Source organism: Shewanella sp. S23-S33 (assembly GCF_043359565.1).
Lineage (GTDB): Bacteria > Pseudomonadota > Gammaproteobacteria > Enterobacterales > Shewanellaceae > Shewanella > Shewanella oncorhynchi.
In genome coordinates this window covers 1-57,671 of the sequence record NZ_JBHFFD010000048.1, presented here as the reverse complement: position 1 = coordinate 57,671, position 57,671 = coordinate 1, and the positions used below count along the sequence as shown (strand labels likewise).

The 57,671-nt window shown below is 46.8% G+C and carries 47 protein-coding genes and 1 riboswitch; of the genes, 29 read left to right on the top strand and 18 right to left on the bottom strand.

Annotated elements, in window-relative coordinates; all coding sequences use genetic code 11:
- Positions 1-56 precede the first annotated feature (56 nt).
- On the bottom strand, positions 57-620 hold the full coding sequence (locus ACHA99_RS12595) for a chorismate lyase (RefSeq protein ID WP_131525672.1): 564 nt from the start codon (positions 618-620) through the stop codon (positions 57-59).
- Positions 621-790: 170 nt separating this feature from the next.
- Between ACHA99_RS12595 and ACHA99_RS12590 the strand changes: the two genes are divergently transcribed.
- On the top strand, positions 791-1,228 hold the full coding sequence (locus ACHA99_RS12590; RefSeq protein WP_393943080.1) for a flagellar basal body-associated protein FliL: 438 nt from the start codon (positions 791-793) through the stop codon (positions 1,226-1,228).
- Positions 1,229-1,286: 58 nt separating this feature from the next.
- Positions 1,287-2,387: a 23S rRNA (adenine(1618)-N(6))-methyltransferase RlmF gene (gene rlmF, locus ACHA99_RS12585; protein ID WP_263175881.1), complete on the top strand. Its 1,101-nt coding sequence runs from the start codon at positions 1,287-1,289 to the stop codon at positions 2,385-2,387.
- Positions 2,388-2,474: 87 nt separating this feature from the next.
- On the opposite strand, the gene ACHA99_RS12580 is transcribed toward rlmF, so the two are convergent.
- From ACHA99_RS12580 to glp, 4 genes are all read right to left on the bottom strand, one after another.
- Positions 2,475-2,720, bottom strand: a complete 246-nt coding sequence (locus tag ACHA99_RS12580) for a DUF333 domain-containing protein (RefSeq protein ID WP_263175880.1) — start codon at positions 2,718-2,720, stop codon at positions 2,475-2,477.
- 17 nt (positions 2,721-2,737) lie between these two features.
- Entirely contained in the window at positions 2,738-3,400 is a 663-nt protein-coding gene (locus tag ACHA99_RS12575) for a Bax inhibitor-1 family protein (protein WP_168826929.1), read from the bottom strand.
- Positions 3,401-3,528: 128 nt separating this feature from the next.
- Positions 3,529-4,299 carry a molybdopterin-synthase adenylyltransferase MoeB gene (moeB, locus tag ACHA99_RS12570; RefSeq protein ID WP_393943077.1) on the bottom strand — a complete coding sequence of 257 codons (771 nt, stop codon included), beginning with the start codon at positions 4,297-4,299 and terminating at the stop codon, positions 3,529-3,531.
- Positions 4,300-4,309: 10 nt separating this feature from the next.
- Complete coding sequence (gene glp / locus ACHA99_RS12565; RefSeq protein ID WP_393943075.1) at positions 4,310-5,563, bottom strand: gephyrin-like molybdotransferase Glp; 1,254 nt, start codon at positions 5,561-5,563, stop codon at positions 4,310-4,312.
- 349 nt (positions 5,564-5,912) lie between these two features.
- On the opposite strand from glp, the gene ftnA reads away from it, so the two are divergent.
- Positions 5,913-6,449, top strand: coding sequence for a non-heme ferritin (gene ftnA, locus ACHA99_RS12560; RefSeq protein ID WP_113941270.1), 537 nt, complete (start codon positions 5,913-5,915; stop codon positions 6,447-6,449).
- 72 nt (positions 6,450-6,521) lie between these two features.
- On the opposite strand, the gene ACHA99_RS12555 is transcribed toward ftnA, so the two are convergent.
- Entirely contained in the window at positions 6,522-9,746 is a 3,225-nt protein-coding gene (locus tag ACHA99_RS12555) for an EAL domain-containing protein (protein WP_393943072.1), read from the bottom strand.
- A gap of 433 nt (positions 9,747-10,179) precedes the next feature.
- Positions 10,180-10,833 (bottom strand): 3,4-dihydroxy-2-butanone-4-phosphate synthase, encoded by a 654-nt coding sequence (gene ribB / locus ACHA99_RS12550; RefSeq protein ID WP_219251725.1) that lies wholly within the window; start codon positions 10,831-10,833, stop codon positions 10,180-10,182.
- A gap of 188 nt (positions 10,834-11,021) precedes the next feature.
- Positions 11,022-11,253: riboswitch (FMN riboswitch) on the bottom strand.
- A gap of 180 nt (positions 11,254-11,433) precedes the next feature.
- On the opposite strand from ribB, the gene ACHA99_RS12545 reads away from it, so the two are divergent.
- From ACHA99_RS12545 to ACHA99_RS12535, 3 genes are all read left to right on the top strand, one after another.
- Positions 11,434-13,569, top strand: a complete 2,136-nt coding sequence (locus tag ACHA99_RS12545) for a S9 family peptidase (RefSeq protein WP_393943070.1) — start codon at positions 11,434-11,436, stop codon at positions 13,567-13,569.
- Positions 13,570-13,580: 11 nt separating this feature from the next.
- Positions 13,581-14,027 carry a GIY-YIG nuclease family protein gene (locus ACHA99_RS12540; protein ID WP_393943068.1) on the top strand — a complete coding sequence of 149 codons (447 nt, stop codon included), beginning with the start codon at positions 13,581-13,583 and terminating at the stop codon, positions 14,025-14,027.
- A 440-nt stretch (positions 14,028-14,467) separates the two neighbouring features.
- Positions 14,468-15,022, top strand: coding sequence for a transglycosylase domain-containing protein (locus tag ACHA99_RS12535; protein ID WP_105250980.1), 555 nt, complete (start codon positions 14,468-14,470; stop codon positions 15,020-15,022).
- A 643-nt stretch (positions 15,023-15,665) separates the two neighbouring features.
- Here the strand turns inward: ACHA99_RS12535 and ACHA99_RS12530 are convergent.
- The 3 genes from ACHA99_RS12530 to ACHA99_RS12520 all read right to left on the bottom strand — a co-directional run bounded on the left by ACHA99_RS12530 (position 15,666) and on the right by ACHA99_RS12520 (position 18,045).
- The gene (locus ACHA99_RS12530; RefSeq protein ID WP_393943066.1) at positions 15,666-16,358 is read right to left on the bottom strand and encodes a hypothetical protein; all 693 of its coding nucleotides are present in this window, start codon (positions 16,356-16,358) and stop codon (positions 15,666-15,668) included.
- A 121-nt stretch (positions 16,359-16,479) separates the two neighbouring features.
- Complete coding sequence (locus ACHA99_RS12525) at positions 16,480-16,950, bottom strand: hypothetical protein (protein ID WP_393943064.1); 471 nt, start codon at positions 16,948-16,950, stop codon at positions 16,480-16,482.
- 309 nt (positions 16,951-17,259) lie between these two features.
- Positions 17,260-18,045 carry a hypothetical protein gene (locus ACHA99_RS12520; RefSeq protein WP_393943062.1) on the bottom strand — a complete coding sequence of 262 codons (786 nt, stop codon included), beginning with the start codon at positions 18,043-18,045 and terminating at the stop codon, positions 17,260-17,262.
- Between the two features lie 270 nt (positions 18,046-18,315).
- On the opposite strand from ACHA99_RS12520, the gene ACHA99_RS12515 reads away from it, so the two are divergent.
- On the top strand, positions 18,316-19,083 hold the full coding sequence (locus tag ACHA99_RS12515; RefSeq protein ID WP_263147099.1) for a bifunctional 2-polyprenyl-6-hydroxyphenol methylase/3-demethylubiquinol 3-O-methyltransferase UbiG: 768 nt from the start codon (positions 18,316-18,318) through the stop codon (positions 19,081-19,083).
- Positions 19,084-19,108: 25 nt separating this feature from the next.
- Here ACHA99_RS12515 and ACHA99_RS12510 read toward each other — a convergent pair whose 3' ends face one another.
- The 3 genes from ACHA99_RS12510 to ACHA99_RS12500 all read right to left on the bottom strand — a co-directional run bounded on the left by ACHA99_RS12510 (position 19,109) and on the right by ACHA99_RS12500 (position 23,940).
- Positions 19,109-21,145, bottom strand: coding sequence for a M14 family metallopeptidase (locus ACHA99_RS12510; RefSeq protein WP_393943059.1), 2,037 nt, complete (start codon positions 21,143-21,145; stop codon positions 19,109-19,111).
- A gap of 133 nt (positions 21,146-21,278) precedes the next feature.
- A complete protein-coding gene (locus tag ACHA99_RS12505; RefSeq protein WP_131525700.1) occupies positions 21,279-22,415 on the bottom strand; it encodes an FUSC family protein in 1,137 nt (378 codons plus the stop codon).
- A gap of 274 nt (positions 22,416-22,689) precedes the next feature.
- Positions 22,690-23,940: a dicarboxylate/amino acid:cation symporter gene (locus ACHA99_RS12500; RefSeq protein ID WP_393943057.1), complete on the bottom strand. Its 1,251-nt coding sequence runs from the start codon at positions 23,938-23,940 to the stop codon at positions 22,690-22,692.
- Positions 23,941-24,439: 499 nt separating this feature from the next.
- On the opposite strand from ACHA99_RS12500, the gene ACHA99_RS12495 reads away from it, so the two are divergent.
- Positions 24,440-24,796 (top strand): hypothetical protein, encoded by a 357-nt coding sequence (locus ACHA99_RS12495; protein ID WP_393943055.1) that lies wholly within the window; start codon positions 24,440-24,442, stop codon positions 24,794-24,796.
- Positions 24,797-24,991: 195 nt separating this feature from the next.
- Here ACHA99_RS12495 and ACHA99_RS12490 read toward each other — a convergent pair whose 3' ends face one another.
- The 4 genes from ACHA99_RS12490 to hslR form a co-directional block, all read right to left on the bottom strand.
- Positions 24,992-26,551, bottom strand: a complete 1,560-nt coding sequence (locus ACHA99_RS12490; protein ID WP_393943053.1) for an AbgT family transporter — start codon at positions 26,549-26,551, stop codon at positions 24,992-24,994.
- A 256-nt stretch (positions 26,552-26,807) separates the two neighbouring features.
- Entirely contained in the window at positions 26,808-28,349 is a 1,542-nt protein-coding gene (locus ACHA99_RS12485; protein ID WP_173497001.1) for a phosphoenolpyruvate carboxykinase, read from the bottom strand.
- A 198-nt stretch (positions 28,350-28,547) separates the two neighbouring features.
- The gene (gene hslO / locus ACHA99_RS12480) at positions 28,548-29,408 is read right to left on the bottom strand and encodes an Hsp33 family molecular chaperone HslO (protein WP_168826959.1); all 861 of its coding nucleotides are present in this window, start codon (positions 29,406-29,408) and stop codon (positions 28,548-28,550) included.
- A 14-nt stretch (positions 29,409-29,422) separates the two neighbouring features.
- A complete protein-coding gene (gene hslR, locus ACHA99_RS12475; protein WP_011848177.1) occupies positions 29,423-29,821 on the bottom strand; it encodes a ribosome-associated heat shock protein Hsp15 in 399 nt (132 codons plus the stop codon).
- A gap of 253 nt (positions 29,822-30,074) precedes the next feature.
- On the opposite strand from hslR, the gene gspC reads away from it, so the two are divergent.
- From gspC to ACHA99_RS12415, 12 genes are all read left to right on the top strand, one after another.
- Entirely contained in the window at positions 30,075-31,004 is a 930-nt protein-coding gene (gene gspC, locus ACHA99_RS12470) for a type II secretion system protein GspC (protein ID WP_131525237.1), read from the top strand.
- Positions 31,005-31,028: 24 nt separating this feature from the next.
- On the top strand, positions 31,029-33,152 hold the full coding sequence (gene gspD, locus ACHA99_RS12465; RefSeq protein WP_393943050.1) for a type II secretion system secretin GspD: 2,124 nt from the start codon (positions 31,029-31,031) through the stop codon (positions 33,150-33,152).
- Positions 33,145-34,710 (top strand): type II secretion system ATPase GspE, encoded by a 1,566-nt coding sequence (gspE, locus tag ACHA99_RS12460; protein WP_105250994.1) that lies wholly within the window; start codon positions 33,145-33,147, stop codon positions 34,708-34,710. Before gspD ends, gspE begins: the two co-directional genes overlap by 8 nt.
- 3 nt (positions 34,711-34,713) lie before the next feature.
- Positions 34,714-35,937 (top strand): type II secretion system inner membrane protein GspF, encoded by a 1,224-nt coding sequence (gene gspF / locus ACHA99_RS12455; protein WP_105250995.1) that lies wholly within the window; start codon positions 34,714-34,716, stop codon positions 35,935-35,937.
- Between the two features lie 63 nt (positions 35,938-36,000).
- Positions 36,001-36,435: a type II secretion system major pseudopilin GspG gene (gspG, locus tag ACHA99_RS12450; RefSeq protein ID WP_105250996.1), complete on the top strand. Its 435-nt coding sequence runs from the start codon at positions 36,001-36,003 to the stop codon at positions 36,433-36,435.
- Between the two features lies 1 nt (position 36,436).
- A complete protein-coding gene (gene gspH / locus ACHA99_RS12445) occupies positions 36,437-37,012 on the top strand; it encodes a type II secretion system minor pseudopilin GspH (RefSeq protein WP_263185064.1) in 576 nt (191 codons plus the stop codon).
- On the top strand, positions 36,999-37,367 hold the full coding sequence (gspI, locus tag ACHA99_RS12440; RefSeq protein WP_393943047.1) for a type II secretion system minor pseudopilin GspI: 369 nt from the start codon (positions 36,999-37,001) through the stop codon (positions 37,365-37,367). Before gspH ends, gspI begins: the two co-directional genes overlap by 14 nt.
- A complete protein-coding gene (gene gspJ, locus ACHA99_RS12435) occupies positions 37,348-38,130 on the top strand; it encodes a type II secretion system minor pseudopilin GspJ (RefSeq protein WP_105250999.1) in 783 nt (260 codons plus the stop codon). Before gspI ends, gspJ begins: the two co-directional genes overlap by 20 nt.
- The gene (gene gspK / locus ACHA99_RS12430; protein WP_393943045.1) at positions 38,127-39,125 is read left to right on the top strand and encodes a type II secretion system minor pseudopilin GspK; all 999 of its coding nucleotides are present in this window, start codon (positions 38,127-38,129) and stop codon (positions 39,123-39,125) included. Before gspJ ends, gspK begins: the two co-directional genes overlap by 4 nt.
- Before the next feature lie 275 nt (positions 39,126-39,400).
- The gene (gene gspL / locus ACHA99_RS12425; protein ID WP_168826965.1) at positions 39,401-40,588 is read left to right on the top strand and encodes a type II secretion system protein GspL; all 1,188 of its coding nucleotides are present in this window, start codon (positions 39,401-39,403) and stop codon (positions 40,586-40,588) included.
- 1 nt (position 40,589) lies between these two features.
- A complete protein-coding gene (locus ACHA99_RS12420; RefSeq protein WP_105251002.1) occupies positions 40,590-41,066 on the top strand; it encodes a type II secretion system protein M in 477 nt (158 codons plus the stop codon).
- Positions 41,067-41,080: 14 nt separating this feature from the next.
- Positions 41,081-41,842, top strand: a complete 762-nt coding sequence (locus ACHA99_RS12415) for a type II secretion system protein N (RefSeq protein WP_173497004.1) — start codon at positions 41,081-41,083, stop codon at positions 41,840-41,842.
- Between the two features lie 143 nt (positions 41,843-41,985).
- Here ACHA99_RS12415 and yrfG read toward each other — a convergent pair whose 3' ends face one another.
- On the bottom strand, positions 41,986-42,648 hold the full coding sequence (gene yrfG, locus ACHA99_RS12410; protein ID WP_393943042.1) for a GMP/IMP nucleotidase: 663 nt from the start codon (positions 42,646-42,648) through the stop codon (positions 41,986-41,988).
- 160 nt (positions 42,649-42,808) lie between these two features.
- Between yrfG and ACHA99_RS12405 the strand changes: the two genes are divergently transcribed.
- From ACHA99_RS12405 to ACHA99_RS12365, 9 genes are all read left to right on the top strand, one after another.
- Positions 42,809-43,396: an aspartyl/asparaginyl beta-hydroxylase domain-containing protein gene (locus tag ACHA99_RS12405; RefSeq protein ID WP_393943040.1), complete on the top strand. Its 588-nt coding sequence runs from the start codon at positions 42,809-42,811 to the stop codon at positions 43,394-43,396.
- Complete coding sequence (locus ACHA99_RS12400) at positions 43,374-45,419, top strand: phytanoyl-CoA dioxygenase family protein (protein WP_393943038.1); 2,046 nt, start codon at positions 43,374-43,376, stop codon at positions 45,417-45,419. Before ACHA99_RS12405 ends, ACHA99_RS12400 begins: the two co-directional genes overlap by 23 nt.
- A complete protein-coding gene (locus ACHA99_RS12395) occupies positions 45,419-46,558 on the top strand; it encodes a sulfotransferase family protein (protein WP_393943036.1) in 1,140 nt (379 codons plus the stop codon). The genes ACHA99_RS12400 and ACHA99_RS12395 overlap by 1 nt, the downstream gene beginning before the upstream one ends.
- Before the next feature lie 277 nt (positions 46,559-46,835).
- Positions 46,836-47,327 (top strand): GNAT family N-acetyltransferase, encoded by a 492-nt coding sequence (locus ACHA99_RS12390; protein WP_173497009.1) that lies wholly within the window; start codon positions 46,836-46,838, stop codon positions 47,325-47,327.
- 75 nt (positions 47,328-47,402) lie between these two features.
- Positions 47,403-47,924, top strand: coding sequence for a phage tail protein (locus ACHA99_RS12385; protein ID WP_393943033.1), 522 nt, complete (start codon positions 47,403-47,405; stop codon positions 47,922-47,924).
- 12 nt (positions 47,925-47,936) lie between these two features.
- Positions 47,937-48,467, top strand: a complete 531-nt coding sequence (locus ACHA99_RS12380; protein ID WP_393943031.1) for a phage tail protein — start codon at positions 47,937-47,939, stop codon at positions 48,465-48,467.
- A gap of 11 nt (positions 48,468-48,478) precedes the next feature.
- Positions 48,479-49,015, top strand: coding sequence for a phage tail protein (locus tag ACHA99_RS12375; protein WP_113941567.1), 537 nt, complete (start codon positions 48,479-48,481; stop codon positions 49,013-49,015).
- 69 nt (positions 49,016-49,084) lie between these two features.
- Positions 49,085-49,945 (top strand): sulfotransferase family protein, encoded by an 861-nt coding sequence (locus ACHA99_RS12370; protein WP_393943029.1) that lies wholly within the window; start codon positions 49,085-49,087, stop codon positions 49,943-49,945.
- Positions 49,942-57,671: DUF4347 domain-containing protein (locus ACHA99_RS12365; RefSeq protein WP_393943027.1), on the top strand; the 7,730-nt coding region annotated here is incomplete at its 3' end. The genes ACHA99_RS12370 and ACHA99_RS12365, both read left to right, overlap by 4 nt.

Sequence of the window (57,671 nt, the reverse complement as noted above, 5' to 3'; positions counted from 1 at the left end):
ATTTTTTATCTGTCTTGAGGCTAAATTCTGACTAAGCTTTGGATGAAGTCTAAAGTTTACAACTGACGGATAGCTTGCTCGGCCGCTGGCAGAAAGATTTCGCTGACGATCATTTCATGCTCACCGTGATGGAAATAGCGGCGGCGTCCCCAGAGTGCATGTTCGACACTTTGATCTAAACTTTCAGCTAAGTGGGCAAGGCGACTACAGGTTTCGAAACTGGCAACTTCGATTCTACCGGGGATGAAGTTATCTTGGCTAAACAGTAATTCACCTAAGGGGCGAGTACCCAAACTAAGGAAATCCATTTTGCGCTCGGCCATTAATTTTTCAGGGATCAAGGTTCTGGCAAATACCCAAGGTATCGAGTCGAGGCAAAGCAAGACTTCACGGATCCATACAGCACCTTGCTGGGGATATTCGCCCTCTAAGGGAGCATGCAGTCCTTCGCCTAGTATCTTTACTTCAAATTGAGCACAGCAAGTTTTGAGTTTTTGCGTTAGGCTGCCAGTGGCAAGTAACCATTCTTTCAAGGGCGATTTGGGGAGTTTGTCGGCTAGATCGGCTGAAAACCACTGAATAGATTCACCATAGGGAAAGCTTAAGCTAGTCACATTCATTAAATACTCGTTACAATATAAACAAACGTCGGCAGTCTAGCATGTCGCGACGCGAGCATATATACCCAAGCTACTTCCAGATACGGATACTGCATCTTCAGGTTGTTTGGCTATATAGATTGGGAAGTTTCTTCCATTACCATTATTGTTTTAGGGAGCCGTAAGTCGCTATGAAAAAATTACTCTCAGTCTGTCTTATCCTGTTTACAAGTGTTTTCAGTGTTTTCAGTGTTTATGCGGCCGATGAAAAAGAAGCTGCACCTGCAGCAGCAACCCCACCTACGGGTGAGTATGCCTACTATGGTTTCGAACCCGAAATTGTCACTAACTACATTTCTAATCGCAAGAAATTGGGTTTTGTGAAGATTAGCGTTGAGTTAATGGTAAAGAGTCCAGATGATCTAGTGACAATTGAGCTCCATAATCCATTATTACGAGCCGCAATTGTTGAAGTGTTAGGCAATCAATCGGAAGAGAAGATTAAGTCACTCACGGGTCGTGAAGAGATTCGTCGTGAGTGCTTTGAAATGGTTAACAATTTGATCACCAAAGAAGCTGGTAAACCCTTGATCGTAAACTTATTGTTTACCTCTTATCTGTACGATTAATTTACTGCCTCACTCTATGGGCTGACTTAGGTCGGCCCACTGCGTTACAAGAGCTATTATGTCAAAACCTGCCGTGAAACCCGTCCAATTAGTGACTGCGAAACGCCTAACGAGTACAGCCAGCATTGGTCATGCAAAAACTAAAGCACCAAAGCAGGCTAGAACTGAGGTGAAAGGCAAAGTGAAGTCGGTCAAAAACAGGCCCAGTGCTGAGATTAAAAAAGCTTTGCATCCTCGAAATGTACACTTGAACGGCTATGATTTTCCGGCGCTGATGAGTTCATTCCCTAAGCTAAAAGCCTTTGTTCGACCCACGCCTTATGGGGCTTTATCGGTCGATTTTGCCGATCCGTTAGCAGTTAAAATCCTTAATGCGGCGCTACTGAAACACCATTATGGGATTGAATCTTGGAATATTCCTGATGGAGCGTTATGTCCTCCTATTCCCGGTCGAGTCGATTATTTGCATTATTTAGCAGACCTTCTAGCCGAAGGCGATGATGTATTTGCCTTGGATAAGGCTAGGATATTAGATATCGGTACTGGCGCGAACGGTATTTATCCCATATTGGGTTGCCAAGTATACGGTTGGCAATTTGTCGCCTCGGATATTAATGCCGGTTCACTCAGTAATGTGCAGAGTATTATTGAGCAAAACCCAGTGCTGCAAGGGCAGATAAGTTTACGATTCCAGCCAAATGATAAGGCGGTCTTCAAGGGAATCATTCAAGCCGGAGAACGTTTTGCGTTAACCCTGTGCAATCCGCCATTTCATGCCTCTATGGCTGAGGCGAGCGAAGGTACAAAGCGTAAGGTGAATAATCTGCAGCTCAATCGAGGTGGCTTGGTCAAGTCTTCCCCTAAGCTGAATTTCGGCGGTCAAGCGGCTGAACTTTGGTGCCAAGGTGGTGAACGACAGTTTTTAGCGACTATGATCCGTGAGAGCCAAATGTTTGCAGATCAATGCTTATGGTTTACCAGTCTAGTGTCGAAGAAGGAAAACCTGAAACCTTGTTATCAAGCCTTAGCGCAGTTGAAAGTCGATACTGTGAAAACGATTGAGATGCAGCAGGGTAATAAAATTACGCGGGTTTTAGCGTGGAGCTTCCAGTCAGCAGCTAAGCGCAAAATCTGGCGCGGTGAACACTTAGCCCGTTAAGGCTTTTTGGGTATGACCCAATTAAGTACTATTAACAAAACAGGCGCTAATGGCGCCTGTTTTTATTAAAGGTAAAAATAGCCACTGTTACTGCGGCTTTTCTTCCTTATGATCGCGACGGAATAACGCCCACTCTTCAATGGCTTCACCGCTGGGTAAGGTGCAGATCCCATGTTCACCTTCGGCTGTTTTCTCAATTGTTAATTTGCCACCAATGGAGACACAATACTCAGAGGCGGGATTGGCTATTTTTGCTTGTTCAGTATCACTGCATCCGACTAATACCACACTCGCCAGAAGTGGAGCAGTAACAAGTAGGAATTTGATTTTCATAGACACTCCTTGGTGAGTTATTTTCGCCCTAAAATCCGCAGGATCCGTAGGAACAAGTTGATGATATCCATATACAAAGCGGCGGCGCTATCGATGGCATTATCTATGGTTTTAGGAATTTGATTCGCCCGTCCCCAGTCATAACCAATATAACCGCAGAAAATCAGCACGACTATCCAATCTAAAATGCCGTGGTGAGTATTAAAGATAAACACTTCAATCAGTTCGACGACGATAACGAGCAATAAAGCAATCGTGAGTGCACCGGAAATTTTTTGGAAAAAGGCGGGGAAGAGTGTGCCTAAACACATCATAGCTATGGTCACTAGCCCTGTGATACGAATGGCCTCAGTCACCAATTCGGGATCGTATTGACTGACCACCATATTGATTATTAAGCCGAAGGGCACGACCACAAAGTTGTAGCCAATAAAACTGACAACGGGATTAGTCGATTTTTGGAATAGATAAATCCCAAAGAAACAGGAGGCGAAATAGCCGATAAAGAAAATCCAAGGATTAACACTGGCAATAGCCTCTGGGTCGATATTGGTGACCATCCAATAGTTAACTGCAAAACCCCAAATCAGCGTGAGGCCGATAACGAGGTTGTAAATACCTGCGCCAACTATGGGGTCGTCTGTGGTCATGCGGTCAAATACACTGTTTTCCGAATCCATATGTTTTCCTTGTGATTTCCTTATTTTAACGGGCCATTAAGCGTCATCAGTGTTGAGCTATATGACGGCAAATTAAGCGGTGGCAATTAAGCTAGTGTAAATAAAGCTGTTTTTCAAGCGAGAACAACCTAAGCCTCTTCAGTGCCACAAACACTGCAGTGGGCTTGTTTCGGTAACTTCATCTCGCGAAACTCCATCGTCATCGCATCTATCATCAAAATGCGTCCTGCTAAGGTTTTACCCATGCCAGTAATCACTTTGATGGCTTCAACCGCCTGCAAACAACCTATCATGCCGACGACAGGGGCTAGGATACCCGATTCAACGCAGCTCAGTTGTTGCTCGCCAAATAGGGCGCTAAAGCAATGATAACAAGGCGTTTCGCTGTGATAATCGAACACAGTGACCATGCCTTCCATCCGAATTGCCGCGGCAGATACTAAGGGCACTTTATGCTTAAAACAGCTGAGATTAAGTTGCTCGCGCACACTGACATTATCGGTGCAGTCGAGCACTAGATTGTGATCGGCGACAAGGGCGTCAATCTCATGATCATCTAATACAGCATTGATAATATTGATCTTAATAAAGGGATTGAGCTGGCTGAGGCTCTGTTTAGCCGATTCGACTTTAGGCTGGCCGACATTGGCATCTTGATGCAGCACTTGGCGCTGCAAGTTGGATAATTCAACTGTATCAAAATCGACCAGTGTCAGTTCACCAATACCCGCAACCGTGAGGTACTGGCTGGCGGCACAGCCCAAACCGCCAGCGCCTATCATGAGCACTTTGGCTTGTTTTAAGCGTTCTTGACCGTCGATATCCATAGCCTTGATGGATATTTGGCGGCTGTATCTTAAGAGTTCGCTGTCGCTGAGAATATCTTTTGGCACATTCATTGGGATTTTCCTAGCAAAGCACGCTGTTAAATGGCTCGACAGTCACTTGGGTGCCAGCGGGAGTATCACCTTGGAATTGCTCCAATAAAACGAAACAGTTTGCTAAGCTCATCGAAGTCAACATGCCAGAACCTTGGCTACCAGTAATGGCAACTTCAAGTTTACCTTGTGCATTACGGCTTAAAACGCCCCGTTGATATTCGACGCGGCCCGGTTGTTTACGTACAGGCGTGGTGAGCGTAGCGTCTAACATCAAAGGTGCAACTGGGGTTAAGCCCTGCATCTTGTTCAGTATTGGCCAAACGAGTTTGTAAAACGTCACCATAGAAGACACGGGATTCCCCGGTAAACCACAGAATATCGCTTTGCCGATACGGCCCATGGCGAAGGGCTTACCTGGTTTGATAGCGAGTTTCCAGAAGGTAATTTTGCCTTCCTCATCAAGAATTTGTTTAGTGAAATCCGCTTCACCGACCGACACGCCACCCGAGGTTAATACCATGTCGGCTTGGTTGGCCGCATGGCGAAATGCCTGACGTATGGCTTCAGGATCATCGGCTATTACGCCTAAATCGAGCCATTCCACATTAGCGCGGCTGAGTAAGCCTTGGATCGAGTAACGGTTTGAATCGTAAATTTGTCCTAGGGCTAATTCGCTGCCAACGGGACGCAGTTCATCGCCAGTGGAGAAAAAGGCCACTTTAAGCTGACGATAAACTCGCACTTGGCTAACGCCAATCGTGGCCAACACCCCGAGTTCGGCGGCACCAATTTGAATGCCAGCACTGAGCACTTTAGTGCCTTGGGTGAGTTCTTCACCGCGGCAACGCACATTGGCGCCTTGCGCCCTAGGGTGGCGGATATGAATAATCTCACCTTCAACCTCGGCTTCTTCCTGCATTTGCACTGTGTCATAACCTGTAGGCACAGGCGCGCCCGTCATGATCCGCACGCAGGTATTAGGTTTGGCTTCACCTTTAAAACCATGGCCAGCGAAGGAACTGCCAATAAGGCGCAATGCGGTCTGATTGGTTTGCGTATTTAAGTCGACAAAACGGAAGGCGTAGCCGTCCATAGAGGAGTTGTTAAAGGGCGGCAGGTCGATGCAGGAAGCTAAATCTTCTGCTAGGACGCGGCCAAGGGCATGGGGAAGCAATACGACTTCGGTGTCTGACACTGGGCTAACTTGCTCGAGCAAAAGGGGAATAGCTTGATCTGGATGCATTAAGCTAGGTTGCGAACAAGGATCGGCTGTTACGGACATTAGGGTCTGCCTTATATGCAATGGGTCGTAATGACGCTGAATGAATTTCCACCTGATTATGACTGGCTATTATGCCACGGTGATCTGGGATGGCTATGATTTGCATGTGAGTTTCTGTGATAGGCCAGTCAGTTTTTTCTGCCACTTTGGGCGATAACCTCGCTAGACGTCACACAATTTACTGCGCTAATTCGAGGGTTGAACGCGAGTCGATGAACAAATGAAAATCATTTTTATCAATGAATCATTAACTTAGCAAGAAATCCAAAGGTAAATTTTGTTGCTTTTGTCGACCCCCTTGATGACAATGTCCCCCATGATTCAGTTCGAATGCAAAAGAGGATTTACTATGCTGTCTGCAACTATGATCGAAAAGTTGAATGAACAAATTAATATGGAGTTCTTCTCCTCAAATTTATACCTGCAAATGAGTGCGTGGTGTGAAGATCAGGGATTTGAAGGCGCAGCTAAGTTTATGCGTGAGCACGCGGATGAAGAAATGGGCCATATGCGCCGTCTGTTCACGTATGTGAGTGAAACCGGTGGCTTACCTTTGTTAGGTGCGATTGCGGCGCCGCAGTCACAGTTTGATTCTTTACTGACATTGTTTGAATTAACCTATGAGCATGAGCAACTGATTACCCGTCAGATCAATGCCTTGGCCCATGCCGCATTTTCGAATCAAGATTACTCAACCTTTAACTTCTTACAATGGTATGTCGCTGAGCAGCACGAAGAAGAAAAGCTGTTTAAGTCGATTGTCGATAAGATACGTTTAGTGGGCGAAGATGGTAAGGCTCTGTTCTTTATAGATAAAGATTTAGCTAAGCTAGCCTCTAAGGGTGGCGAAAGCATAATGAACGGTCAAGGCCAACCACAGGCTTAAACCCGTTTTATTTGCCACAAAAAAGCAGCCTAGGCTGCTTTTTTGCTCTTTATCGTTTTATTTTTTATAAGCTTAGATATTCACGCATTTATCTTGATAGCCATCATTCAACAGTGCTGTGTGCTTGATGCGTAGCAAGGGAGTGATCTCGTTAAAGGGGAGCGGTTTGGAGATCAAATACCCTTGAGCGAAGTGACAACCTAAATCTCGTAGGAAGTGCCACTGTGCTTCGGTTTCTATGCCTTCAGCAACTAACTCCATTTCTAGGCTTTGCCCCATCATGACAATCGCTTTGACTAAGTTGGCGTTCGAGTTATTTTCGAGGGCATTTTCCACAAAGCTGCGGTCGATTTTAATCACTGAAATCGGGAATTTTTTCAGATAACTCAGGGAAGAATAACCCGTACCAAAGTCATCGATATAGATTTGCGAGCCTAAATGACGAATAGACTCGAGCGTGCTCAAGCAATGGCTGGCATCGCCCATCAGCATGCTTTCAGTGATCTCAATATGCACATTTCGTGGGTTGACGTGGTGGCGGTTGAAGCACTCCTGCAACACTTGGTCGAACCCCATGCCGCGTGTATTGATACATTGGCGGCTGGAAACATTAATCGCGACATTGATATTTAAGCCACTTTTCTGCCATTGCCTCAGATCATGCATGGCTTGGTTGAGCACCCATTCGCCCATAGGCTCTATCAGCCCGGTTTCTTCGGCTAATGGGATAAATTGATCCGGCGGGATCAACCCAAGCTCGGGATCTTGCCAGCGGATAAGGGCTTCGACGCTGCAGACACTTCCGGTTTGCATATCCACGATAGGTTGATAATGCAGGGCAAATTCATTTTGTGCCACGGCACGGCGTAGACGTTGTTCTAACTCCATCCGGGCGAACATGGCTTGATTCATACCCGCGGTGAAGTATTTAAAATTGTTCCGTCCCGCATCTTTGGCTTGATACATGGCGGTTTCGGTATTGCGGGTGAGTGAGCCGGTATCTAACCCATCTTCGGGATAGACGCCAATACCAAAGCTGGCCGAAATCTGGATCTCGCGGTCATTTAAGTTAAATGGCATACCTAAGGTTTCAATGATTCGGGTTGCCATGTGTTCGATGGCGAGTTCGTTAGTCAGTCGTGGCAAGATAAGCACAAACTCGTCGCCACCGATACGTGCGATAAAATCGGTTTTCCCCGCAATGCCTTCTAAGCGCTTTGCGACATCTTTAAGTAATAAGTCGCCAGTGGCATGGCCTTGTACATCATTGATATATTTGAATTGATCCAAATCAATCAGCAAGATAGCCAGCTTGCGAGAGTCATGCTGCGCCACATGGATTTCGTGCTGCAGTCGTTCATTGAACAGCTTACGATTAGGCAGCCCAGTTAATCCATCGAAGTTGGCCTGATACCAAAGATCCTGCTCATATTGCTTACGCTTACTGATATCCATAAATAAACCAATATGTTGGATTATTTTACCTTGTTCATTTCGCACCACAGTAATCGCTAGATACTCGGGATACACTTGGCCATCTTTGCGTTTATTCCAAACTTCACCCTCCCATTTCCCTTCTTTTTGTAGTGACTCCCACATGGCGGTATAAAAGTGTTTAGGATGACGGCTAGAGCTGAGTAGGGAGGGACTGCGGCCTTTTACTTCTTCCAATGAATAGCCCGTAATGTGGCAAAACGCGGGGTTGACCAGTTCAATATGGTTGTCGGCATCTGTCACCACTATGCCTTCGGCAGAATAGTCAAACACAGCTGCGGCACGGCTTAGGGCATGGTTCGCTTTTTGCCGTTCGCTAATCATACGGTTCATGGCACGGGCCATGCGGGCGAGTTCATCTGTGCCTGAGACTTGGATATTAATATTGAGCTGTGGATCTGCTGCCATTTGCTGCATGTCATTGGCAATCTTAGTGATCTTATCCATAAAATTGCGGATGATCTTTTGTCCAAGCCAAAGTGTGATGGTCGCGGTGAACAAAGCCGAGAACAAGTATAAGCCGAGTAAGATTAAGGTGTGGTTTTGTTGATATTCGCTCTGCTGCGCCATGTTCTTGGTGATATTTTGCGCCAGCAAATGTAGTTGATTGATACGCTGAGTGGTGAGATCCCACCACTCCTGGCTATCAATTGGATGTGGCGGCATTAATAGTTGGCTCATCGCTTGGCTTAATTTGTCCTCGCTGGCAGGGACTTGCGCGATGGCTTTGATCTCCGTCATCGGCAAACCTTGCTGCTGCAGTTGCTGCAATTTGACCATGCTGAATTGGTATTGATTTATGCTGTCTTCAATGGTTTTCAGCGCCGCCTTAAATTCGGGTAGAGAACGAGTCTCGTGACTGAGTTCATCCAAATTAAGCTGAATCGTCGCAAGTGCTGCATTAAATTTTTGCAGTGAAATCTCACCGCCCTTAAGCAAATAGTCCTGAAAACTGCCCATTAAGCCACCGTAACCTAAGTAGGCATTAATATTTTGTGCCAGAGCGCTAATGCGAGTTTGTTGTTCAATTTGCTTGCTGATTTGCAGAATGCGTTGATTTTCTGGCGAATCTTGTAGGTTTTGCAGTAAGGACCTTCTATCGGAAATTGATGCATTACTCGCGTGCATCACGGCTCGCTCATATTCATACATGAAGGAGATTATGGTGCGGTAATCATTAATATTGAGTGACTTGCTGAGCAGTAATTGATTGATGGCACTTCGTTCTTTTACGGCCAACTCCTGCACCATAAGTAGGTTCAATAGATCGGTATAGGCACGGGACTGACTGATTTCGTTGGTTTGTAACTGTAATAACTGAATGAGCTGCAAAAGCTGAGTGTGGAATTGATTATAGAGTTCCGTAAACTGACTCAGTGTTTCGTCTGTGTGGTTTTGGTGAACGTTAGCGAGTTTGTTGCCTGTGAGTTTGAGCGCATCCAACAATGCGTTCATTTTGTTTGCTTCAATACTTTTAGGGTCGAGCGCCTCCATAAGATGCTCTAAAGGCTCACTGTTTAGTAATGCATCGAGTGCTTTTGATCTAGTCGCTTGTTGCTGTAATAGCACTTCATCGGTTGGTCGCTGATTTGTACTTAGACCATATTCGTTTTGCAACTGATAGAGTAGCTCAGTGATTTGTACCGTCGTTTGTACCGCAAGATGGTTGTGCTTGGCCGAGTGTGATTCCTTTATCAAGTCATGCATGCGCGTCAGAATGAAAAAGCTCATCATTAATAATGGGACTAACGAAAACAGAATGAGCTTTTGCTTCAAACTGAGATGGTGTAGCGCTGACGGCATTAAAGATCACTCCACTCGTTCGCCTAGGCAGAAAAAGAAAATTCAACGTAATAACGTTGAATCCGAGTTACAAATAGGACTAGGCACAGGGTGAGGATATTTAACATAGGCGGCCAGCCACCGCGACCTTTAGTTTATGGATATCTAATCTAGGTCACGAAATTAAGCAAATTGTTATATATCATGCTAAGAGACTATTTTTATTAACCTATTTTGCACCTATCAAACAAGCATTTGCCTTGTCTGTGATGTGAAGCAGTATTTCATCATTCGAAAGAATGACTTGTTTAACTTTACCTTTTATCGTTTTTTAGTGCATTAGGTGGAACGCGATTGTTAACGGTAAATCTACTTAAATAAAAAGGACGTTTGCCGCAGCGAAACGTCCTTCTATTTAAATCAATGCCCTAGATTCAGGCGATTGGCGCGTTATCTAGCCGACATTGGCCAGCAATGATTTGCGATAAACGACAATATCTTCAATCGTTAACACGGGTATATTGTGCTGAGTTCCGAAGGCAATAATTTCGGGCAAACGCGCCATAGTGCCATCGGTGTTAGTGACTTCACACAATACGCCAGCGGCTTTTAAACCCGCGAGTTGCATTAAATCGATAGTGCCTTCAGTGTGACCACGGCGGGTCAACACCCCACCCGGTTGGGCGCGAAGTGGATACACATGGCCAGGACGAGCGAGATCGCTTGGCTTAGCGTTATCGGCAATCGCCGCTTTAATGGTGGTCACGCGGTCAGCGGCAGAAACGCCAGTCGTCACACCGACTTTAGCTTCAATACTCACAGTAAACGCCGTGCCGTATTGGCTCGAGTTGTTTTCCACCATAGGGGGCAATTCGAGGGCTTTGACTTTTGCATCGGGTAAACACAGGCAAACAATACCGCTACATTCACGGATGAGCATGGCCATTTGAGCGTTAGTCAGCGTCTCGGCAGCGAAAATTAAATCGCCTTCGTTTTCTCTATCTTCGTCATCGACAACTAACACACCTTGGCCTTGACGCAGGGCATTAAGACCCGCTTCAACGCGTTCGATAGCAGTACCAAAAGGAGCAAGTAAAGACTGATTCATGGTTAATATCCTTTAATAAACGACATTGGAATATCCAGAATCAGGGCGTGCAGAAATACAACGTAATCAAACCCAATGGCTCGATTTTGCTGTAGCAATATCACTTCACTTGGGGTGAAGTTATTGCAAAACATGAGGCTAACACTGAGATACATCAGCGCGTTGCACTGAGATAACACAATGTTGTCTTACATTCTCTTCCATCCGGACTCAGCACTGTCGCCATTAAAGCAAACAGTCCATTACCGTCGGCTCTGGAATAGTCAGTTTTGCACTAGGCAAAATCTAAGGCACCAGATCTGCTGACCCCGAAAGTGATTTCGGGCGCTCGCGGGCTTTGGGTGTCGCTCAGCAAAATAATCACTTAGTCGTTACCCATTTACCGCCGGTGGGGAGTTTCACCCCGCCCTGAGAATTTGCTTTTGAGCCATTTGCGCTCAAAAACGCGGTTATGTTGCTCTTATTTACCGCGAATGGCAACTTCTCGCGTTCAATGTTTGCGCTAGTGCACACCTGACCACTATCATACTGAACACATAAGCTAATTGACTTGCCGTCGCATTCTTCGACGGTCGTTATGGACGTCACAAGGACGTATAAATGCGCTCTCTGCTACTCACTTTAGGTATTGTTATGCTGTTATCCGCTTGTTCGACCTCCAAAGGGCAAGTACCTGCCCCGGTTGCTGAAAAAATTCCCCATGTGATGACTTTACATGGCGTAACGCGTACCGATGATTACTATTGGCTGCGTGATGATGAGCGCAAAGATCCTAAAGTGTTGGCCTATCTCAACGCTGAGAATCGTTATACCGCTGCTTATTTCAAACCATTAAAGCCGCTGCAAGATGGTCTTTATAAAGAGTTAACAGAGCGTTTAGTCGCCGATGAGTCGAGTGTGCCGTACCAATGGCATCAGCACAGCTACTATCACAGATACCAAGAGGGCAGCGAATATCCGCTGATCAGCCGTAAGGGCGCCGATGGTGTTGAGCAAGTGATGCTCGATGTTAACGAGCGAGCTAAGGGCCATGAGTTTTATGGTTTAGGCGGCGCCAGTGTCAGCCCAGATGAAACCATGTTGGCCTTTGGTGAAGACGTCCTCAGCCGCCGTGTATATCACATCTATTTTAAAGACTTGGCTTCGGGCGACATGATCACCGATGTACTTGAAAATACCGAAGGTCGCGTAGTGTGGGCGAACGACAACAAGCATGTGTTCTATATCGCCAAAGATCTAAAAACCTTGCTGGGCTATCAAGTGTATCGCCACGAGCTGGGCACTAAGCAATCGAGCGATGTCTTAGTGTATGAAGAACAAGACGATTCATTTTATATCTCGCTCGGCAAAACCTTAGATGAGTCGCAAATTGTGTTGTTCCAAGAAAGCACCACGACGAGTGAAGTGTCTATTCTCGATGCCAGCGAGCCTTTAGGTTTATTCAAGCCAGTATTAGCGCGGGAAGAAGGCCACGAATACAGTGTGTCTAAGCTGGGTGATACTTATTACATTCTCACCAACTGGCAGGCGACTAACTTCCGTTTGATGAAAGTTGCCATCAAAGATGCGGCGGATAAATCGAAGTGGCAAGAAGTGGTTGCGCATAATCCCAATGCCCGTATCGAAGATGAGTTAGTGCTCAAGGATTATCTGATTATTCAGACCCGTGAAAACGGCCTGACGCGGATTAAAGTGATGCCGCTCAATGGTCAAAAGCCCTTCGAGTTGAGCTTTGATGAGCCTGCTTATGTGATGGGTTTAGAGATTAATTCCCAGCAAGACAGCAATAAGTTACGCATTTTCTACTCTAGCCTAACGACGCCAGAAGCCGTATACGAATATTCGCTGGTGAATCCCGATAGACGGGATTTATTAAAACAAGATCAAGTCTTAGGCGGCTTCGATGCCAGCCAGTATCGTGCCGAACGGATATTTGTGACGGCCCGCGACGGTGCAAAAGTGCCTGTCTCTTTGGTATATCGCAAAGATAAATTCAAGAAAGATGGCACTAACCCTCTGTATCAATACGGTTATGGATCTTACGGTTACACAGTAGAACCCGATTTTTCTTCATCCGTTATCAGTTTGCTTGACCGCGGTTTTGTGTATGCCATTGCCCATGTGCGCGGCTCAGAAATGCTCGGTCGCCCTTGGTATGACAATGGTAAGTTGTTGAATAAGAAGAATACCTTCAATGATTTTATTGACGTAACAACGGCATTAACGGCGCAAGGTTATGGCGACAAAAACAAGGTAGTTGCCTCAGGCGGCAGCGCGGGTGGTTTGCTAATGGGCGCGATTGCTAACCAAGCGCCGGACAAGTATTTCGCCCTTGCAGCCCATGTACCTTTTGTTGATGTGGTGACGACTATGCTGGACGAGTCGATTCCGTTGACGACCAATGAGTACGACGAGTGGGGCAATCCGAACGAGAAAACCTATTTCGATTACATGCTGAGTTACTCGCCCTACGACAATGTCACCGAGCAAGAATACCCACATATGTTAGTGACAACAGGTTTGCATGATTCCCAAGTGCAGTATTTTGAACCCGCCAAGTGGGTCGCTAAACTGCGCGATGTACAGAATAAGTGGTACAAGATGGATGATAAGGTGTTGTTATTCAATGTGGATATGGAAGCTGGCCACGGCGGTAAGAGTGGCCGTTATCGCCAATACCAAGACACAGCCCAAGAATATGCCTTCTTCTTGAGTCTATTAGGTATGGCGAAGTAGGTCATTCGCAAGTGACCGAATCAGCCGTCAACCTAGGTAATACTGACAGAGGCGCTTTACAGCAACATGAGTCACTGGTGGCAGACACACTTGCCCCAGTGACTAGTGCTGTCGCTACCAAAGATGCAGTGACAGAAGCTTCGCTGAATCCCGTACCATTAAATCCTGCACCACAGAAGCCTACACCCATAAAGTCATCATCCCTCTGGTATTTGTATCTAGTCCGCTGCGCCAACGGGCATTTATACACAGGTGTCACCACAGATGTCACACGACGCTTTAGCGAGCATCAATCGGGTGGTATCAAATCCGCTAAGTATTTGCGCGGTAAAGGTCCGTTAACCTTGATGTATCAAGAACAAGTCGGCACCCGCAGCGATGCCCTAAAGCGTGAAATCGCGGTTAAAAAACTGAGTCGTGCTCAGAAATTGGCGTTGATCGAATCTGTACTCAGATAACACTGAACTCTGACATCATTCAGATCTTATTGTGTTCAGGCAAAAGCTAAATCAACGTCGTGGGGCTTCACCCCACACCCGACCAAGGAGGACTACTCGTCCTATCCTCCTTGGATTCTCCAAGACGCCCCTGACGGAGTTGAAGCCCCTTGTGCTCATTGCCAAATTTGCTATCGCTTCCGAAGGATGCGTCCCTGCACCTGCGAAAGCTAGCTCGGCATCCATGCCGAGACTCACGCAATTTGTCTATTCACCCTGCGGCAACTCCGAGGGTATGGTGCATTCTGATACTTCGGCGTTGGCTGTTAATCCTAAGAGAGATGTGTCTGTACCCTCAGTTTTGGAACATGTTCCTATATCTTTTGTGTCGTCGCAAAATTTAACTATGGATGTTTCGATAAACCCGTTTTAATTTAGCAAGATTTATTTGAGGAACCATAATGAGACTAGGTCTTAAAATTTCGTCTTGGGCGGCAGCAATTGTTGTGATGCTGCCGCTGATAAGTTTTGCAATTTATGATCTTTTTTACTTTCAGCATCACCGTGTAGAAATTACTCGACTCATCCAAGTTGCTACACCAGAAGAATCTGAGCCTCCACCCTTGATCGTGCAGCTCGTTCGTATATCCACTGGCGAGAATGTTGATTGGCTTGTTACAAGGTTAATTATTGATAATTTAAATATCTGTAATAAGCCCAAATCAATGATTGGTAGGCATATAGAGTCATTTCTATGGCTGCAGTTGGTAAGGATTCACCTTACGAAGCATGAGCAATTAACTCTTTATTTGGCTCAAGTGCATACTGGCAAAGATTCAAAAGGTTTTTCCTACGCATCCCATGCACTTTTCAATAAGCCTTTATCGGGATTAAATGTTGAAGAGGCGGCCACAATAGCAGCTCTTCCTAATGCCCCAAGTACCTTTGCAAAGCGCCCAGATCTTCTTACAAAACGCCGTGAATATTTGCTTTCTAAGTTGGATACAAGCTTCTAGCCTGCTGTGCCACTTATGTGTGTCGATGAAATGATTCAGCACTGTCATTCCAGTGACACGCTGCCCTTTCATTTAACAAGAACGGCCCCGATTCTGTTGTTTCGTTGCAACATTTAACAGTGGGCGTCTCGATAAACTCGCGACTAAGTGACTTTCCGTTGCTTGAAGCCAAACCCAGAGTGCATTATGTTGTTTTAACTTGGGTGGCCGGATTCATTTTTGAGGGCTCCTTTTTTGTTATTGGCTTATCTAACTTAGTTATTCGAGTATTGTTATGGAAAGCAATTATTTAGTAATGGCCCTAAAGCATTATGCTAGTAGCATTGAGCATCTTAATTCAGGGGATGATTTCAGACTTCGCTATGCTGCTCTTGATATGAGGCTTACCATTGAAGCCACGATTTACAAAAAGTATGAGTTGCTGGGGGTATTTAGAGACGAGATCTCAAAAAGCATATAATTATTAAATGGGACACCCACTCTTAATGGCGCGGCAGTTAACATCCGACTATGCTTGGGTTTCTTCTGCTGAGCGATAAGTTTGTCTGCTATTGGTATTCTGAACTCCATTTAATAGGTTAAGAATGCCACTTACACAGATCTTTTCACGCTCTCGAACTACATGTCCGGTCTTTTTCTATGCTTAATTTACAATCCCTGGTAGGGCTTCTCTTAAAAGTTCCAACTCCTTTTTGTTTGCTTTAATCCAAAGTTTTTTCAAGTTTGGTATCGAAGCCAAGATTTCTACTGTCTCTTTAGTCTTGATTACATTTGTTTCAACAAGATATAACGCAAAAATATTTTTATTTCCACGCAACTCGTCAATACTGGACAACTGTGGGTTTCCACTGAGGTCTAAAATTTTTACGCTGTCAAGCGTTGAAATGATAGAACTAAAATCTAACTTTTGACATTTATTTAAAGATAAGTAGCTTAAATTCTGGGTGTTTCCGGTAATTTCAGAGAGTTTGCTTGCATGGGACACACTTAATGATTCAACTGAGTCTGAGCATAAATTAATTGACTCTAATGAGCGAACAATGGAGCAGTTTAATGAAATTGCGACATCAACTTTTAGATTAATAACTTTGGAGTTGAATATATTTACATGCTTAATCCCGTCAACCAATTCAGATGATTCATTTTGCTCAACATAACCTTTCCGAATGAATGCCATTATGGCTTTCCAATCATCTCGCTGCCACTCAGCGTTATATACATAATCCAATATTGGTAATATAGAATCGAAGGTAGGTAATGAATTTTCCCACCTCTGCCATTCTGAAACATTTTCTGGTGCTAACTTTATATATTTCTTAAAAGATGAAATGTCCATATTATCACTTAATTAAAATTGGGTTGTCGAATTCAGAACGTTGATCTCTTCCGATATATTTTTGCATTTCTTTTGAGAAACGGCTCTAAATTCTGATGATTTATTCTGTCACGCTATCCCTTTACTCACTCTTATTTGAGCTGACTAAAGCTTTAAAGCGAAGGTCACTCTTGCTCAGAGGGGTAAGTGCCTCGGCTTTAGTGAGATATTGCATAGTGATGTGGATAGCGTCTTGATGGTGACTAAATTCCCTAAAAATACGTTTTGCAATCAGCAGATTTAATTGATGTGCGGCTAATGAGGCATGCTCATGCTTTATCTGTAAAATAACCTCTTCTAGGGAGATAGGTTGAATTTCTCCCAAGGATATAAGAAAGGCTTTTGCGACAGTTCTGGCGTGTGAGAAATAGTCTGAGTGCGCATCTAAGGCGTAAATATGCTTGAAAATGTGTTTGGCTAGGGCTTTATTGCCGTTGCGGTAAAAAGATTCGCCATCAAAACAAATATCCCCTAGTCCTTCCATTATCTGTCTAGGGTTATCTGATAGAGAAAGCGCTTCAATTTCTTTTTGGTATTCCGAAAACTGATCCATATTCTCGACCTTACTGGCAATACAGTGTGACTTTTCGACTATTGAAGTGGGAAGGCTGACAATCTTAGCAAATCCACAAGGTTAAAGCGTAACGGTCTGAATAAAATCAACGTCATTTCTGCAAACTCAAGCTTAATTTCGGTATAAAAAAATGCCACTACAAGGGGTTAGTGGCATAAATGCATAAGTCGGGCATACGCTTAAAAGGGTGGGTAGAAGACTGACATCTTGGCTGGGAACCGTTGCAACATCAGCCTCTACGCCGGGAAGTGGGTAAAGCCTTTGGGAGTAGAGGGGTAAAACGGCGCGTTATTGCATGCTCACTGGGCCGTCGATTTTGTTAAATGTCACATCGCCAGAACCTGCCGCAAGAATCGTTAATCCCTTAGTGTTAAAGACATTAATGTTGCCTGAGCCATCTGTGATGGTCACAGCACTTTGCACATTGGCAACCTCTATGTTGCCCGAGCCGTCATTAATTGCGATATTGCCGCGAATATCGGTCACCTTGATGGCACCAGAGCCATCTTCAATGGTTAGGCTGCCGTTGATTTGGCTGATTTCAATATCACCTGAGCCATCCTCTATGTTGATATTGTTACCACCGTTGATAGTGAGTTCACCCGAACCGTCTTTGACGTTCATGTCTGACGTCATCTTGCTGATCAAAATAGCCCCTGAACTGTCATCTATATCCAGTGTAAAGTTCGCAGGGACTTGCAGTTTTAGGTCTATATAGGGCGAGTTATTATTAGAATCTGCTTGCTCAAAGTTGGCCTTGAGCTTGGCTTTATTGGCTTTTTTCTCAAGGGTGAGAATGACTTTGCTGTCATCGTTGCCATCCTTATTGCTATAGATGTCGGCGACGAGTTTAATTTGGCTGAGGCCTTCGACACCGATAATTTCCAAGCTGCCTGCGCCTGTTTCTGCAATCAGGCCTTGTAAATCTTGGCTATCGAGTATGAGTTCGCGTTGTTGGTGGTCTAAGTCTGGCATGCCTGCTGCGTTCACATTAAGAATGCAGCCAGTGAGCGATACCCCAGCAGTAAAAAACACTATAAAAGCGAGGGTGAATATAAATGGGCGTAGTGACATGTTAGCTTCCTTGTTTATCTGGCACTCGATTTTTTGGGTGAGTGCTGAGTCGTCTTGCGATGAATAAGACATTGCACAGCCCATGCCAATTTTAAGTTTTATTTATAATCAATTAGTTAAGCTGAAAAGTGTCCGAGGTTCACTGTGCGGACATGTCCGCTACATGGGTGATTTACTCATAGATTAGTGAAATTGCTCATTTATTAAGTTAGTTTAAGCTCCGTAAGTCACGCGGAATCAAAAATACAAAAAAGACAAGAAGGGATGCTGATGGATTATTTAACAACAAACAAAACGGCTTGGGATGCGCGCACTCGGGTACATTTAACTTCTGATTTTTATGATGTGGCGGGCTTTCTTAGTGGTAAGACTTCGCTGCGGGAAATTGAGCTAGGTGAACTCGAGGTTGCAGGTAAAAGTTTGCTGCATCTGCAATGTCATTTCGGCTTAGACACCTTGTCGTGGGCGCGAATGGGATCTAGAGTCACTGGCGTCGATTTGTCAGAGGTCGCGATTGTTGAAGCGCAAAAGCTGGCAGAACGGACACAGTTGTCCGCTGAGTTTATCTGTAGCGATGTTTACAGTGTGGCGAGCAAGGTTGAGCCTCACGATATTGTGTTTACGTCCTATGGTGCCATTGTGTGGCTGCCGGATTTAACTCTGTGGGCGCAGACAGTGGCTGCCTGTTTAACACCCGGCGGACAGTTTTACATGGCCGAGTTTCATCCGGCGCAGCAGTTGTTCGATGGTTATAGCTATTTTAATCGGGGTGAGCCAGACATAGAGCTGGAAGGCACATATACCGAAAATACCGGTGATGATCAGCAAACCTTAATGTGCTGGTCGCACAGTTTATCTGAAGTGATCAATGCGTTATTGCAGGCGGGCTTAGTGTTGGAGTTCTTCCACGAGTTTGATTTCAGCCCCTATAACTGCTTTGAAGGGCTCGAAGCGCAAGCCGATGGTCGTTATGTGTTAACACACCAAGGGCAGAAGGTGCCCTTGGTGTATAGCATCAGTGCGCGTAAACCCGCTTAATCACAGCCTTTTGTAATCGCGATGATCAACGACTACGGTAAACCGGATACTTAAGGTATTGGTTATCGTAGTAAGGGCTACGTTCATAGAACCAGCGTAGGCGTGCCTCAGGATCGGCGGCAAACTCGGCATTGGTCAGTGCTTTGTCGAACTCCGCTTGTAGCTTAGGATCTTCCTTCAGCATCTTGGCCGCCAGTGGCTCTACCGCATAATCTTCAATGTATTCAGTACGAGTGAAGATAGGATTGAAGAAACCCCATTGCAGTAAAGAATCTGGTGATTGCGGCTCAAGCAGTAAAATCGCCAGATCGCCTAGCGGTTGATCTGTACTGATTTTAATGGTGCCAGCGGGCAGAGTGGTGCTGACTTTGGTTAACTCTGACTCGGCTTTGACCGTTTGGCGGCCCTCAAAATCCTTAGTGCTAAACACGGGATTGCTGAGGGTATATTGCTGCAATTTCAACTCGGTTGGCTTTTTGAGCGTGGTCATGCGAATGCCATGCACGTTAAGACGATCAATCACTTGAGTCCATTGCGCTGGAATATAGTAAGCACTCGGACGAGTGACCTTAATGTCGGGCACTGTTTCAGCCATCACAGGCAAGTTAGGGTAAAGTTTTGGTTCACCTGTCCAGCGCACAACTTCAGCGCCACTGATGGGGCTCTTTTCAAGTAGATAATCTATGCCTTTAAAATCCCAGCCTTTTTCTAATGGTGCTAATTTCCAAGTAAGGGTGATTAGCGGTGAGGCGCGGTATTTATCTTCTTGAATCGCACTCTTAAGTTTCGTCGCCTGTTCACCCACGGTTTTGAGGGTTTGCGCTAACATCACATAAGTGCCGAGCACCCTTTGTTTAAAGGGCTTTAGGCTATGGTTTTCAACCAGAATGGTGGGCAAATGGCGAGCATCGCCATAACCGTTAGAGAAGCGCGGGCTTGGATTCCACAGCGACATGCCTTTGTTAATATCGACGTTATCCACGGCAAAAATCAGTGCGCCGGGAATATGGCCTTGTTCCGTTAATGCGGCTTCAACCGCAGGTCTGTAGCTGTTTTCGAGCCAGCGGTAGCTCGCTGGGCTTAAGCCTTGGGCAAGGTTATAACCGAAGGTCACATCGTATTGATAGTCGATGCCGTCGGTAACATGGACATCGATATACAGATCCGGTTGCCATACGTTGATTGCGCGCAGCATGTGCTGCATTTCTAAGCTGTCGGCCTTAGCATAATCGCGGTTAAGGTTGAGATTATTAGCCGTGGTGCGCCAGCCCATATTCACAGGGCCACGTTGATTTACACGATTAAATTCGCCGCTGCGCTCATGGGCATCAACACTAAAAATAGGCACAAACAAGAGGTTAGCTTTATCGAGCAGGGCACTTTTATCGCCTTGGATAATGTCACGTAGCAGCATCATGCCGGCATCTTTACCGTCGATTTCTCCCGCATGAATTCCCGCCTGCACTAGCACTGTCGGCTTAGTGTTTTGTTTGAGGCGTGCCGATTCATTAATGCCTTCACTGCTGGCGATATACATCCAAATATCGCGCCCTTGTGGGCTCTTACCTAAGCTCACCTTTTGTAATTTATCTGTCTCGCCCGCGAGTTTGTCGAGCCAAGCGATAGTGGCATCGTAGCTTGGACTTTCAATACCGCCACTTTGCTCAAAGGGAGTCGCCCACTCGCTATCAACACTTAACATGAGCGATTCGCTGGCGCCATGCCAAGTGATGCTGGGCGGTAAAATCGCATCGTTGACAAAGGTGTTGGCTCGTTCAGGAATGGGCGCTGGTTGTGCTTCTGGCGCCGTAACTGTGGTATCGGCCAGTACATTAGTCGCAGTTTCAGTCGCTTGGCTATTCGCTGCTGGACTTGCATCCTGTGACGTTGTGATTACTGGGGAGCCAACTGCCAATGTTTCTGTGGTAGAAGCTTGCGCCATAGTGGCTGCCGGAGTTGTTTGGGCTGTGGTTTTCGCATCATTGGCAAAAGCATTCCCAGGGTACAGATTGCCCGTAGAGAGACAGGCAATGGCGATAACGGAGAAAGAAAACAAGCGCATGAAAAGAGTCCATCTATCGAATTTTTATTAGGACGGTATCTTTTCATTAAACGCCCCGTTAACGCAAGGGCGGCTAAGGGTTATCCGGCATTTCTGGCATGGATTTAAGCACTAAGCGGAATGGTAAAATCGACTAAGCCGTTTTGTTGGGCGTTATCTGAGAAGCTGGCCGCTTGTTATAGGCAATGTCGATAATGGCAATGTCTTTATAAAGTGCTTCGACGGCAATCGCGAGCTGATAAATCAGCCAGCTATAACCTGTGAGCGCAAATCCCTGCGGCACTTGGTCGTTTACGGCTGTCACTGGATCTGCGGTCGATGCTTGAGTGGCTGCGACTAGGGCAAGCTGGAGTCTGTGTTGCAATTCTTGATCTAAGCATTCTGGCAGTGTCGGCAATTGTTGAGCTTTACCCGCCACAAATTCTGCAAGTTGTTGCAAATAGAAGGCAAGCTCAGAGGCAACCGCATTAATCTGCAGATAGGCGTCTTTGTCTTCTTCCTGCCAGCGGGTTAAGGGTAAGAGTTCGAGTAAGGTGATTAAGCGCACTTGTTTATTGGCTAACTGCGACAGTAGCACTTTGTGTTTTTTGAGGGTTTGACTTTCCCATTCCAAGGAGAAAAACAGTTTCTTTTGAGTGAGTACGGCCTTCATCGCAGCCTCTAGTCTAGCGCGAAAATCGAGCTCATGATTGGCGGGTGCCTTAAGATGCTCGGCTAATACTTCGGCCATATTGTCGATGGCATGGGTGAGTTGGGAGCGCCAATCTTGTTTAGCTTTAATCGGAAAAATGAACAGTGAGACCAAAATAGCAATCACGCAGCCGGAGAGGATGTTGGCCGTGCGCCATAGTGCCTCAGAGGTGTCATGGTTGGCGTCGCCGACCACGATTATGATGGTAAATCCGGCCACTAAATAGGCATAGCTGTAACGTCCGGCCGAGATAAAACAAATCAAGCTAACGGCTAAGATAAGCAGGCTCATGATTAGCCAATAACTGTCCACAGTGGCAACTAACATCACCCCATAAGCTGAGCCTAAACAAGTGCCTATTGCCCTTTGTAGCGACTTTTCAATCGCGCCGCCTACCTGAGGTAAACTCATCATAATGATCACTATCGTGACCATGCTCCAAATAAAATGCGGTGGCGCCCAAATGGCATTAATAGTGACAGCAACGAGTAAGGCTAGCCCGAGCTTTAGGGCGTGAATTGAGCGAAAATGGCGATAGATAAAGTCGGCAAAGGGTGTGGCTGGGGCAAATACAGACATAGGGCAAAATTCCTTTGAGCTAACTTAGCGATGTTAATCTAGTGGCAGTATCGCAGAAAAACCGTGTCACTTGCGGCCATAGCGCCATAAAGAAATGTAAATTGCGAAATCTAGCAAATTGAGCTTAGTGGATGGCGCGGGAGAGATCACATTAACACTCAGATTAAATAGGCTTAACTTATGCGTGTAGAGGCAGGCCATTATACCGTGCTGCAGATATAAAAAAGGCTTGAATAAGCGTTGCCTATTCAAGCCTATATTCAAAGTGTTTGAGTTAGCTTAAGCTGCGCTCACTATCCGCTTTAACGTCAACTTCTGTGTATTTATCCATGATCAAGGCACAAGCCGCATCGCCAGTGATATTAAGTGCGGTGCGGATCATGTCAAAAACCCTGTCTAATGCAAACAGCAAAGGTAAACCATCGATAGGAATTCCCGCAGCTAACAGCACTGCCACTACTAAGAAGGATGGGCCCGGCACACCTGCTTGACCAATTGCACCTAAGGTTGAGGTGAAAATGATGGCCGCATAGGCTGTCATCGACAGATCAACGTTATACATTTGGGCGAAGAACATGGCTACTAAACCATAATAAATCGCGTTGCCGCTCATATTTATGGTGGCGCCTAACGGCAGTACAAAAGCCGTGGTTGCCTTAGAGACTTTAAGATCTTCCTCACAGGTTTCCATATTCACTGGCAGAGTCGCCATTGAAGAGGCGGTCGATAAGGCCATTACCTGCGGTTTCTTCATTGCCGAAATAAACTGGCGCGCCGACACTCTTGAGAAGAGTTGTACCACTAATGGGAAGAAGATAAAGCCGTAGATCAGAATCGCAGCCACAAACACGGCGAATAACTTAAACACGACTTCTAGTGCATCGAAACCGAAGGTGCCGACAGAATCGGCCATCAAACCAAATACACCGATAGGGGCAATGATCATCACGCAGTTGATCATCCACACAAAGGCATCGACGACTGTGTTGAGTGCGGCCAAAATAGGCTTAGCGCCATCGCCTTTAACTTTAGTCAGTGCGATGCCGAAGAAGATACTAAAGACTAAGATTTGTAATATGTTACCGCCGTTCAGCGACTCGAATACATTGGTTGGGATCATGCCGATAAAGGTATCCATTACCCCGGGTAATGCGCCATGTTCCTTGGTTACTTCCATCAAGTCTGTGCTGCTGTGGGCGGTAAAATCAACGCCTGCACCCGGTTGGAACAGACTACCGATCAAGAGTGCAAGCACAACGGCAAAGCCCGACGTGACAATAAAAAAGCCGAAAGTGCCAATGCCAATCTTACCCGCCGATGGGCTGTCACCTAAGCTCGCCGCGCCGCTGATGATAGAAACCAATACCAGTGGTATCACTAGCATTTTGATTAAATGGATGAAAATGGTTCCGAGTGGTGCAAACACACTTGCACTCTCGCCCATGATAAAACCCACCAGTGCGCCGATAATCATGGCAATAACCACTTGCACACCAATGTTACCTAATAAACTCTTGCTCTTCATTCTTGCGAAACTCCCCAGTTGCCGCAGCATTTTGTGTCATGCACAGACGATTTGAACCTAGACGACTCAAGCTTTAGTGATTAAGGCTTACTCTAGGCTAAAGGTTCACTCTATGTTAAAGGCAAATGCCCGACATTTTTGACCGAGTAAAGTACCACAATTGCATAGCAGGGGATTGTGAAACATCACCAACCTTGGTTTCAAAATAACCAAAGTCTAAATCACGTTAACGTTAAATGAGGAATGCTTAAATTTATGCGCTTAAAAATGAATAAAGCTTATTTAATTGTGGAATTTTAACTGCCGAATTGATGAATTGTGATTTTTACTTTGATGGGCGCAGATATCCTCTCGTATTCTTGGGGCGGCTTGAGTCGTTGGTCACCCATCTTTTACTTGTATGAATCATGAGAGTGGTTAATAGCTAAAAAACCTCCATGACCATTCAACTCTGTGACTCACTCAGTTTTCCCTATGACAACTCCATTTCGAGGACATTATGAACATCACCTCATTTTTTGGCCCGCCCGAATCGTTACAGTGTTGGATAAGAAAGTGCGTCGAACAACCTGGATTAAGTTATTGGCTGGTTTATCAAGATCTTGATGAAGGTGAATCCCTGCAACTGACCACTCCATTATTCCCGATAGTGAATGATATGAGAGACCTATCGGATGACGAAATCGATGTCTTTGAGGATAGCTTAGGCCGGAGTGACTATGGTTATCTGCTAAACATGGATCAAGTCGAGGATGTGATCGATAACCTCAAGCAGCAAAAAGCCCAGCCAAGTGAGCAGGAACTACTTGAAGCCATTATCTTTTACTATGAGAGAGATGCGTTTATAGATATTTAAGTGTTTATTTTTATTTTGTTGTTTCTATATAAAATAAAATTACGTGTTGTTAGCGGTAAATACCGACGGTTAACGTCGGCATTTGCGTTTAAGGTGAGGTAATAAGTTGTGCACCATTTAGTGGTTATTGAGGTATTGAGCGCCTGTTTATTATGAATTCAATTTCGCAAGCACTCTGAATACCTCTTGAACGCCCTAGGGTATTGCTGGGAAGGTGAATGAGCTGCCAATCCCTAGAGGCAAGCCTAAGGCCCAATATGCCAGTAAGAAACCGCTCCAAAGTAAAAGAAAACTGATTGAAAACGGTAACATCAGTGCCACTAAGGTGCCGATGCCTGATTCCTTAACGTATTTTTGGCAAAACACCACAATCAACGGAAAGTAAGGCATCAACGGGGTGATGATATTAGTGGATGAGTCGCCCACTCGGTAAGCGGCTTGAGTTAAATCCGGTGATACACCTAGTTCCATTAACATGGGCACCATAATGGCACCAATCAATGCCCATTTGGCTGAAGCGGAACCCACTAATAGATTGACGAACGCGGTGAGAAACACAATTCCCACCAAAGTCACGCCCATAGGAAGGGCTAATTCCTTTAACGCCAACGCGCCTTTAATGGCCATTAATGCGCCTAAATTAGATTGACCAAAGGCATAAATAAACTGGGCGCAGAAGAAGGCCATGACGATGTAATAACCCATGCCGCTCATGGATTTGCTCATGCCTTGAATAATGGCTCTGTGATTGTTTGCCGTGCCAGCGACGTAACCATAGACTATGCTGGGCACTAGGAAGAACACAAAAATAATCGCCACAATGGATCGCATTAAGGGGGCCGAGGCACTGGTTAGGGCGCCATCGGTACCACGCCAGGCAGAGTTGTCACCATAGGCGGTAAACACCAGCCCTAAAGCACATAACAACATGGCGGCCATGGCGAATTTGAGTCCGCGGCGCTCATGGGGTTGCAGTTCATCTAGGGTTGGGAGCGTGCTGGGATCGCCATTCACCGCAGTGTTTTTTAGGCGCGGCTCGATAACTTTATCCGTTAAGAACCAGCCAACTAAGATAATTAAAATGGCAGAAGCCGAAGTAAAAAAGATGTTATTCAGTGGGTTAATCGTTAATGTGGTAGCCGCGGGATCGGCTGATAATCTTGCCGCTGCCTGAGTTAAGCCCGCTAACATAGGATCAAGGCTGGATGGCACGCCAACGGTTGCAGAAAAACCGCCGGATACGCCAGCGAAAGCGGCGGCAATACCGGCTAAGGGATGGCGACCAGCGGCATAAAAGATCACCGCGCCGAGCGGGATAACGAGTACATAACCCGCATCTACCGCGACATGGCTTAGAATACCCACGGCTATCAATACCGGAGTGAGTAACATTTTGGGAGTGACAGATAAAATGGAGCGCAGCCCTGCATTAATAAAGCCAGTATGTTCAGCAACGCCTAGACCCAACATAGCAACCAGCACGACACCGAGCGGCGGGAAAGTCACAAAGGTCGTGACCATCGTCGAGGTAAACGCGGTCAGTGCACCGCCTTCGAGCATATTAACGACTTGAATCGGGTTACCAGTACGAGGGTCGATTTCATCAAAACTGACACCCGATAATCCCCAAGAGATCAGCCAGACTAAGCCCAGAAACATCGCAAATAATACCGCCGGATCAGGCAGTTTATTGCCGACGACTTCGACGCCATTGAGAAATCGCTGGAATCCAGTGACAGGTTTATGATTTTCCATTTGGGTGCCGCTTCCTAAAAATGATGATTGTTATCGGCGATTATAAAAACGCAGCATTAATTTAAGCTTGGTTTAACTAATCGATAAGAAATAAAACACATAAAAATCTATCGTAGTGGCTTTAGTGTGGGTGGATTTAATCATCACTAAATCAATTTAGCCGCAAATAAAAAGCGCGGGTTCATGACTGAACCCGCGCTTTTTATAGAACGATATTTTTGACTCAATAATCGTACCGAACAGAGCCGCTACGCGCTTATGCCTTTGGGCCAGCGTTACGGATAGCGTCTGACACTTGATACTTAGCGAAGTTTTTAGTGAAAGCTTCTGCTAGCTTCTGGGCGTATTCGGCATATAGCGCTTTGTCGCCCCAAGTGTTGATTGGGTTGAGTAAATTGCTGTCTACGCCTGTGACTGCCACAGGAACGGCGAGGTTCAAGGTGTCTAAGTGGACGGTTTCAACATCTTTCAATTCACCGCTGACAATCGCATCGACGATGGCGCGGGTGGTTGGGATGTCAAAACGTTTACCTACACCGTGTGGACCGCCAGTCCAGCCTGTGTTGACTAAGTACACTTGGCTGCCGAAGGACTCAATGCGCTTCATCAACAGTTCTGCGTACACGCCAGCAGGGCGTGGGAAGAAAGGTGCGCCGAAGCACGTTGAGAAGGTGGATTGAATCGCCGAGGTTGAGCCGATTTCAGTCGAACCTACTTTGGCGGTATAGCCAGACAAGAAGTGGTATGCCGCTTGTTCTTTGGTCAGGATAGAAACCGGTGGTAATACGCCAGATACATCGCAGGTTAAGAATACAACCGCATGTGGCTCGGCGCCGCAGTTGTCTTCTTTACGTTGGGCGATGTGCTCCAGCGGATAGGCTGCGCGAGTATTTTCCGTTAGGCTACTGTCTTTGTAGTTAGGTACGCGGTGTTCGTCCATAACGACGTTTTCAAGCACAGTGCCGAAACGAATCGCATCCCAAATCACGGGCTCATTCTTTTGGCTTAAGTCGATACATTTGGCGTAGCAACCGCCTTCGATGTTGAATACGCCGCCGGGTGCCCAGCCGTGTTCATCGTCACCGATCAGGAAGCGTTTTGGATCGGCAGAAAGTGTGGTTTTACCTGTGCCAGATAAACCGAAAAACAGCGTAGTGTCGCCATCTTTACCTACGTTGGCCGAACAGTGCATTGGGAGCACGCCTTGGGCTGGCAGTAGGAAGTTCTGCACTGAGAACATAGACTTTTTCATTTCGCCAGCGTATTTCAGGCCAGCGAGCAGCACTTTACGCTCGGCGAAGTTTAAAATTACGGTCGCATCTGAGTTAGTGCCATCACGTTCTGGTACGCAAACAAAGTCAGGGGCATTGATGATCTGCCACACTGGTTTGTCTTTACGATTAAATTCTTCAGGAATGATAAATAGATTGCGGGCGAACAGTTGGTGCCAAGCGTATTGTGTAGTAACACGTACTGGTTGGTAATGTTCAGTATCGGCACCGACTTCGAGATCAGATACAAACAGTTCTTTATCGGCTAGGTAAGCTTCAACCCGTGCCCATAAACCTTCAAAAGCACCTGGATCGAAAGCTTGATTGACTGGGCCCCATTCGATATCAGCTTCTGAACTGGGTTCTCTTACAATGAAACGATCGCCAGGTGAGCGACCGCTGCGAGCGCCTGTTTTAGCAACTAATGCGCCATTGGCTGTCAATTCACCTTCGCCGCGTAGCAGGGCAAATTCGACAAGTTGTGCTGTTGAGGGGTTAAAGTGAACGCGGTTTAATCCATCCGCCATAGTAAGGTCTCCATTTGATTTGTAAGGTTATTTTAATATCGATCGTCTGCCGATTTAATTTTATTTATCGCCTGAGTCGTGCTAGGTGACAAAGTGAGGGCGATTGTAGCCTAAGCCGAGTGCAATGTGTGAGGGGATTATAGGTATGAATAAAAAATGGGCGCCAAATAGGGCGCCCATTTTTTAGCGGGAGTCGTTTTACTGCTGGGTTGTTGATGTTTGACCGTTAGCAAATAAGGTTGCTACGTCTATGGCATCAAAGGTGTATTTAGCGTGGCAATATTCGCAACCCATTTCTATCTTGCCATCTTCGGCGAGTATGGCTTCGATTTCTGCTTGATCTAAGGTTTTGATCGCGCCGGCACTGCGTTCATGGGAACAAGTGCATTTAAAGCTCACATCGATAGGATCAAATAAGCGTACTTCTTCCTGATGATAGAGGCGATGTAACACGCTTTCTGCATCAAGAGTAAATAGCTCTTCGGCCTTGATGGTCGACGTCAGTTGGCTCAAGTGTTCGAAGTCGGCGTTGTGATCTTGCTGGCTTGGCAGAATTTGTAGGAACATGCCCGCCGCTTGTTTGCCGTCGGCAAATAACCAAATTCCCGTAGGTAACTGCTCAGATTGATTGAAGTATTCTTCAACACAGGCAGCAAGCGTTGGCTTGTCTAGTGCAACGACACCTTGGTAGCGTTCACCTTCCTCGGGTGTTAAGGTGATGACCATATAGCCTTGGCCGAAGAGTTCTGTGAGGCTCGCATCATCGGCGAGTTCAGCATTCCAGCGAGCCACACCGCGTAACTCTTGTAAATTGTTACCGTTGATCACCGCTAAAGATACAGGGCCGTTGCCTTGTAACTGTACGCTGATATCACCGCTAAATTTCAATGTAGCGGTTAATAGTGAGGTGGCTGCCATTAATTCACCCAGTAGCACTTGCAGTACGGCTGGGTATTCTTGGGCGCTGATCACTTGTTGATAGCTGTCTTGTAACTGCACCAGTTCACCGCGCACATCGGCATTATCGAACAAGTAGCGGTGTAAAGTATCTTGGTTCATCGTGTATCTCACTGTTAAAGGTCTTTAAAGCGCATGAGCTGGCGTCGTTGCTTTTTATCTGGTTTCTGATCGGGTATCGGGTTATTGAGCATGTGGAGGCGTCGTTGCTCAGCATTAATGGCCCGTTTAGCCAGACTTGTCGCGGTTTCTTCGTACAATTCTTGTGCAATCGCACCACTTTGGCGTAATTGCGATAATTTTTTTATGACGATCTCTTTATCGTCATATCCTTGGCGTATCTTAAGGACGGCGCCTATCTCGGCATTCCTACTAGATTTGGCACGCTGGCCGTTGTAATGTACTTTGCCGCCGTTAATCATTTCTTTGGCGATGGCACGGGTTTTATAAAAACGTGCAGCCCAAAGCCACTTATCGAGTCGAATGTCTGTTTTATCGCTTTGACCTTGAGTCATAGTGTCTCCAGCTAAAAGATCGATGAGTTCACATGCCGAGCAAGAAAATGCGTGAAGAGCATTTCTATTATGTTAAAGGGTGGCGTGCTTCACACCCTTTTATGGCGGGCAAAGTTAGCATAATTGGCCTATTTTCGCCAATTTGAATGCTGTTATGGGCTTGTTGCCAAATGCTGCCTAGGTTAGCATGAGACGGTAATCGCCTAATTATTATAATCAGAACAGAGACCTGTATCGAGGGTCCACATAAAATATGGATTTATTAGATAAAGTTATCGCAAAAGCCATTGGCATGCCCCATAAGCCCTTAAGCCGGATAGTCTTCTGGTTGGGTTTTATTGTGATCATGTTGTTAGCCGCGCAAATTACATGGAAATTAGTGCCTACTAGCTCATCACCCAGTGCTTGGTCGCCAACGCCCGTTAACCTGACGGGTAAAGGTGCTGGGCAGGTTGATCTTGCGGGTTTACAGCAGCTTGGTCTCTTTGGTAAGGCAGATGCTAAATCTGAAAAGCCAAAAACTGAGGTTGTTGAGACTGTGACCGACGCGCCTAAGACCACGCTCTCTATTCAGCTCACTGGCGTTGTTGCATCGACAGCGGATCAGAAAGGCTTAGCGATCATTGAGTCAAACGGCAGCCAAGAGACCTACAGCTTAGGCGATAAAATTAAGGGCACTTCGGCATCACTGAAAGAAGTCTATGCCGACCGTATTATCATCACTAACGCTGGCCGTTACGAGACATTAATGCTCGATGGCTTAGTTTATACTAGCCAAAGCCCAGCTAATCAGCAGTTACAACAAGCTAAGACTAATAAGACTGGCTCGGCAGTGAGCCGTGTCGATCAACGTAAAAATGCCGAAATCTCCCAAGAACTCGCCGAATCCCGCACCGAATTGTTAGCCGACCCCAGTAAGATCACCGATTATATTGCCATTTCACCTGTCAGACAGGGTGACGCTGTGGCGGGATATCGCTTGAATCCAGGGAAAGACGCCAATTTGTTTAAGCAGGCGGGTTTTAAAGCTAACGATTTAGCCAAATCGATTAATGGATACGACTTGACCGTAATGAGTCAAGCGTTAGAAATGATGAGCCAATTACCCGAGTTAACCGAAGTTTCTATTATGGTTGAGCGGGAAGGACAATTGGTTGAAATCATGTTTAGTTTGCCGCAATAACACGCGTTAGAGGAAAGAAAAAGAATGAATAACAAAAGGATTCGACGCAAGCTGATTGCTGGGGTTGTTGCGGGTGCAGCCATGTTCTCCTCCCAATTCGCTTGGTCTGAACAGTATGCGGCCAACTTTAAAGGCACGGATATTCAAGAATTTATCAATATCGTTGGTAAAAACCTGAATAAGACCATCATAGTTGACCCGACAATTCGCGGCAAAATCAACGTTCGCAGTTATGATCTGCTTAACGACGATCAGTATTACCAGTTTTTCCTCAACGTCTTACAAGTTTACGGTTATGCCATTGTTGAGATGGAAAATAACGTTATTAAAGTCATTAAAGACAAAGATGCCAAAACCGCTGCAATTCGAGTCGCTAACGATAACGACCCCGGCCTTGGTGATGAAATGGTGACGCGTATCGTGGCCTTGTATAACACTGAGGCCAAGCAATTAGCGCCGTTATTACGTCAACTTAATGATAATGCGGGTGGCGGCAACGTAGTGAACTACGACCCCTCCAATGTCTTGATGTTGTCTGGCCGTGCTGCGGTAGTGAACAAGTTAGTCGAAATTATCCGTCGAGTGGATAAGCAAGGCGATACCTCGGTGCAAGTGGTGCCGTTAGAATTTGCTTCTGCGGGTGAAATGGTGCGAATTATCGATACACTTTATCGTGCTACCGCTAACCAATCCCAATTGCCAGGCCAAGCGCCAAAAGTGGTTGCTGACGAACGTATCAATGCCGTGGTCGTGAGCGGTGATGAGAAGAGCCGCCAACGTGTGGTCGAGCTTATCCATCGTCTCGATGCCGAACAAGCCAGCACAGGTAACACAAAAGTCCGTTATCTACGTTATGCCAAAGCAGAAGATTTAGTTGAAGTGCTGACCGGTTTTGCCCAAAAGTTGGAAGGCGAGAAAGATCCGAGCGCTCAGGCTGCAGGTGGTGGTAAACGCCGTAATGAAATCAATATCATGGCACATACTGAAACCAACGCCTTAGTGATCAGTGCTGAACCCGATCAGATGCGCACTATCGAGAGCGTGATTAACCAACTCGACATCCGCCGTGCTCAAGTGTTAGTTGAAGCGATTATCGTGGAAGTGGCTGAGGGCGATAACGTTGGCTTCGGGGTGCAATGGGCGGCTAAAGCGGGCGGCGGCACTCAGTTTAATAACTTAGGCCCAACCATAGGTGAGATTGGCGCGGGTGTATGGCAGGCACAAGGGGAAAAAGGCTCATCAATCACAACGCTTGACCCTGAAGGAAAGCCCGTAGTGACCACCAACCCAGATAAGCGCGGAGATGTAACGCTACTCGCCCAAGCCTTAGGCAAAGTGAACGGTATGGCTTGGGGCGTGGCCATGGGCGACTTTGGTGCCTTAATTCAAGCAGTGTCGAGTGACACTAACTCAAACGTACTGGCAACGCCTTCTATTACCACCTTAGATAACCAAGAAGCCTCGTTTATTGTGGGTGACGAAGTGCCTATTCTGACAGGTTCTACCGCCAGCTCGAGCAACAGCAACCCATTCCAAACCGTTGAGCGTAAAGAGGTTGGGGTTAAACTGAAAGTGGTGCCACAGATCAACGAAGGCAGCTCAGTTAAGCTGACGATTGAACAGGAAGTTTCTGGGGTTAACGGTAATACAGGCGTGGATATTTCCTTCGCGACTCGTCGCTTAACCACTACCGTTATGGCGGATTCTGGTCAAATTGTGGTACTCGGTGGTTTGATCAACGAAGAAGTACAAGAAAGTATACAAAAAGTACCGTTCTTGGGTGATATCCCTATTCTAGGACATTTGTTTAAATCTTCTTCGAGCAAAAAAACGAAGAAAAACCTCATGATCTTCATCAAGCCAACAATCATACGTGATGGCATCACGATGGAAGGGATTGCTGGACGTAAATATAATTATTTCAGAGCATTACAGCTTGAACAGCAAGAGCGTGGCGTTAACTTAATGCCTGATACTAAAGTGCCTGTACTAGATGAATGGAATCAGTCTGAGTATTTACCACCTGAAGTTAACGAGATTTTAGAGCGTTATAAAGAAGGTAAAGGCTTAGATACTCAGATGCGTAAAACGGATCCAACGCTCAAAACGCTCGATGAAAACAAAAACAAAGATAAAACCAATGAGTGAAATTCAACTATCCCAAGTCGATGACCTCAGCCAAGTCTCTAATGAGCTAGGCCTTGAAGCTGAAGGTGATGAGGTATTTCGTTCGAGCAGTAAAGAGCGTTTACCTTTTGCCTTCGCACACCGCCACGATGTGGTGCTCGCGCTGGGTGAAACGGGCGAGTTAAGCTTGTTCTATACGAGTAAAACACCCTTAACGGCTATGCTCGAAGCGCGGCGTTATTCGGGTGTTGATTTGCCTTTGGTTAAGCTCGAAGTGGCGAAGTTTGAGGCCAAACTCACTCAAGCGTATCAGGCGAACTCGTCTGAAGCACAGCAGTTGATGGAAGACATAGGCAACGAGATGGATTTATTCACCCTTGCCGAAGAGCTACCGCAGACCGAAGACTTGCTCGAAGGTGATGATGATGCGCCTATCATTAAATTGATTAATGCCTTGTTATCTGAAGCGATTAAAGAAGAAGCGTCGGATATCCATATCGAAACCTACGAGAAACAGCTTGTGGTGCGTTTCCGTATCGATGGTGTGCTCAAAGAGGTCCTCAAGCCAAACCGTAAACTGTCGTCGCTGTTAGTGTCGCGGATTAAGGTTATGGCTCGCCTCGATATCGCCGAAAAACGTGTGCCACAGGATGGCCGTATTTCGCTGCGAATCGCAGGTCGTGCGGTAGATGTGCGGGTATCGACCATGCCATCGAGCCACGGTGAACGTGTTGTACTGCGTCTGCTGGATAAAAATACTGGCAACCTCGATTTAGAACAATTGGGGATGACAGACAGTATTCGCGTTAAGTTTGAAGATCTTATTCGTCGTCCTCACGGGATCATTTTGGTGACTGGCCCTACGGGCTCGGGTAAAAGTACCACTTTGTATGCGGGTCTGACGGAGATCAACTCCAAAGACACCAACATACTCACAGTAGAAGACCCTATCGAATACGAGTTAGACGGTATTGGTCAGACCCAAGTAAACACTAAGGCCGACATGACCTTCGCCCGTGGTCTGCGCGCTATTTTGCGTCAAGATCCCGATGTGGTGATGATAGGTGAGATCCGTGACCTCGAAACCGCACAAATTGCGGTGCAAGCGTCACTCACTGGCCACATGGTGATTTCAACCCTACATACCAACACAGCCTCTGGCGCGATTACACGTTTGCAAGACATGGGCGTAGAGCCTTTCCTCGTGTCTTCAAGTTTACTCGGTGTGTTGGCTCAACGTTTGATCCGAACCCTTTGTCCTAAATGTAAAATCGAGCATGTGCCCGATGCGCGTGAGCGTGAGTTGCTGGGCATCGCCGCCGATGACGACAGACGTATTTTCCGTGCCAATGGCTGTAAATCCTGTGGTAACAATGGCTACCGTGGTCGAACCGGTATTCATGAGCTATTACTGGTTGACGATAATGTGCGTGAATTGATCCATGGCGGCCGCGGTGAGTTAGCCATCGAAAAGTATATTCGTCAGTTTGTACCGAGCATTCGTCACGATGGCATGAGCAAAGTGCTCGCGGGCATCACCACTCTCGAAGAAGTGCTACGTGTGACTCGCGAGGAGTAATTTATGCCAGCATTTGAATATAAGGCACTGGATGCCAAGGGAAAGCAGCTTAAGGGCGTGATTGAGGCGGATACCGCCAGACACGCCCGCAGCCAACTGCGCGATCAGCGCATGATGCCCTTGGAAATACTGCCTGTTACTGAAAAAGAAGCCAAAGCTAAGAGCAGCAGTTTTTCATTTTTCAAACGTGGTATTTCAGTTGCTGAATTAGCTTTGATCACCCGCCAAATTGCGACCTTAGTGGCCGCGGGTTTACCGATTGAAGAATCCCTTAAAGCCGTTGGTCAGCAGTGCGAGAAAGATCGTCTCGCGAGCATGATTATGGCGGTACGTTCTCGGGTGGTGGAAGGTTATAGTCTGGCCGATTCCTTGGCTGAATTTCCGCATATTTTCGATGATTTATACCGTGCCATGGTGGCCTCGGGTGAAAAATCCGGTCACTTAGAAGTGGTGCTTAATCGTCTGGCGGATTATACCGAGCGACGCCAACAGCTTAAATCTAAGCTGACCCAAGCCATGATTTATCCCGCGGTTTTGACCACAGTGGCGATAGGGGTGATTTCAATCCTGCTAGCTGCGGTTGTGCCTAAAGTGGTCGGACAGTTTGAGCACATGGGCGCTGAGCTTCCCGCCTCGACCCGATTTTTGATCTCGGCCTCTGACTTTGTTCAAAACTATGGTGTGTTTGTGGTTATCGCCTTAGTGCTGTTATTCGCACTCTTTCGCCGCATGTTAAAGTCACCTGCGTTTCGGATGAAGTACGATAATTTTTTATTGAGCATGCCGGTTGTTGGCCGCGTGAGTAAGGGATTAAATACGGCGCGTTTTGCGCGGACGTTAAGTATCTTATCCGCCAGTTCAGTGCCTTTGCTCGATGGTATGCGTATTGCGAGTGAAGTGTTGCAGAATATGCGAGTGCGCGCCGCAGTTGACGATGCGACCGCACGCGTGCGGGAAGGAACTAGCTTAGGTGCAGCGTTGACTAATACTAAGTTGTTTCCGGCTATGATGTTATACATGATTGCGTCGGGCGAGAAGAGTGGTCAACTTGAGCAGATGTTAGAGCGGGCCGCCGATAACCAAGACAGGGAATTCGAAGGTAACGTCAACATAGCATTGGGTGTATTCGAGCCTATGCTGGTGGTCAGTATGGCGTGTGTTGTGCTCTTTATCGTGATGGCAATTTTGCAGCCAATTTTAGCCTTGAATAACTTGATTAGCGGTTAATTTTTGAATTTATGGATTATGACCAAGTCGATTGGCATAGGATTTTTTTAGGAGAAGTAGTCGATGCAAATGAACAAGAAACATCAAGGTTTTACCTTACTCGAAGTGATGGTTGTTATCGTGATTTTAGGGATTTTAGCCTCTATGGTTGTGCCTAACTTGATGGGTAACAAAGACAAGGCTGACCAACAAAAAGCCGTGTCTGACATAGTTGCACTCGAAAATGCCTTAGATATGTATAAGTTAGATAACGGTGTTTATCCATCGACCGAACAAGGCTTAGAAGCATTAGTGCAAAAGCCTACGATTTCGCCTGAGCCACGTAACTACCGTGAAGATGGTTATGTAAAACGTTTGCCAGAAGATCCATGGCGCAATAACTACCTGTTGTTAAGCCCTGGCGAAAACGGCAAGTTAGATATTTTCAGTGCAGGCCCCGATGGTCAACCAGGTACCGAAGATGACATCGGTAACTGGAATTTACAGAATTTCCAATAAGATGCTAAAGCTGCGTCACGCTGGTTTCACCTTAATGGAGGTGATGCTAGTGATTTTGTTGATGGGGCTCACGGCTGCGGCTGTGACTATGTCTATCGGCAATTCTGGGCCGCAACAGGCCTTAGATAGAACGGCGCGGCAGTTTATTGCGGCCACTGAAATGGTGCTTGATGAAACTGTTTTAAGTGGCCAGTTTATTGGTATTGTGATTGAGAAAACCAGTTATCAGTTTGTTTTTTATAAAGAAGGTAAGTGGGAGCCTTTGGATAAAGACAGACTTTTATCTGAAAAGCAAATGGAGCCAGGGGTTGAACTGAACTTAGTGCTCGATGGTTTACCTTTGGTACAAGAGGATGAGAAAGACGATTCTTGGTTCGAAGAACCGCTGATTGAACCCTCTGCCGATGATAAGAAGAAACACCCTGAGCCACAGGTCATGCTATTCCCGAGCGGTGAAATGAGCGCTTTTGAGCTGACGTTTATCGCTAAAACTAACAAAGGCCAGCAGGCCGAAACGTTAGTGGTCGGTGATGCGCTGGGCAGATTAACCATAGGGCGCCCCGATGAAACGCGTTAAGGGCATGACCCTACTCGAAGTGATTGTTGCCCTTGCCGTATTTTCGATTGCGGCCGTGTCTATCACTAAAAGTTTGGGCGAGCAGATGGCAAACATGCCGATTCTGGAATCGCGCACTTTGGCACAGTGGGTGGCTGATAATCAGATGGTCGATGCCAGACTTGATCCACAGTTTCCTGAAATCGGTAAAAAAGAAGGTCAAGTTGAGCTCGCAGGAAAGGATTGGTATTGGCGTAAAGAAGTGGTGAAAACGACGGACGATAATTTTCGTATGATCCGCATAAATGTGAGTGAAGACGAACGCTATCAGCGTATTGCCGCACAAGTGAGCAGTTATGTCCTTAAAACTAACTAGTGCGCAGCGGGGATTCACCCTGCTGGAAATGCTGATCGCCATTGCGATTTTCGCCATGATAGGTTTGGCTTCTAATGCGGTACTCAGCACAGTGCTGACTAACGATGAAGTGACGCGCGCTTTTTCAACTCGGCTTAAAGCTCTACAGCAAGGTTTTGGTGCGATTGAGCGTGATCTCGCGCAAATGGTGGCGCGCACACCAAGATTACTCGAAGGTGGTCGAGGTTCGACCGTCTTCCAAACGGGCAATGATATCTTAGATTCGGAATCAGAAGCCTTAGTGTTTTACCGTTTAGGCTGGTTAAATCCCGACGGTTTATTACCGCGAGGCAGCTTACAGTCGGTGGCGTATGTGGTGCATGAAGGGCGGCTGGAACGTTGGTATTTTCCTTATCCTGAGCCTGAGTTTGGCGCCGAGCCGATTAAGACAGTGATTATCGACAAAGTGCTGTCGGTGGAATATTCCTTCTTCATGGAAGACAAGTGGGAGCGTAAAGTCGAGGCGACTAAGTTGCCTAAAGCGATCGCCATGGAGATTGAGATTGAAGGTTTAGGCAAGATCCAACGTAAGTTCTTGTTGCCGCTGGGTGCTGTTGCACCAGAAAAGTCTAAGGATGACGATAATAAAGACGAAAATCCTGACGATACGAACAAAGATAAAGACAAAGATGGTGATGGAGTCGATGATGGCTCGGGGAACGATCCAGGTGACGGTTCTGGTGATCCAGGTGATGGCGACCCTGAAGATGAGGGCCGCGAATGAGAACCAAATCTCGGTCTAAACAGCGCGGTGTCGCACTGATAGTTGTGCTCTTGATTGTGGCCATGGTGGTGATCATCGCGACAAATATCACTGGCCGTAATCAGTTATCCATGCGTCGAACGTTGAACTTGGCCCAGTACGATCAAGCCTATTGGTACGCGATTTCTGCCGAAGAACTGGCGAAGAAGATTTTAAAACAAGATTTAGACGACTCGGAAGGTCGAGTCCACAGGCAACAATATTGGGCCATGGCCGATGTTGTGTTTCCGGCTGAATACGGTGAAATTGCTGGCAAGATCACTGATATGCGCGCCTGTTTTAACTTAAATGCCTTGTCTGTGACTACGAAAGAGGTGGAAAACAGTCAACCTAAGCTGCCGCTGGCGGCGAAGCAATATAAGGCCTTGTTGGTGAGTTTAGGGATGGACGACTTTAGTGCGGACCGTCTGACCCAGACCTTAAAAGATTATATCGACGAAGACACCACTGCTAGCCCTTATGGTGCCGAAGATGCGGAATACGAAGCGCGAAATGTGCCTTACCGTGCGGCCAATACGCTGATGAATCATCGCAGTGAATTACGGGCAGTGATGGGATACACCCAAGATATCTATTTGAAACTCTTGCCCTATGTATGTGTGATCCCAGGCAATGACACGCAATTACTGAATGTGAATACCTTGGAAGTCGAGCAAGCGGCACTGTTAGCTGGCATGCTTGAAAATCAGATTTCGGTAGGCGAAGCAGAAAGTATCATCAACCAACGCCCCGGCGATGGCTTTGCCAAGATAGATGATTTTTATGAAAGCTCATCCATGGGATCGATCAAGTGGGAAGGTGCCATGAAGTCGAGCTTTGTCATCGATAGCCAATATTTTTTATTGGCCTCGGGGGCGAAGGTTGATAACGCCGTATTTAGAATGGAAAGTGTGCTCAAAAAGAGCGGCGGCAATAAAATGGAAGTGCTCACCCGTCAGTTTGGTGGACAAAAATAATGGCAGTGCTCACCCGTCAGGGTTTGATGTTGGTGGCCAAAAATAATGGAAGTGCTCACCCGTCAGGGTTTGATGTTGGTGGCCAAAAATAATGGCAGTGCTTACCCGGCAGGGTTTGATGTTGGTGGGCAAAAATAATGGCAGTGCTCACCCGTCAGGGTTTGATGTTGGTGGCCAAAAATAATGGAAGTGCTCACCCGGCAGAATCTGGTGGACAAAAATAATAGCAACGAGCTCAGTCACGCTTTCTTGACTGGGACTGGTGGAGAAAAACTGTGAGTGAACGGCTATTTATTCGCTTAGGCAGAACAGCAGAGCAAGCGTGCTCTTGGCTCGTTTGGTCGGAGCAAGAACAGGAAATTATCGCCTCTGGCGAGCTCGCCAATGCTCAAGGTTTGTCGACCTTAACTGAGCGTGCGGGCAATCGTCCCGTCGATGTGTTAGTGCCCGCCGCGGCAATGACGCTCACTAGTGTGCATTTGCCCGAAAAAGGTCAACGCCAAGCCTTGAAAGCCTTGCCTTTTATGCTCGAAGAAGCCTTAGCCGATGATGTCGATGCCATGCATTTTACTGTTGGTCCACGTGATGGTGATGCCTTAAGTGTGGTCGCAGTGGCCCATGAGCAAATGCAGACTTGGCTGAGTTGTTTGACTGAAGCGGGTTTAAAAGTGAAGCGTATTGTGCCTGATTGTTTAGCCTTGCCATTGCAAGAGTGCCAATGGGCGGCAATGAATTTTGGCAATGAGCTATTGCTGCGTACCGGATTAGCTTCAGGCCAGAGCTTACCTCTGCCTTGGTTGCCAATTGCGTTAGAACAACTTAAGCCTGCACAGGGCGAAGTCTCTGTCGCCAGTTATACCGAGATGCAACTCGAGGGTGTCGAGCTTAAGCCGCAGTCACTCGAGCTACCTATGTTAGTGTTAGCCCGCGGTATTTTGCATGCGCCAGTGAACTTACTGAGCGGCGTTTACACGCCGAAGCGTGAATACAGCAAACAGTTGATGATGTGGAAAAGTGCAGCCATCGTTATTGCCATCGCTTGTGTGCTGGCCTTAGTGAATAAAGGGCTGACTATACATCAAGTCAATGGTCAGGTTGCCGATCTTAAAGCCCAGAGTGAATCCATTTATCAGCAAGTGATCCCGGGAAATTCCCGCATTGTTAACCTACGTTCGCAGATGGAAAGTCAGTTACGTGCATTGCAGGGACAGGGTAGTGGTGCCGAGTTTTTTGCCATGCTCGATGGTTTACAGGATGCCTTTAAGCAAGTGCCTGAACTTAAACCTAATAGCTTAAGATTCGAAAGCGCGCGTAACGAGATCCGCATGCAAGTGAGTGCGAAAAATTACGCGCAGATCGAGAAGTTTAAAGAGATTGTCGGTCGTCGTTTTCAACTCGATGGCGGCACTATGAATAGCGGTGAAGAGCAAGTCACCAGTACCTTAACCTTGAGGAGCAAATAAGATGGATAATTTGCGGACTTGGTGGCAAGGGCTCGCATCGCGCGAGCAGCAATTAGTGGGCTTTTGCTCGGTATTCTTAGTTATAGGTATTTTTTATTGGGGTGTTTGGACGCCGATTGCCAATGCTGAAGCCGATGCATTACGTAACCTCAATGCACAGCAACAGACGTTGAACTATGTAAAACAAACGGCGAATAAAATTGCGAGTTTGAAGCAGAACGGTGCTAAGCCAACGACGTCGGGCAGTTTAAGCTCAGTGGTTAACCAAACTGCGGGCAATTATGGGTTAGTGATTACTCGCATGCAGCCCCAAGGCGATAAGATCCAAGTGTGGATGGACGATGTTCCTTTTGATGCCTTGTTAGGTTATTTGAGTGAGTTAGTACAGAAGAAAGGACTTTCACTCGAAAGTGTTGATTTGGCTGAGGCCGATGTACCTGGCTATGTCAAAGTGAGACGTATCCAATTAGCGCAATAAATTAAGGTGTAGCTGTGAGTTTGATAAAAAAAGTCATCATAGGCGTACTGATTTATTTAATATTTTTAGTCGTTCTATTCCCCGCTAAGATTGCGATAGCGTTAGCCCCATTGCCCGCGAATATCAGTGTTTCGGGTGTGAGTGGCAGTATTTGGTCTGGCAGCATAGAAACCTTAAGTATGCCGCAGCGCCAGGTAGAGCAAGTGCGTTGGGATCTGAGTCCTTGGGCGCTATTTTTAGGTAAAGTGAAAGTTGATTTTCAAGTGGGCAGCCGCGCAACACCTGTCAGTGCTAAGGGATTAATTTCTTGGTCTATGGGAGGCTTAAGTGCGCAGGGGCTACGTTTCGAAGCGCCGGATAGTTTTTTACTCGGCAATGCAAAACTGCCCTTTAGAACCGAAATTACCGGTGAAGTCAGTTTGTTGGTTGAGACGCTAGAGCAAGGTAAGCCTTGGTGTGAACAGTTGTCTGGTAAGCTGTTTTTGAATCAAACCAATGTTAAGAATCAGTTTGGTAACTATCCTCTAGGTAATATTGAACTCGGACTGAGTTGTGTCGAAGGCAAAGCGCAATTGGCCACAGATGAAACCAAGAACCAGCTTGGTATTGTTGGTACCTTACAGTTAGATGAAGGCAATATGGTGAAGGTTGAGGCTAAGATTAAAGAAACGGCAGAGCAACCGGAAGATATGCGTGAGTCGCTGAATATTTTAGGTAAGCGTGGTGCGGATGGTTATTTCCCTGTGGTATATCAGGGGCGGATCCCTGGGTTATAGCGCTGTTTTAGATGAGCACTTAAACTTAATGTGAGTGCTCAGATGTGAAGGCCGTAATGCGAGAGTTGCGATTAAATGTCCGATCATAAAACAATGCGATGAATAGAAACGAAGGCACCTTAGGTGCCTTTTTTATAGCCTTTTTATCGCGTTAGATCAGTCAGTAGTGAGTGATAGTCGGTAATCGCGGGGAAATCTTGAAAGACTTTGACTGGTTTTTTACTGTCTGGGTTAGCAATCCCCAATTGATGGCCCACGCCAGCAAGTTTAGCGGCTTTGAGTATGGCTTCGCTGTCGTCGATAAAGAGACAGCGACTTGGCTCAAGTTGAAACTTTTCAAACAAGGTGAGCCAGAATTGTGGGTGTTCCTTAGGGTAACCCGTCTCGTGGCTGGAGATCATGGCATCGAGCCCCGCGGCCAGCTCGGTATGTTCAAGCTTTAGGGCAAGACTCTTAGGATGCGCATTGGTCACTAGGATGCGTCGTTTACCTGCAGAGGCTAAGGCCGCTAAAAATGGCATGCTGTCTTGGCGCAGTTGAATACGATCCACTAAAGTGCGGTGCAAGCCCATAATGTCGAGCTGCAGTTGCTCCTGCCAATAATCGAGACAGTACCAATCGAGCGTGCCTACGACTTTCTCATAGGCGTTCACAACTAATTGCTGCGCTTCGTTGTGGCTCACACTTTGTTGTCGACTCAATTCCTGCGGTACTAAATTCAGCCAAAAATGATTGTCGAAGTGCAAATCCAATAGGGTGCCATCCATATCGAGCAGAACCGTATCGATAGTCTTCCAGTTAAACATGGGTATTTCCTATTTTTGCAAAACTGAATCACGCTTAGCATTGATTGTTGCACTGCGTAATACTCAGTGATGACGATGATTCGAGTCACTTGTATGCTTAAATCTTTGTGCTAGTCTTGGATGATTAATTATTTTTGGTCTGAAAATTAAGCGGTTGGATATGGATATCTGTTCTTTTGCCCTATTAGCTCAAGTTTCAAACTCCCTTAGTTTACAGCAAGAGTTGAATGCTTTACTGCAACAAGACTGGTTACCCCATGTAAATCAGCGTGATTATATGGGTGGTTGGGATGTTCTCGTCTTACGCTGTGCTGCAGAGTATCGCGGTGCTCATCCTATCTTGCAAGCCTTCTCAATTTCTACCGGTCAGCACTGGCAAGATTTGCCTCAACTCGAATCGAGCCCTGCGTTATGCCATTTTCTGCAATCCTTAGCCTGCCCAGTGAAATCCGTGCGTTTGATGCGCTTACATGCGGGGGCAGAAATCAAACCCCATAGAGATCAAGGACTCTGCCTAGAACAAGGCGAGGCAAGACTGCATTTGCCACTGCAAACGAATGAGCAACTCAACTTTTACGTGGACGATAAACGTGTACCCATGCAGGCCGGAGAGCTTTGGTATATCAATGCCAACCAAGTCCATTGGGTTGAAAATAAAGGGCAGGATGCGCGGATCAATTTAGTGATTGATTGCGAGGTCAATACTTGGTTAAGGGAGTTAATCGATGCTGCAAAGATCAGAGCTTGAATTAGGACATAGTTTGGATGTAGCTGTATTAACTCAGTTTGCTAATGCGCTACTGCTGTCAACTTCAGCGGGGGAGTCTAAACGGCTCATCGATCCCATGCTGAAGCAGTTATGCCAAATAGCGGCAGTGGAGTTACACCCCGAGTCTTTTTTGGATACTGAGGCGAGCCATACGCCTTTTGGTAAGGCGGTGTCACTCACTACCGCGGCGCAGTGTGCCGAAGATCCCGAGCGGGGCCGAGTCTTTATACAAGGGATTTATCAAGCAATACAAGATCGTCTAAAGGCTCATCCCGGGCATACTGTGAACATCTTATATGCGGGGACTGGACCTTTTGCTTGGTTATTATTACCTCTGCTGCCGTTATTTTCTGCGAGTCAAATTCAAGTGACCTTGCTCGACATTCATCAAGCCTCGTTAGATAAAGTCACTAAGCTTATTGAACACTTTGATTTAGCTGATCGTGTGGTGGAGAGTGTCTGTGCGGATGCCACGCTTTGGCAGCCAAATACAGTCGTAAAGTTTGATGTGATTCTTTCCGAAACCATGAAGCACTTGTTGCAACAGGAGCCGCAAGTGCAAATTTTTACCCATTTACAGGCGTATCTTGCAGATGATGGTGTGCTCATCCCGCAAAATATTGAGTTAGACGCTTGGCTTGAGTGTCGTACTGTGCAGGATTTTGTGGAGACGCATTATTTAGGGCCGTTATTCGCGCTCAACCTACAAACAGCACGCTTGCTTGCCAGTGGAGACCGCAGTTTCTTGGCTGGTACATTACTATTGCCCGATTTCAGCCCGAGTGCGGTAACGCTTAAGTTCACGACTTCCATTCAAGTTTATGGTAATTCCACGCTGAGCGAATACCAATCTCAACTCACGTTACCTCGATATCGACGTGAACATTGGCTTAAGCCGCTCTCATGCCTTGCTTTTCGATATGAGCAGGGTACTCATCCCGATTTTGTGTTTGATGTTATAGAGCAAAAACCAGTGCTGGTGTCGAGTGACGATCTGAGCTGCTTAGGCATTTATCATTTGCAGCGGCTTTGGCAAAAGATACAGCTACGCAAACGGGGAGTGCCATTCACTGAACTGGCTAATGAATGGCACTTAGATAAAACCTTGCTGGATCTTTGTGGAATAGGGCTAGAGCCGGGTCTAAGAGCTTTATATCAAAACGATCATCAGTCAGCTTTTGTTGCTTACATTCAGCAAATCGCCAAGCTGACAGCCGCGGATATTGCAGGGATTAATCAGCAATTAGGCGCTATTTCCCATGGATTAACGCCATCGGTCACTGTACCAGAAGTCGAAGACTTCAATTCAGCGGGGGTTGAAGACTCAAATCCAGCGGCAGTCCTCAGCGAGTCACAACTCAATTTTTGGCAAAGTGAAGGCTACTTAGTGATCCCGCAAGTACTCACGGCAGAGCAATCCGCCGCAACTCGAGATTTTATTTGGCAGCAGTTAGGAGCCAATGAACAAGATCCCACCACTTGGTATCAACCTCATGAGTTTATGCAGAAAATCATGCTGCAACTGTTTCGCCATCCGCAACTGGACGCGAATCGACAAGTCCCCAAAATCCGTCATGTGTTTGAACAATTGTGGCAGCGAACAGATTTAGTTATGACAACCGATAGAGTCAGCTTTAATCCACCTGAAACGCCAACTTGGCATTTTCCCGGTCCTGATATGCACTGGGATATGCCGCTACAGCTCCCCGTTAAGTTTGCGACGCAAGGGTTAATTTATTTAACCGACACTGGCGAGGAACAAGGCGCATTCTGTTGTGTCCCCGGATTTCATCTCAAGATAGAGGAGTGGCTTCTCGAACAGAACAAGTCTGATATTGAGCTTCAGCAACAGGATTGGCATCGCTGGCAAGTAAAACCTATAGCGGCTAAAGCGGGTGATTTAATCATTTGGCACCATGCCTTGCCCCACGGCGCCAGTCCTAATCGTGGGACGTTACCGCGTATGGTGCAATACATTAACTTTTACCCTATGGCTTCCTAATGGTTGATTTTAAAGAACAACAGCAACGCTATTGGTTGTTAGTTCATAATCCAGCCGCCCTGAGGGAGCTTGGCAAGGTTATGACTCTCACCAACTTTTGCCAATATTTGCGGCTTTTTTGGCACTTACCAGACTGTGGTGATGATACGTTACTGGCCATCTTGCATACTGGTAATCGACAAAGGATAGAGCCGGATTATTCACTCTTCTGCCAGTTTTGGGCGCCAGCAGACTATGACCCTAAACGCAGAGTATTAGAGTGGATGTCCGCCGCAGAAAAACCGATTCATCCTTTCTACTCGGAGCATATTTCTGCAGTGCGGGGTCAGTTATTGTCCGCTTTGATCAAACCCCAAACTGCTCTGTTACCAGCGCCAAATCTTTCTGGGCTAGTAGAACAAGTGCAGCCTGCCGGATTTATATTTCACCTCTCTCGCTGTGGATCTACCTTAGTGTCGCGCAGTTTTGCGGGGTTATCTAAATGCAGGGCGTTATCTGAATCGCCTTTGCTGACTCAAGTGCTATTGGATAGGAGCCTATCAGACACACAAAGACGTGCGGCTTTAATATTTTGCATTAATACCCAAGGTCAGTTGTTTCATCCTGAACAGCATTTGTTGATTAAATGGAATGCGTGGGATTTGCAGTTTTGGCCATTGATCCTATCACTTTATCCTCAAGTTCCCGTGTTATTGCTACTTAGGGACCCCGTCGAGATCTTAGCCTCACAGCAAAAGTCTGCTGGATATCATATGGTGCGACAACCGTCTCGACCTTTATTCCGTGAATTATCAGTACCAGAGGAGGGGGAGTCGATACTGGATTATCAATGTAAGGTATTGCGCTTGTTATTGGGTTATGGGTTAGAGATGAGTCAGCGTAACCAAGTGATGGTCGTGGATTATCAGGAGTTGTTACCCGCGATAGCGAATAAAATCGCAAACTGGTTTTCGTTGGCTCTCTCTAAGGAAGAGTGCAGCCAAGTCGAACAATGTCAGTTAATACACTCTAAAACAGCCACGCAACCCTTTATAGCTGATTCACCATCTAAGCAAAGTTTTTTTTCGGCTAAGCAAAAAGAACAGATCCACCGTTATTGCAACTGGTCTAATGTTCACCTTTTTGAAACTAAAAGTTAACATGCATCTTGTATTTTAGAGTAACGTAAACTAGCTTTAGCCAATGGTGTATCTTTAAAAAATATCAGGAAGTTAACGTTTTTATTCTAGGGATGGAAAATGCAACCATGTACTTCCAAGTCGTTAGCCTTTTTTATTCTGCGAACGCATTTCCCTGAGTCTCTCTTTAAACCTGTCATTCGATTTGTCGAGTTTTGCCCGTTAACCCCGAGATGCCACGACGAATTAAAGAACTATAAAGCGCTGTTAGAGTTACTTACTACAGGGAATGTATTTGATGGTAGAAGACATAGTATTACCTAAAGCCTATTCATTGCGTTATGCGTATAAAAATGACGATGCTTTTGTATTTTCACTATTTTGTTCTGCAAGGACGGAACTGTCTCTATTACCGCTTCCCCCACAGCAACGAGAGCTGTTAGTGCAACAACAATACCGCTTACAGCAAGCGAGTTACGCAGCCCAATACCCTCAAGCGGTGACTCTAATCATTGAATATCAATCAATTTCTATTGGCAAAATCATACTTAATCCCTCTGTTAACGGTGTCCATATCGTCGATTTTGTCATCGCACCGCAATTTCGTGGCTATGGTTATGGTTCAGTCATTTTGGACTCGGTAAAAGCCTATGCCCAAGCAAAAGAGGCGAGTGTGAGTCTGAGTGTTGATCGACAAAATATGCGTGCGAAACAGTTATATCTTCGCTTGGGTTTCTTACCTTTTGAAATATCACCTACCCAAGAGTGGCTATCGTGGCCATCACCATAGGTTCGGGGTAGAGGAAAGCTTGTGCAATCAACCTGATGACGTTTAGACAGGTTTACTTTTATTAAGGAGTCATGGATGTCTGATTTTTTTCTCGGAGAAATTAAGCTTCTCCCTTACAACTGGGCACCTAAGTATTGGACTTTGTGTGCTGGGCAATTATTGCCAATCAACACCAACCAAGCGCTTTTTTCACTCTTGGGTACGACCTACGGTGGCGACGGTATTAATAATTTTGCGTTGCCGGATTTACGTGGTCGCGTACCAGTTCACCCTAATGTTAGTGCAGGTTTGCCTCAGGGCAGTAAGGCGGGTGTTGAAAATGTAACCCTAGTACCTAACAACCTGCCAGTACACAATCACCTTGTGATGGCCAGTTCTACTGCCGGCGATACCACGTTGTTTGCAGGCAATAATATTGCCGCCGCCAAAAATGCAGCAGGTGAGGTCAATTTGTATGGGTCCGCTGCAAGTTTACAAGCGTTGGACCCTGCAACGGTATCCAGTACCGGCGGCAATCAAGCCCATGAAAATTGTCAGCCTTCACTGGTAATGAATTATTGCATTGCCACTCAAGGCATTTACCCTTCACGTAACTAGAGGAGAATCACTATGGATCCTTATATCGGTGATATCCGTCTTTTTGCGGGTAGTTTTGCACCTAGAGGTTGGATGTTGTGCGCTGGTCAGCTATTAAGTATTAGTGAGCAAAGCACTCTTTTCGCAATTATCGGAACCACTTATGGTGGTGATGGGGTAACAACATTTCAATTGCCGGATTTGCGCGGTCGCCTTCCGGTTGGGCAGGGTAATGGCCCTGGTCTGACTCCCCGTGTTATCGGTCAGCAGTTTGGTGTTGAATCCGTTACCTTATTAACGCCGCAAATACCTTCACACAGCCATAGTTTGTCGGCGAGCACAGCAAGTTCCTCCACATCACCCAGCCCTACGGGTAATGTCTTTGCTCATAGTAATACCGATAATATTTATGCTCCTTTGCCATCTAGCGGTGCCGATCCCCAAGTTATGAATGCACTCAGTGTGCAAGCCTCAGGGGGAACACAACCACACAATAACATCATGCCTACTACAGCGATAAATTACATCATATGTATTGAAGGCATTTTCCCATCGCGTAATTAAGGAGCGAAATTATGGATCCATTTATAGGTGAAATCCGTTTGTTGCCATTCAGCTTCGCTCCCCACAATTGGGCGCTGTGTAATGGCCAAATATTGTCAATCGCAAGTAATACCGCGTTGTTTTCAATTATCGGAATTACTTATGGTGGCAATGGTACAACCACGTTCCAATTGCCTAATTTGCAGGGGCAGACCGTAGTTGGTGTAGGTCAGGGCCCCGGGCTGAGAACCTGGGATTGGGGCGAACAGTTTGGTGAAAATGGGGTGACGCTGATCTCCACTGAAATGCCAGCACACAACCACACGCTGACCGGTTTGAATAATCAGGGGACTTTGCCTTCTCCGGCAGCGAATACCTATCTTGCGAAGGATGGACGTGGTGGTGGCATAGTCAACTATATGCAGGCAGCACCAGGTACATTAAATACCACTATGGCACCACAGACTTTAGGTCTAAATGGTGGTGGTCTACCCCATGAAAACCGTCAGCCATTTATCGCATTGAATTATTGTATTGCCCTTTATGGTGTATTTCCGGCACGCAATTAATTGATGAATGATCCCGGCATGTTTGTCGGGAAGTTTTTAATAAATATTTTTAATTAGTAAGTCACATTAATGCCAAACAAATTACATTTTATTTCAGGTTTACCGCGTGCTGGCTCGACGCTGCTCGCAGGTATACTTCGGCAAAATCCACGCTTTCATGCGGCTATCAGTAGCCCTGTAGCGGGGCTTGTGAATGGTGCCCTCGAACAAATGGGGGCAGGTAGTGAGTCCTATTCATTTTTCGATGAACATAAACGTAAGGTCATTTGTCGGGCATTAATTGATGCTTATTACCAAGATAAAAATCATCCGGTTATTTTCGACACCAACCGTCACTGGACTGCCCGTCTACATCAATTGGTAGAGTTGGTTGATGATTTTAAAGTGATTTGTTGTGTGCGCAATCCGGCTTGGATTATGGATAGTTTTGAAGTGATTTACCGTAAAAACCCATTTGATTACAGCCGTATGTTCAATGCGGCCTCGCGTCAGACGGTGTATAGCCGCTGCGAGTCATTAATCAATGCTGGTGGTGCGGTTGGAAGTGCATGGACCGCACTCAAGGAAGCCTATTACGGCGAGTTTTCTGATCGCTTGCTATTAGTGGATTATGATCTGCTTACCCAGCATCCGGTACGCACATTGGAATTAATCTATCGTTTTATTGGCGAACCGCAATTCGATCACGATTTTAATCATGTCGACTATGCTGAAAATGAGTTTGATCACAATCTTGGGGTCAAAGGTTTGCACAGTGTTAAACGGAAAGTGGAATACAAAAGTAGGCGCAGTATTTTACCGCCTGACTTATTTATGAAATATCAAGAGATGGATTTTTGGCAAGATCAAACCGGTACTGCCGCCAATATTATTGCGAGTAAAAAACCTGTAGCACCTAACGCAAAAAATGAAGGGAATCACTTATCATGAGACACGCACTACTTAGTGGGTTTTCCTCGCTGTTATTACCATTCGGACTCTATGGTGCTGGTGCAATTGCAGCGCCGAGTTATCAGCGATCCTATTTGAGTTCATCGATAAGTGCATCGACCGAGCTATTATGGCGTTCAGACACCTCTTTACCACAGGATCTAATTGATTTATCTGGCGATCAACTGGATATCCAGAGTGCACATCCGGTGCGTGAGCTGGTGATTGTTGATGGCGCAGTGGCTGAAGCTGATAAATCGGTATTGCGTCGCGCCCTTAAACCTAGTGTTCAATTGGTAGAGTTAGATTCTTCTATCGCTGGATTACCGCAATTAATTAATGTACTTGATGGTCACAAAAATCTCGCAGCTATTCATGTGGTTTCCCACGCACAAGCTGGTGTGATACTGCTAGGCAATTCACGTATTACCCCAGAGACAATCCAGCAAGAAGTGCAGGCATTTGCTGCGCTAAAAGGCGCGGTGCGTGAAGGTGGCGATTTATTATTTTATGGTTGTGATTTGGCCGCGAATGAAAGCGGTGAAGCGCTGCTGGATATCATTAGCAATAACACGGGTTTGGATGTTGCCGCCTCCAATAATTTAACCGGTAATGCCGAGTTGCAGGGCGACTGGGATTTAGAAGTTACCCGCGGAAATATTGAATCTACTTTGGTGTTTTCTGAAAAAGCATTAAGGGATTTTTCAGAGGTGTTAGCGCCAATTGTAAATGGCACTTATGGTTTTGTAGGTTGGAGTGGGCAGGCAACTGCACAGCTCAGCACAACTCATTTCAGATTAACCGCTAAGGGTGGTGATGGCGTCACTCAAAATCTAGCTAGTAGCATTGGCAATTTTGCTTACATGCATGGTGGTGAGACTAGCACTAACCATTATTTTTATTTGCGCGCAGATGGTACCAATACCACTGCATTTGAGTTAACGGGATTAACGGGAGGCGAGGCTGCTGATCCTGCCTATACAGCTCAATTTACTAATCTGCGTATTGTTGGTTACTTGCAGAATGGCGGAACTGTTACCTCCTCGACTGTTAACGGAAGCGGAGTTAAAGAGACCTTTACCTTTGCACCAGGACAATTGGCGTCTTTTTCGGGCGTTAAGCTAAAAGGCTTTAAATTGTTTTTTGATTGTGCCAGTGCTTGTAATTCTTCAACGGATGGCCCCGAGTTCTTTGAGTTTTATGGTTTCACCGTCGCGAATGCAATAGATACTCCTCCTGCCAACTCTGATGCCACCCTCATCGCAGCTGGTGGCGTTGTTGAGCCTATTGGTCTTGCCACCACTATTGATACGGTCGGTGAAGCTGTGGGTGTTTTTGATTTCACCATCACAGATGGCGGAACTTCAGACGGTCTTGCAACCACTGTTTCTCAAATTGTTGTCAGCGTGAGTGGCACCAGTACCGATGCCGAGCGCAGCAAAATTACCTGGCGCCTGAACGGGCCGGATGCCAGCAATATGAACGGTACTTACAACGCTGGTGCAGATACTATTACCTTCTCTGGCCTGGCTATGTCCGTTGCTGATGGGGGCAATGAAACTTACACGGTTAATGCCTACTACAACGACAATACGACGCTCACAGAAGATCGCACTATTATTTTGAGTGTGGATGGCGATACCAACCTCACGGTCGGTGGCAGCGGTACGCAAATGGAAAGCGGGCAGAGTGCTGTCACCAATGGCAGCGGCACAACCCTTGATGTGGTCGCTAGCCAGCTAGTCTTTACCACCCAGCCTGCGGGTTCTGTTTCCGGCGCGGCATTGACGACCCAACCTGTTATTGTGGCGCGTGATGCGTTCGGCAATACCGATGTGGACTTCGCCGAAACCCTTACCTTGACCGAGTCCAGTGCGGGCACCTTAACCAACGCTACTCAAGCGGCGACCGCGGGTGTGGCGACATTTAGCAACCTGACTTATACCGCCACCGCCGATCAGCAAGCATTCACTCTGACCGCGAATGATCAGGATGGCGTTGGTTCAAATTTGCCGACTGTTGATGGCAATTCTGTAACCTCAGATGTAGTAGCCACCCAATTGGTATTCGATACTCAACCTACACCTACTAGCGTCATTAGCGGTCAGAACACAGCTTTCTCTACTGTGCCAATCGTATCGGCACGCGATGCAAACAGCATTGTGGACACGGGTTATGCTACAGGTATTACCTTGGCGGAAGTTAACGGTGCGGGCAGCGCGACGATCACGGGGACGGGAGATACCGATGGTAATGGTGCCACAGTGTCTATCACTCCCAGCAGTGGCGTATCCACTTTTACCAGTATGCAAATTACCTACACCAATTCTGGCGCGGGTAGTGAAACTTTCAATTTGCGCGCATCTTCTGGTGGTTTAACCACGGCAGATAGCAGTCAATTAACGGCGTCAACCACACCGACAGTAACCGATGGCAATATCAGCATTTCAGGGGGGACAGGGTCTGGGGGAGCCTTCAAAATTGGCGATACCGTCACTGTGACTTGGAATAATACCGCTGGCGGCAATAATAATGCCGGAATCACAGGTGTGACTGTCGATTTCTCGCAATTTGGTGGTGGCGCCGCTGTGGCTGCGACGGATAGCAGCGGAACCTGGACGGCAACTTATACTCTCACTTCTGGTGCGATTGATGCCTCCAGTCGTAATGTCAGCGTGACCGCAACCAATGCCCAAGGGGACACTACTACTGCTGACACAACCAATGCCGTTGTCGATAACGTTGTGCCAGTTGTCACAGATAACCGTCTTAGCATCAGCGGTGCCACTGGTACCGGAGATGCCTATAAAATTGGCGATACAGTAACCGCCAGTTGGAATAATACTGCGGGTGGCGATAACAACACCGACACTATCAGCAGTGCTACTGTGGACTTTTCTGCATTTGGTGGCGGTGCTGCAGTGGCGGCGAGCAATAGTAGCAGTACTTGGACAGCAACCTATACTATTAGCTCAGGTGCTATTGATGCCACAAACCGTAATATCAGTCTTACTGCGATTGATAACGCGGGCAACACTACAACAACTGCAGACACCAGCAACGCGACCGTCGATAGTATTGCGCCATTGGTATCCGATGTGAATATCGGCATTTCCGGCGGCACTGGTACTGCGGGCGCTTATATCGCCGGCGATACAGTCACTGCTATCTGGAATAATACCGCAGGTGGTGATAACAACAGCGACATCATCATTAGTGCGACGGTTGACTTCAGCCAGTTTGGTGGTGGCGCCACTGTCGCGGCAACCAATAGCAGCGGTACTTGGACGGCGACTTATACCTTAGTTGTGGGTGCCATTAATGCCTCGAGTCGTAATGTGTCGGTCACGGCCACGGATAATGCGGGCAATAGCAAAACCCAGGCAGATAGCAGTAACGCCACAGTGGATAATGTGGTGCCAGCGGTAACGAGTGTTAGCGTTCCGGCCAATGCGACTTATATTTCCGGGCAATCCCTCGATTTTACCGTCAATACTAGCGAAGCTATTACTGTTGGTGGCACGCCGCGTATTGCATTGACGCTCGGTGCATCCACTGTGTATGCCAGTTATCTTTCAGGTACTGGCAGCAGCGCATTGACTTTCCGCTATACAGTGCAGAGTGGCGATCTCGATACCGATGGGATAGCGATCGCGGGATCGATAGAGGCCAATGGCGGCACCTTAAAAGAGAGTTCTGGTAATAGCTTGAGCTCAACCTTAAATGCAGTCGGTAGTACATCTTCCGTATTAGTGGATGCGATAGCGCCTACTGTGAGTAGCGTTGCTGTCCCAGCAAATGATACGTATGTGGTTGGAGAAACCTTGAGCTTTACGGTGAGCAGCACTGAAAATGTGACTGTTAATACGGGCGGTGGTACGCCGCGTATCGCCGTAACCATTGGCGGAACAACCCGTTATGCCACATATATCAGTGGTTCCGGAACCACAAATTTAGTCTTTAGTTATATAGTGCAGTCTGGTGATAACGATACCGATGGTATTGGCTTGGCATCTAGCGTTGATGCCAACGGGGGAACCTTGCTTGACGGTGCGGGTAATGATTTAGTGCTCACGCTGAACTCGGTTGGTTCAACTGTCGCAATTCTCGTGGATACAGCCGCACCGACAGTGCTGAGTTTTAGTCCAGCAGATGGTGATGTAAGTGTGGCTATCGATGCCAACTTTGTGTTGACCATGAATGAGGATATCCAGCTTGGTACTGGCAATATAGTGATCTACGATGCCGATGATCTGGCCGTAGCGACCATTGATGTAGGTTCTCCAGCCGGGCAGCTAATGATAACGGCGGGTGTGTTGACTATTAACCCAACCGCTAATCTAGTTGAAAAAACTAGTTATTATATTCAAATCGCCAATGGAGCTATTACCGACTTAGCGGGTAACATTTACGCCGGCATTAGTAATAAAACCGATTGGAACTTTACCGTTGCCGATGTAACTCCACCAGTTGTTACTGGCGTGGTGGTATCGGGCTCACCCGCGGCGAACGCCGCTAGTCTCGTGTTTAGTGTGAGTTTAGATGAGGTGGCGAGCAATCTCTCTATTGATGATTTTGCTCTTACGGCAACAGGTTCGGCAAGTGGCAGTATTGCCAGTGTTTCTGCTGCATCCGGCACCAGTGTTGATGTGACTGTGAATACTGTGAGTGGCACGGGTAGTCTGAGACTCGATGTCAACGCGAATACTAATATCCAAGATACTGCCGGTAATGGTAATGGCATCAATGGCTATACCGCCGCTTATACCGGTGGCGCAAGCCATGCCGTCGATCGTGATCCACCTTTAGCCCCTTCGGGGCTCGATCTTGCCGCAGGTTCTGATTCGGGGATCAGCAGCACAGATAATGTAACCAACGATACCACTCCGGCATTCACTGGCAGTGCAGAGGCGAATAGTACTGTGACGCTCACGAGCAGCATCGATGGCGCATTGGGGACTACAACTGCAGATGGTGCTGGAAATTGGTCGTTTACCACGCCGCTATTAACCAGTAATTCCGCGCAAAATATTACGGCCACTGCGACCGATATTGCGGGCAATACTGGCGCGGTGTCGACGGAACTTGCGCTTACGCTCGATACTCAAACACCCACGATAACCAGTTCGGCCCCCGCTGGTGGTGCCTCAGCTGCGGATGTCAGTGTGATATTCAACCTCGCCTTTAGTGAATCTGTGAATAGCCTGACGACGGATGATTTTGCTCTGGCGAGCACAGGCACAGCATCCGGCTCTATTTCGAATATTTCAGCCAGTTCAGGTGCTGGCGTTGCTGTGACTGTTAATGCTATTTCGGGTACGGGTAGTCTGAAGGTGGGTCATGTATCGAGTGATATCACCGATGATGCGGGTAATGCTCTCGGAGCCTATAGTGCAGGTGCTGCACACTCGGTCGATACGGATGCGCCGACTATTGCCAGCGTCAGTTTTGATCAGGCATCGGTCACCCAGGCAAATCAAGGCATGATTAGCTTGACCTTAGCGAGTGCTGAGGTGGGAACCAGTGCAAATTACACTATTACTGGCAGTACGGGCACGCCTGTCACAGGATCTATTGCAGTCGCAAGTGCGTCACAACAGATCGTCAATATAGACGCGAGCGGCTTAGGAGATGGCACTCTGACAGTGAGCCTGACCCTGACCGATGCGGCGGGCAATGTTTCTAGCCCTGCCGTGACCAATACCATATCGAAAGATGCTGCAGTGCCTACTGTGGATGTCGTCGCCGTTAGCGATGGGCATTATGGTGTCGGTAGCACTATCGATATCACGGTCACCTTGACCGAGGATGTGACTGTTTCTGGCACGCTTTCTACTCTGTCGATCGATATCGATGGTGTGGCTCGTCAGGCTGTGTTTGTGTTTGTGTCTGTGGCGAGTGGTGTGCTGACCTATAGATATACAGTTCAAGCGGGTGACAATACGGGGGCGAGTGGGTTAATTGTCGATGCCAATGGCATAGCGCTAAATGGCGATACCATGCGGGATGCGGGTAGCAATGATGCCGACCTAAGCTACAGCCAGTGGAGCAGTGTCGATGTGATTGTCGATACGACGGCTCCCGTTGATCCTATAGTGACGACACCTTCAAGCGCTATGAGCACCAATCAGGTAACGACATTGATTAGCGGTACGCACGCTGAAGATGGGGTCACAATCAGCCTCTATGCCGATGTGAACAATGATGGCGTTGCCGATAATGCGACTGTGTTGGATGATACTATTGTGGTGGCGGGCGCTTGGACCCTGAGCGCTGCATTATCGACGGACAGTGACAATAATTTTGTCGTGGTTGCCAGCGATGCTGCGAGTAATGTTTCTGCGCCTCAGAATGTCCCGACTATTACTCAAGACGCCACTGTACCTGTCGCACCTTCTGCGCCTGATCTCGATGCGGCAAGCGATTCAGGTGTGAGTTCAACGGATAATATCACCAAGAATACGACTCTCATACTGACTGGCACGGCAGAGGCCGGCGCCAGCGTTGTCCTTAGCAGCCATCTTGATGGAGTGCTTGGTACAGTCAATGCGGATGGTAGTGGTGACTGGAGTGTCAACGCAACGAGCGTGAGCCCTGGAACCCATAGCATCACAGCGGTTGCGACAGATATTGCAGGAAATAGCAGTGTTGCATCGAGCGCCCTTTCTGTAACTATTGATACGAGTGCACCCACTTCCTCGGCAATTGCTCATCAAAATATTCAACCTGGCGAGAGCTCATCTACGCTCGCATTTACTATTGCAGATGATGTAACCGCTGCAACGGATATCCTAGTGACGCCAGCGAGTTCAGATACTTCGGCGGTTCCACTTGCGGATGTTGTGCTGGCAGGAAGCGATGCTAATAGAAGTGTGACTGTGACTGCGTTGGGATCGGGTACGAGTACCATCACCTTGACGCTCGAAGATGATGCGGGCAATACCAGTACTCGGAACTTCGATGTTGTGGTGAATAGTGCGCCCACTATTTTGGGGACACCTGCGACCAATGTAGCTCAAGGTACACTTTATAACTTTATGCCCACCGCCGCAGACGCGGACGGTAATAGTTTAGTCTTTGATATTACGAATCGACCTTCGTGGGCGAGCTTTAATACAGCGACGGGGGCATTGAGCGGTACGCCGAGCAATGCAGATGTTGGTATGACGACGGCAATTGTGATCAGTGTGAGTGATGGAGTGCTCAGTGCGAGCCTGCCAGCTTTCAATCTCACAGTGACGAACGTCAACGATGCACCGACGATTAGTTCGACGGCGATGACAGCGGCAGCCCAAGATGTCGCGTACAGCTACACCTTGACTGCAATTGATTCTGATGTGGGTGATGTATTAACGCTGAGTGCCATCAATAAACCGAACTGGTTGAGTTTCAACTCGGTGACGGGTTTACTCAGTGGCACGCCAAGCAATGCGGATGTGGGCAGTCACGCTGTGTTACTGCGAGTGACGGACACAGATGGCTTAACGGCTGAGCAAAGCTTTAGTATCACGGTGACTAACGTCAACGATGCGCCGACGATTAGTTCAATGGCCATCACAGCCGCTACTCAAGATGCGGCGTACAGCTACAGCTTAGTGGCCAGCGACTCCGATACTGGCGACAGCTTAACGCTGAGCGCAGTGACCAAACCGAGCTGGTTGAGCTTCAACGCGGCGACGGGTTTACTCAGTGGTACGCCGAGCAATGCGGATGTGGGCAGTCACGC

Coding starts and splice junctions, on each gene's coding strand:
- ACHA99_RS12485 (WP_173497001.1), bottom strand. CDS start 28,349: ATGGCGGATGGATTAAACCGCGTTCACTTTAACCCCTCAACAGCACAA.
- gspG (WP_105250996.1), top strand. CDS start 36,001: ATGCAAATGAACAAGAAACATCAAGGTTTTACCTTACTCGAAGTGATG.
- ACHA99_RS12555 (WP_393943072.1), bottom strand. CDS start 9,746: ATGCCGTCAGCGCTACACCATCTCAGTTTGAAGCAAAAGCTCATTCTG.
- ACHA99_RS12380 (WP_393943031.1), top strand. CDS start 47,937: ATGGATCCTTATATCGGTGATATCCGTCTTTTTGCGGGTAGTTTTGCA.
- gspE (WP_105250994.1), top strand. CDS start 33,145: ATGAGTGAAATTCAACTATCCCAAGTCGATGACCTCAGCCAAGTCTCT.
- gspH (WP_263185064.1), top strand. CDS start 36,437: ATGCTAAAGCTGCGTCACGCTGGTTTCACCTTAATGGAGGTGATGCTA.
- ftnA (WP_113941270.1), top strand. CDS start 5,913: ATGCTGTCTGCAACTATGATCGAAAAGTTGAATGAACAAATTAATATG.
- ACHA99_RS12500 (WP_393943057.1), bottom strand. CDS start 23,940: ATGAAGAGCAAGAGTTTATTAGGTAACATTGGTGTGCAAGTGGTTATT.
- gspF (WP_105250995.1), top strand. CDS start 34,714: ATGCCAGCATTTGAATATAAGGCACTGGATGCCAAGGGAAAGCAGCTT.
- gspD (WP_393943050.1), top strand. CDS start 31,029: ATGAATAACAAAAGGATTCGACGCAAGCTGATTGCTGGGGTTGTTGCG.
- ACHA99_RS12370 (WP_393943029.1), top strand. CDS start 49,085: ATGCCAAACAAATTACATTTTATTTCAGGTTTACCGCGTGCTGGCTCG.
- gspK (WP_393943045.1), top strand. CDS start 38,127: ATGAGAACCAAATCTCGGTCTAAACAGCGCGGTGTCGCACTGATAGTT.
- ACHA99_RS12535 (WP_105250980.1), top strand. CDS start 14,468: ATGAGACTAGGTCTTAAAATTTCGTCTTGGGCGGCAGCAATTGTTGTG.
- ACHA99_RS12510 (WP_393943059.1), bottom strand. CDS start 21,145: ATGCGCTTGTTTTCTTTCTCCGTTATCGCCATTGCCTGTCTCTCTACG.
- ACHA99_RS12400 (WP_393943038.1), top strand. CDS start 43,374: ATGCTGCAAAGATCAGAGCTTGAATTAGGACATAGTTTGGATGTAGCT.
- hslO (WP_168826959.1), bottom strand. CDS start 29,408: ATGAACCAAGATACTTTACACCGCTACTTGTTCGATAATGCCGATGTG.
- ACHA99_RS12520 (WP_393943062.1), bottom strand. CDS start 18,045: ATGTCACTACGCCCATTTATATTCACCCTCGCTTTTATAGTGTTTTTT.
- ACHA99_RS12545 (WP_393943070.1), top strand. CDS start 11,434: ATGCGCTCTCTGCTACTCACTTTAGGTATTGTTATGCTGTTATCCGCT.
- ACHA99_RS12590 (WP_393943080.1), top strand. CDS start 791: ATGAAAAAATTACTCTCAGTCTGTCTTATCCTGTTTACAAGTGTTTTC.
- gspJ (WP_105250999.1), top strand. CDS start 37,348: ATGTCCTTAAAACTAACTAGTGCGCAGCGGGGATTCACCCTGCTGGAA.
- ACHA99_RS12495 (WP_393943055.1), top strand. CDS start 24,440: ATGAACATCACCTCATTTTTTGGCCCGCCCGAATCGTTACAGTGTTGG.
- rlmF (WP_263175881.1), top strand. CDS start 1,287: ATGTCAAAACCTGCCGTGAAACCCGTCCAATTAGTGACTGCGAAACGC.
- gspI (WP_393943047.1), top strand. CDS start 36,999: ATGAAACGCGTTAAGGGCATGACCCTACTCGAAGTGATTGTTGCCCTT.
- ACHA99_RS12420 (WP_105251002.1), top strand. CDS start 40,590: ATGGATAATTTGCGGACTTGGTGGCAAGGGCTCGCATCGCGCGAGCAG.
- ACHA99_RS12595 (WP_131525672.1), bottom strand. CDS start 620: ATGAATGTGACTAGCTTAAGCTTTCCCTATGGTGAATCTATTCAGTGG.
- ACHA99_RS12530 (WP_393943066.1), bottom strand. CDS start 16,358: ATGGACATTTCATCTTTTAAGAAATATATAAAGTTAGCACCAGAAAAT.
- ACHA99_RS12405 (WP_393943040.1), top strand. CDS start 42,809: ATGGATATCTGTTCTTTTGCCCTATTAGCTCAAGTTTCAAACTCCCTT.
- yrfG (WP_393943042.1), bottom strand. CDS start 42,648: ATGTTTAACTGGAAGACTATCGATACGGTTCTGCTCGATATGGATGGC.
- ACHA99_RS12515 (WP_263147099.1), top strand. CDS start 18,316: ATGGATTATTTAACAACAAACAAAACGGCTTGGGATGCGCGCACTCGG.
- ACHA99_RS12490 (WP_393943053.1), bottom strand. CDS start 26,551: ATGGAAAATCATAAACCTGTCACTGGATTCCAGCGATTTCTCAATGGC.
- glp (WP_393943075.1), bottom strand. CDS start 5,563: ATGTCCGTAACAGCCGATCCTTGTTCGCAACCTAGCTTAATGCATCCA.
- ACHA99_RS12395 (WP_393943036.1), top strand. CDS start 45,419: ATGGTTGATTTTAAAGAACAACAGCAACGCTATTGGTTGTTAGTTCAT.
- gspC (WP_131525237.1), top strand. CDS start 30,075: ATGGATTTATTAGATAAAGTTATCGCAAAAGCCATTGGCATGCCCCAT.
- hslR (WP_011848177.1), bottom strand. CDS start 29,821: ATGACTCAAGGTCAAAGCGATAAAACAGACATTCGACTCGATAAGTGG.
- ACHA99_RS12575 (WP_168826929.1), bottom strand. CDS start 3,400: ATGGATTCGGAAAACAGTGTATTTGACCGCATGACCACAGACGACCCC.
- ACHA99_RS12390 (WP_173497009.1), top strand. CDS start 46,836: ATGGTAGAAGACATAGTATTACCTAAAGCCTATTCATTGCGTTATGCG.
- ACHA99_RS12580 (WP_263175880.1), bottom strand. CDS start 2,720: ATGAAAATCAAATTCCTACTTGTTACTGCTCCACTTCTGGCGAGTGTG.
- ACHA99_RS12505 (WP_131525700.1), bottom strand. CDS start 22,415: ATGTCTGTATTTGCCCCAGCCACACCCTTTGCCGACTTTATCTATCGC.
- ACHA99_RS12375 (WP_113941567.1), top strand. CDS start 48,479: ATGGATCCATTTATAGGTGAAATCCGTTTGTTGCCATTCAGCTTCGCT.
- ACHA99_RS12385 (WP_393943033.1), top strand. CDS start 47,403: ATGTCTGATTTTTTTCTCGGAGAAATTAAGCTTCTCCCTTACAACTGG.
- ACHA99_RS12525 (WP_393943064.1), bottom strand. CDS start 16,950: ATGGATCAGTTTTCGGAATACCAAAAAGAAATTGAAGCGCTTTCTCTA.
- ribB (WP_219251725.1), bottom strand. CDS start 10,833: ATGAATCAGTCTTTACTTGCTCCTTTTGGTACTGCTATCGAACGCGTT.
- moeB (WP_393943077.1), bottom strand. CDS start 4,299: ATGAATGTGCCAAAAGATATTCTCAGCGACAGCGAACTCTTAAGATAC.